This window comes from Parasediminibacterium schistidii (genome assembly GCF_046546515.1).
Taxonomy (GTDB): Bacteria; Bacteroidota; Bacteroidia; order Chitinophagales; family Chitinophagaceae; genus Parasediminibacterium.
The window spans coordinates 1-54,732 of sequence record NZ_JBKHKJ010000032.1; the positions used below are offsets into that span (position 1 = coordinate 1).

The following is a 54,732-nucleotide window of genomic DNA, read 5'->3' on the forward strand; positions in this document are numbered from 1 at the left end:
ACCTCCTACCGCCTCAAAATCTCCCTCAACAACACATTTTCTTTTTGGGTATCGGGAAAGCAAATCAGAGATTTGCAAACGCTCGTCATAGTCAGAGACTATGCCGAGCGTTTTATGCTAAGAACTCTACGACTAGCTGGGACACAACAACGGCGAAGAATAGAGCGAAGACCAACAAGGGCGGAACCCTTAATTATTTAGCCTCGTGAGCTAGCTAGGCACACGAAGTGTACATATTAATTTACGATTAGCTTTTCGGTTTTTACCTCATTGTCATTTCCTACTATTCTTATTATAAATAAGCCTTTATCAAAATGTTGAACATTTATAGGTTGAATTTTCACTGGGTTTCTTATCACTTGTATAGTTTGACCTAAAGAATTAATAATCTTAATTTCTTTGGCATTTTCTGAATAAATATTTGTAACTTCTTTTGCAGGGTTAGGGTATATAACAATTTGTCCAATCCGTGTCTGATTTTTTAGTATTATTTCTTTTATTCCACTATAAGTTTTCGTCCCGTCCTTATCAACAATTTCTAATCTATAAAGTATTGGCTTTTCTCTTTCAATTTTTGTTAATGAATCATTATAAGTATAACTGCTTGGCTTGTTTTTAGCAATGACTTTTCCAATAGTTATAAAATCTTTGCTATTAGCACTTCTTTGAATATTAAAATAGTTAGTATTTAATTCCGTAGAAGTACTCCAACTATTTTCAACAAATGAAGTTCCTTGTTGCAAAAGGTTATATTGAAATATTTGTACAGGTAAAGTAACTTTAGGTGTAATAATTATCATTTGGCATAACCAGTTTGAATTTTTAGCAGTAAAAGATGAATTCCCTGTTGAAGTAGTTTCTGGCCTTATTGCATAAAATAAGTTATGAAGTGAATTTTGTGATAATATCTTCCAAGTTGGGTTAGAATTAGCAATAGTAGGGTTTGACACCCCAAATAATCCATTAGTAGCACTCATTAAGTATAAACTATTTGCAACAACTGGTTTAACTGAATTTTTAAATGAAGGGTTAGAACCAGCAATAGAATCTTGTGCTGAAGCTGCGATTGGATTTATTAAATCATGCCCTGCTATTCTAAGTAAAATTGCTTGTTGTGTTTGTGGCCCAACGGATATAGTAAAAGTAAAATCTGTAGCTGCAACATCGTTTGAGTCAGCAATTTTATAAAGACAACTTAAATGTGTAAAGCCATTCGTATTTGTACAAGGCCAGTTATTCTCAATAATTAAATTCCATCCTGGAGAGCTACAAGTGGAATAACCACATTCATTTGCCCCACATTGTAAAAACAATAAATCTCCTACTATTAAACCTGAAGGTTTAAAGATGGTTATTAAATTGTTGTTACCAGATGAAGTTGCAGTAGTATAAGATCTTATTGCTAATTGGGCTGATGTAATTTTGCTTTCAAGTATAAGAAGCAGTGTAATAATAAATATATATATTTTCATTTTGTTTTTGATTTATATGACTGCTTTTACAGTAATGCCATTAACTCTTAAATATATACAACCTTCTTCTTCCCCTCCAAAAATAAGTGTATTCTCTTTAATTTTCCACCCTCATCGCTTCAAAATCTCCTTCAACAACACATTTTCTTTTTGGGTATCGGGAAAGCAAATCAGAGATTTGCAAACACGACGTCATAGTCAGAGACTATGCCGAGCGTTTTATGCTAAGAACTCTACGACTAGCAGGGCCGAGCTAGGTGTATAAACTTGCGTAAGTGCAGTAATTTACACAATTCCAGCTATTTGTTACATCATTCACAGTTGTTGCAACACTTTCTGGTTATATAGCCTACCTTGTTGAAAATAACATATGGAAAAGCGTGTATTAGGCATTATTTTATCTATTCTGGGCATCATTGGGCTCATTTATGCAGGCATTAGTTTTATGAATGGTGGTGCTGGCGAAAGGAATTTCAAAGCCATTTTATTTTCTGGCATTTTGGGTGGCATTTTCTTTTTTGCTGGCATTGCCTTGGTTAAAAATACAAAGGATAAAGAGACCTGATTCATAAAGGGTTCAATCAAATCCTTAGCTGATTTTACCTTGGTTAAGGGCATTTTCTTTTCGTATGGAAAGAACTATTACCAAGTAATATTCGGAAACCTTCCACGCTATCGCACGCCCTTTAATAATCAACGGTCGCTGCCGCACTCCCGTGGCGTGTGTGCCTTTCGCTTCGTTCTCACCGTCATTTCGAGGCACGAGAAATCTAACCAAATATAAAGTTGCTGCTATTTTGTAAGCAATTACACCTAGCAAAATCAATAATTGTCCCTATCCGTAAGTACCCCATCAACCAATAACCCAAGCAAAAAACATTTCCCCAAAATGCTAACAAATTTAGTTTATCTTTGTACAGCATTTGGCATTAAGGATGGTGCAGAACAGTCCACCCTTTACCAAACACTAAATCACAGTTCTTTTTTTACTAATATTAAAATAGTAGTTTTTGCCAAAAAAAGGGCTCGCATTTATGCTCAAAAAATGTGCAAAAATACGCACAAAACACGCATAAAATATGCACAAAACACGCAAAAAAAAAGCACAAAATAAGCATAAAACACTCAAAAAAAAATAAAAATAGTATTGAAAATCAATGTTTTATGAGAGAATGTGCGATTTTTGAAAAACATTAGCATAAAAAATGACCGCAAATAGGCAAAAACTGAAACTATTTTAATAAAAAAAATAATGAAAAGATATTATAAAAAATGAGCAAAGGTTCTTGTCCCCCCCCCCGCCTTTGTTCCCACTTACGCTCACTTTAGAGAGTCGTGGGTGAGGTCGTATTGGGGTGAGGGTTAAATAAATAAATGAAAAACTTTTATAGCTTCTTTTTTATCATCTTTCATTTACTTACTTTTTTACCATAAATTACTATCATTTTAAAACCAATAAAATGAAAAAATGGCTGTGGCTTGCTTACTTTGTTGTGGCTTTTGGATGTTTTATGGCTGCAATGCTCTTACATTTTTATATTCCAAATATGAAAGGGCTGCATGTGGCAGAAATAACATTGATAGCCTTGGCTATTTTTTTGTTTATAAAAAGCGAGGTTGCAAAAAAGGGCGTGTTTAGCAAAAAACAGTCGTATTTATTTGCTAGTATTTGCTTAATGATTGGAGCAGGGTTTTATTTTTTTAGATATGTACATGCCTATCAATTAAAAAATGATTTTGGCATAGTGATTTATGGATTGGCTTTTTTTGTTCATTTAGCACTTTTACAAAGAAGACCGCAACCTTAGGTAAAAAGGCATTTCCTCATGTTCTATTGTTTTTTCCAATATCATTTCAGCTGCGCGCTTGCCCATTAAGTAAAAATCGGTAGAAATAGTAGTAATACCGTTCAAGATTACTTTTTTCACTGCGGATTCGTTGTACGAAATCACCCCCACATCTTTTCCAACTTGCAAGGGGGTGGTCAATATTTTTTCAATCAGTTCTACCAAGTCGTTTTCCATAAGTGTTATAAACACTTCTCCGGCATTTATCGGTTCGTCGTGCAGGTGGTTTACAACTACATAATTAAAAGCATATTGATGGCAGAAATTGAGGAACCCTACTATTTGCTCCTTCGGGAAATTTGCATATTCTGGCGAAACAATTTTTAGCGTATGGTACCTGCCTAGCTGCTCCAATGCTTGCTCTAGTGCATGGTAAATGTCTTTTTCAAAGTTTTGGTAAATGGCTGCAAAGCGGCCAGTAATGCCTGGCACTAATTTGTCTATAACTACTAATTTGTTTTTCGGCACGGTATTGATTATTTCATGCACGTTCTCCCCAGCTTCCCCAAAATGCGGCATCATCACATAATGCGTGTATTGGTCTATTCTAGATGACAATAATTTTTTAAAGAACGTAAAATCGTTGTTATATACAAAAAAGTCAATAGCTGCCGTTTCGCCAATATTGGCCACGAAAGTGTCGTAGATAATTTTCTTATGTGGGCTTAGCTTGTTGAAAAGCATTAAAATTTTCAATGGGTTATCAATTTCCGCATCTTTTATAAAATAGCCCTTGCCCGGCACAGAGCCAAGTGCCCCTATTTTTTTTAGGTGCCTGTAGCCCTTCTCGGCAGTGTCCCTTGATATTTCAAACTCAAAACTAAGCTCATTGATAGAAGGCATGGTATCGCCTTCATTCAGTTTACCTTCCTTAATGGCCTTTACGATAGCATTTGCTAATTGAAGATATTTGGGCGTGGATGAATAATAATTGATGTCTATATACTTGAAAAAATTTTTAGGTATCATATTCTGCAATCATCATTTGAAGCAATGCAAAGTCGAATATTTTATTTCAAAAACAAAATTTATTCTTAAAGATACGTTATTACTCACCACATAGGCATATAGTACACATAGTTTTAAGCGAGCAAAAAAGAAAACAAAGCCGTTCAATCCATTAAGTACGATGAACCTATATTCCCTCTCTTTTTCTTCCTTAAGCGTACTATTGTGCCTATGCCGTGAACAATCCCTACTGTTTTGAAAAACCATGTTCAGGAATTTCTTTTTCTATCCTTTTATTAATATTAATCCTTGCATTCTTTAAAACATAAATACTCGTGCCATATTCCCTTGAATATGGGTTGGCATTGCTCCAGGCTTTATATACGGTATTAAACAATGGTTTTTCTGTAATCCTCTCTTTGTCCTTGTCATTTTTATATTTAATCAATATCACGTGCCGTATAGGCTTATCAAGCGGTATCCAGTTGATATAATCCGCATCGAAAGATACTGCATGAATTTGTTTAAAACTAGAATAATAATTAATGGCCCCAGCTTGGCCATAATTGTCGCAGAGTACAAGTGTACCTGTTTTGTTGGGTAGTTGGCTATAAGCAGCATCTACTTCGTGGGCTAACTCGCTCCACCCTGTCATGTCAGCAAAATCTTGTGGTATCGGATGGTCTTTGCCATCCTCCCATCGCAATAGGCCTAGGACTTTGTACCGCTGGTTATTTTGTTGTATTTGTGCAGGGCTTTGTATGGGCATTGCTATGGCAAGGAAAGGGATAGATAGCCCTATGACAAATACAAAAGCAACACCTCGCAAGTGCTTTAGCCAGCCTTCTGCTAAAAGTATTTCTATATACACAGCCCCAAAAGCAATGAGCATGGGGTATAGCCCTATGGCATAATAGCTTTTTGCCTTGCAAAAAAGAAATAAGGCGATGGTAAAAAGATAGCCCCAGAAAAAAAACTTGTATTTTTTAAATGGCTGGTAACGGAAAAATGCTAGAAAAGCAGCAATTATGAGGAATATTGAATTGGCAAAATATAAAAACTGGTCTTTCACAAAAACAAACCTATCCACATTTACAAGCTGGGTTGCTGCTAATTCCTGCAACTGGCCCCAGGTGGGGAAATGGTTTTGGTATTGCCATATTATATTGGGCAATACAATTGCCAAAGCAATGCCCATAGCCATGTAAAAATGCTTGTTGATGAATAACGCCTTGTGTTCTGTAAGCAACAATGCTGGCATTAAGCCCAAAACCAAAAAGGCGATGTTGTACTTGCTTAATAAGCCCAAGCCAATGGCAATACCCGAGGCCAGTAACCATTTGGTATTGGCAGTGCTGATATATTTTACAATGGTAAAGTAGGTAAGAGTCCAAAAGAAAATATCAAGCGAATTGGGCTGGTACAATGTGTTTACCCGAAGCAATACGCCAAGCAGGATAGATATGCTACTTAGCATCAAGGCAAAAAGCCCCCCTTTGAGTATATTGATCGTTTGCCATACAAGCCATAGTGTAAGCGAACCGAAAAGCGCAGGGAAAAATTTTACCCAAAATACCCCATTGCCCAATAGTTTTATGATGCAGGAAATCCAGGAAGTCATTGGTGGCACCGAAATATAGCCCCATGCCAGGTGGTTTGCCATGTCTAGGTGCAGGTATTCGTCCCTTTGTAAATCGTAAGCAGGGTTGATAAGTGCATATTGCAATATAAACTTCACTAAAATAATCCCAGCGAGCAACAATGTTTTGTTTTTCATGGGTACTTGTGCAATTTTAAAAAATTAGCCCCGAAGGCACGAATACACAAAGAGGCACAAAGTTTTAACTAAAGAAGAAGGAAAAAAGAAAGGAAGGAATACTTTTTTTCTTTTCTTCTTAGGCCTCTTTGAGTCTTCGTAGCTTTGTGGCAAAATAATACCTTGCTAATAACGTAGAACACTATCCCAATATTTCATTTATCTTACCCAACTCTTCCGTGGAAAAATGAGGATTTTCTAAACAAGCTATTGAATTTAGTACTTGTTCTGGCCTGCTTGCCCCTATCAGCACAGTGGTTATCCTTTTGTCTTTCAATATCCATGAAAGCGCCATTTGGGCTAGGGTTTGTCCACGGGCAACGGCCAAGCTGTTCAACGCTTTTATCTTCCCAATTACGTCGGGGGTAATATCTGTTTCTTTCAAAAACAAGTTTCGTGTAGCCCTTGCCCCTTCGGGTATGCCATTCAGGTACTTGTCGGTCAATAAGCCTTGTGCCAATGGCGAGAAAGGGATACAACCAACACCATTGGATTCCAACACGTCTAGCAAGCCGCCTTCTACCCATCTTTCAAACATAGAATACTTCGGCTGGTGTATTAAACAAGGCGTGCCAAGCTGTTTCAAAATAGCAAATGCCTGTGCAGCCATTTCAGCTGGGTAATTGGATATGCCTGCATAGAGTGCTTTCCCTTGCCTTACAATCAAATCAAGTACCTGCATGGTTTCTTCCAAAGGCGTATCTGGATCGGGGCGGTGGTGGTAAAAAATATCCACATAGCTAAGCTGCATCCGTTTTAGGCTTTGGTCTAGGCTAGATACAAGGTATTTTTTACTGCCCCAGTCGCCATAAGGCCCATCCCACATGGTATAGCCAGCTTTTGATGAAATGATTAATTCATCACGGTAGCCTTCAAAATCTTCTTTCAATATTTTACCAAAATTGGTTTCTGCGCTGCCCGGGGGCGGTCCGTAGTTATTGGCAAGGTCAAAATGGGTAATGCCATTATCGAAGGCAGTCCTTAGTATATTTTTACAATTGGCAACGGCATCTACATCGCCAAAATTTTGCCACAAACCAAGCGAAATGGCGGGCAATAACACGCCGCTGCGCCCACAACGGTTATAAGGCATTTTTTGGTAACGGTCGGGTGCTGGTTGATATGGCATGAAATGAAATTTTGTTTAAGCCGCAAGATAAGAGATTCAACTATTTGAAAGAGATTGCAAATTTTTATTTTTTTCTAAATTGCTGACCAAAATCAAGAAAATATCCATCACGTTTCGCCATCTTTACCAAATTAAAACAGGAGGCATTATTATGCAAGGATGATAATTCAATGTGTAAAAAATACATATTGCATAATTCCCCTTATTTTGCAACTGCATTTCACTAAAAAACAATTTATGAACTTTAGAAATTTTCAGGTTCCTTATGAGGTAAACGAAAAATATGCAAAAAAAGCAGCTTATTTTTCAATGGAGTTTGCCATACACCAGCCTTTAAAAATATACAGTGGCGGCCTTGGCTTTCTTTCAGGCTCGCATTTGCGCAGTGCTTATGAATTAAAGCAAAACATGGTGGGCATTGGTATTTTGTGGAAATATGGTTATTACGACCAAACACGCAACCAAGACCAAACCCTTCAACCGGCTTGGCTTGAAAAAAACAATTCTTTTTTGGAAGATACAGGCATCAAGTTCCAGATACTGATACATGATGCCCCGGTTTGGATAAAAGCTTGGTACTTAGCACCAGAAACATTTGAATCTGCTCCGCTGTTTTTATTAAGCACCGACATACCTGAAAACGACTATGTTTCACAAACCATCTGCCACCGCTTGTACGATGCAAACACTGCTACCAAAATTGCCCAGTTTATTTTACTAGGCGTAGGCGGGGCAAAATTGATGGACGAAATTGGCTTTAACCCAGACGTTTACCATTTAAACGAAGCCCATGGTATTTCCTCTGCATTTTATTTATTGAATAAATTCAGGAGCGTGCATACGCTAAAGGAACACTTGGTATTTACTACCCACACCCCAGAAGAGGCTGGGAACGAAAAGCACGATATTTACCTATGCCATAAAATGGGTTATTTCTGTGGGCTAAGCATAGATGAAGTACGCAGGCTTACAGGCACTAATGACGATTTGCTGAACCATTCGCTGGTTGCATTGCGTTTTGCAAGGAAAGCAAATGGCGTTTCTGAACTGCATGGGCATGTATCGAGGGAAATGTGGGGCAAATACGAAGGCATCTGCGAGATTACGTCCATTACCAATGCGCAAAACTGGAAATACTGGGCAGACAAAAAACTATACAAGGCCAAAGAAGAAAAAGACGACACCGCTTTTGAAGAGAGGAAGCATTACCTAAAAAAACGGGCTTTTGAGATAGTGGCGGATCAAACAGGTAAAATATTTGACCCAAATGTGCTTACCATTGTTTGGGCCAGGCGTTTTGCAGGCTACAAGCGTGCCGACATGCTTACTTACGACATGGAGCGTTTTGAACGTTTGCTAAGCAATACCCAACACCCTGTACAGATTATCTGGGCGGGCAAGCCTTACCCATTCGATTACCCAGCTATTGGCACTTTCAACAACCTAGTTTACCTGAGCAAAAAATACAAGAATGTATCTGTTTTGATTGGTTATGAACTAGCACTAAGCAAGCGCCTTAAAGAATGCGCAGATATATGGCTAAACAACCCCAGAGTACCAAGGGAAGCTAGCGGCACTAGCGGCATGACGGCAGCTATGAACGGGGCAGTAAACTTTAGCACAGACGATGGCTGGATACCAGAGTTTGTAAACCATGGCGTAAATGGCTTTGTAGTGCCAAAAGCAGACTATGTAAACATGACCATACACGATCAGGATGAGTATGACTTGAACAAGCTATACGATATTCTGGAACACGAAATTTTGCCTGCCTACTACGATAAAAATGGCTCATGGAAAAGCATTGTGCAAAATGGCATGGACGATGTGCGCATCAAGTTTGACAGCAACCGCATGGCAGATGAGTACTACGAAATCATGTATAAGTAATTATGAATTATTAGTTATGAATTATTAATCACAGGGATACACAAATAAACAAGTTACTACTCAAGTGTAAGTTTGGTTAATATTTCACAAAGGCACAAAGAGGCACAAAGTTTTAAGGGAAGAAGAAGGTTTATGTTATCAAGATCTTTTAGCTTTCTTTTTCTTTGTGCTTCTTCGTGTTTTATGCATTTGTGGCTAAAAAAAGATATTCCTTTGTTGAGTACCAACAAACCTTTTAAGCATGAAAATAAAATGCTTGGTGATTACATCATCCAATTATTTATCGGTAAAATAAACACTCAAGCAAATATTCTGCCTGTGCAAGGCAGCAATTGGGTTGCTGTAAAAACCACTAATGTTATCGGGCTTCAAATTAACCAGCCCTTTTGAAAATGTTATTTGCGGCTTAATAATTACGCTCTTGGCAGGTATTTCTACACCAATGCCAGCCGTGCCCAAAATATCTACATTGAACAGCCTGAATTTTTCCTTGGTTTCTTCCTTTTGGTTCAATGTATGAAGAAAAGTAGGCCCAGCCACAATATAAGGCTTGATATGCTTATTGCCAATCTTGTACAAAAAAGGCGCATTGAGGCAGAGGCTACTTGCTTCAAAATTTATCTCTTCCGATGTGTTGTCCTTTTTATTGTAACTCAATTTGCCGCAATCTGTTATAGATAAGTAAAATGTAGGCAAAAATTCTATTTTACTGCTAATTTTCACTGAATAATTAAACCCTAGGTTCAACATGAAACTACTTTTAGACGATATGCTGTTCAGGGTATCTTTATAATTAATTGGTTGCTTGTTCCAATTGCTATTTTCCACAGTAAGGCTACTTAGCCCAAAACCAACAGATACACCTGCCTTCCCTGCCTTTTTTTTATACGTTTGGGCAAAACCAGACGAGGCATATAAAATAAAAAAAAGACATGGTAGCACTAGTTTTAAATTTCTCATAAAAGTTAGTTGAACAAAGTTTTAAGGTTGTATTATTGATTCATTAGATAATAATCTATTACAAATATATTTTAAACTACCTTTCTAACCAAGCGTTTTGTTCAAAAAAGGCACTAAGCGTACCAGCTTTACCAACAGGTACGATAGCACCAAAGTGCCTGTTGCCCTTATGGGCACAGTGTACCATGCGCTCTGGTTTGCAAAGTGGCTTTCAAGCAGGGCACCTCCTTCAAATAGTGAATGTAGCACTATCACATGCACCAAATACAGGGCATAGCTTTCCTTGCTGCCTTCGCTTATTATGTTATACAAGATACCCTTTCCTGGCAAAGCCGATACCTTGTTTTTCAACCATACAAAAAGACCTGTGGCCATCATCACTACATCAATGGTTGTATCGCTTTCCATTATTTCTGGCCCGTTGCTGAAATGGGTAACCTTAAAAATACATGGAAATATGATTGCGGACAAAAGGAAACCAACAACCATCAACCCATACAATAAGGCTGTTATTTTTTTGGAAAATGGATAAGTGTTTAAGTAATAGCCTAGTATAAAATACCCTGCATAACCAGTAAAATCTTTTAGCTCTATGCCAATTTTCCAGTCAAATGCAACCTCGGCTACACCAAACAAACAATTTGCTATAAGCCAAACCAGCAGGTAATATTCAACATGCTTTCGCTCGGCACTTTTTACAAACAGGTGAAGGATGGGGTAAATTAAATAAATGCCCACCATCATATACAAAAACCAGAAGTGATAGATAACCGGCCCTTGCAAAAACTGGTTAATGGTTGTACCCAAATGAAACCCGCCCCATTTTGCATCTGTATTGTACACATCTATCACTACATATACCATGCTCCAGAAAAACAGTGGGAGCAGCAGCTTGGGTATGCGCTCAGCAAACAATTGCCGCAGGTTTACTTCCTTCTTAGGGTTTAGCAAAAACATGCCACTTAGCATTACGAACATAGGCACGCAAAACCTGCAAATGCCATAGTATATCACGTTTGCCCACCAATTGCTAGGCAGCATGGCGTTGTACCCAATGTGGTAGTCGGCCGTATTGTGCAGCAATACAACAGCTACAATAGACATGAACCGCAGTGTATCGGCATAAAACAGCCTGTTGGCATTTTTTGTCATCGTTTATTTGCCACAAAGGCTCGAAGGCACGAAGCGGCACAAAGTTTTAAATGTGATAAAAATATATTAGGCAAAAATCCCTTTCTTCATCTTTGTGCTTCTTTCTATCTTTGCGCCTTTGTGGCAAAACAAAACATCAATACACCAAGTCTTCATAAGCTGCTTGCAGCTCGTTGTAGGCATGGTTGTCTTTTGCCAGCTTGGCTGCTGCCATGCCTTTCTCGTACCAAGTTATGGCAAGCGTTGCTTCCTCCAGTTTTTCCAGCAGCTTGGCCAAATGGTAATAGCTGCCCACATAGCCGGGGCTATCGGCAAGTATGGCTTCAAACAAAGCCCTTGCTTTTAGGTCCTCCCCTATTTTAATGTATTCCAATGCCAAGGCATGACGCAGGAAATTGTCATTCGGGGTGGCTTTTAAAAATTCGTTTAATTTTTCTATTTTATCCATCATATTGAAGTGCAATTTAGGGAAAAGGATTTTGATAGCTTGGGATGCAAAAACCTGATGGGTAGGCTGTTCAGAATAGACTTTAAAGACTTCGTAAAGTTTTAAGCGAAGGTTTAACCACAAAGAACACAAAGTTTTTCGCAAAGAAGCACAAAGAAAGCTTCTTTGTAGGTAAAACGTTTCACTTAAAGGACACAAAGATTGGTGCGACTAGACTACTAAACAGTAAATGTACTTTTGCGTAAGTAGCCGAACACTATACGAAGAAGAACCGCTGATTTTGAACAACCTACCTATGAGAATACAAAACGACAACATTTGTGTATTTTTTATAATATCTATTTTAGCTGGGTTTTTATTAAAATAGTTTCAGTTTTCCCTTTTTTCGGGCTTTTTTCCTACTCTGTGTTTTTTGAAAAATCGCTTTCGCTCAGTAAAACCATTGATTATCAACAATATAGGAAAATAATTGTGAGTGTTTAGTGCGTGTTTTGTGCGTACTTTTTGAGTGATTTGTGCGTGATTTATGAGTGATTTGTGAGAAAAAGTGAGTGATTTGTGGGTGATAAACGCAACACCAATTTTGACACTACAACTATTTTAATATTAGTAAAAAAAGAACTACGATGAAACTGCCGATATATTAGCTTGTAAATAATTTTGTATAATGTGCATTTCTGGCACAAAGATAGGTTTTTTAGAAATTGCAAGCATTTGCTTTATTTGCCAAAAGGCATACGGTATAAGCTAGTAATCTGCCATCGGTTCGTTGTTGGTAGGAGACACAACAACGGCGAAGAATGGAGCGAAGACCAACAAGGGCAGGAAATTGCTGCCTAATTGCACCGGTTTCATTCAACTAAGTTTTCATTGCATGTCCTTCGGACGCGACGAAAACTTAGTTATTAGCTGTAGTTTTTTTTCTCGCTTTGGTCTTGCACAATTGATTTTTTGTCCGTAAGTTTGTAACCATTGTATAAGGTTAAATAACTTGGTTATGAGTGAATATTTATCATTGTCGGAAGCGTCTGAACTAATTGGCAAAAGCAAAGAAACGCTAAGGCGTTGGGATAGAGAAGGCAAATTGTCTGCCGTCCGTGAGCCAATGAGTAATTACCGTGTCTATAAAAAAACCGAAGTCCAAACTTTATTTTCCGATTTTCTAAGTCAAGATACAAAAAAAACTGTGTTCAATTTTGCAGAACCTGAAAATGAATATCGGGTTTTGGAATTGTTTGCAGGTGCTGGTGGCTTGGCTGTTGGCATGGAAAAAGCTGGGTTAAAATGTGTTGCCCTAAATGAAATTGATAAATGGGCGTGTCAAACTTTACGCAAAAACCGCCCAAATTGGAAAGTGTTGGAAGGTGATATAAAAGCCTTTGACTTTTCGGAATATCATAATAAAGTTGATGTTGTAACTGGTGGTTTTCCTTGTCAAGCATTTAGTTACGCAGGTAAAAAATTAGGTTTAGCTGATGCAAGAGGAACACTTTTTTATGAGTTTGCAAGGGTTGTAAAGGAAGCAAATCCACCAATTTGCATTGGTGAAAATGTTCGTGGTTTGTTGAGCCACGAAAACGGAAAAACTTTGCAAGGAATGATTTCAATTTTAGATGAAATTGGTTATAACGTAGTTCCAATTCAGGTTTTAAAAGCTATTAATTTTAAAGTTCCGCAAAAAAGGGAACGTTTGATTTTAGTGGGCATTAGAAAAGATATTGATTTGAAATATGAATACCCGAAGCCTTACAAAAAAATATACAACCTAAAAGATGCCTTAAAAAAGGGCGAATTGTTTGAAAGCAATGTGCCAAAATCGGAAGGTGCAAAATATCCTAAAAGCAAAATTGAAGTCTTGGATTTAGTGCCTCAAAAAGGGTATTGGAGAGATTTGCCTTTGGATATTCAAAAACAATTTATGGGTGGAAGTTTTTATCTCGGTGGTGGCAAAACGGGTATTGCCCGCAGGATTGGTTGGGATGAGCCTTGCCTAACTTTAACTTGCAGCCCTGCCCAAAAACAAACGGAACGTTGCCATCCAGAAGAAACCCGCCCTTTTACTGTTCGTGAATATGCCAGGATCCAAACTTTTCCTGACGATTGGAACTTTGAGGGTTCTATAGCGCAGCAATACAAGCAAATTGGCAATGCAGTTCCTGTAAATTTGGGCAGGGAAGTTGGATACTCTATTGTTAATTTTTTAAACAAATACTACCAATCAAAAGAAACCAAATAAAAATGATGCCATGCGAAAAGATATTTTAGGTGTAGTCAAGCTTGGGCAGCTAAAAAGGATTCAATCTGTTGTGCATCGGAATTGGAAATTAGAAAACCAATTTGAGGATAGGGATTGGAAGGAGGAAATTAGTTTTATACTAAGAGGCAGGGGGCAACTTATTCCAGTAAATCTTCTAGTTGATTTTCTAGACAATGATTTGATTGAGCTTTTAAACAGGGAAGCTATAAGGTCTAATATCAAAGAGTGCAGCATTGATGTAAAAAATAAAATTGAGCGTATTTTAAAGTTGCTGGTGTTGCAATTAGGAAATCACATTTTATCAAATCCTAAATAGTAACTGTAATTTTCAAAAGTTATCTGGTCCAAGATAGTGCGGTTAGAAATTTCAGTTTCCAGTTTTATTTCATCAATGGCGGAATTTTCTTTTGCTGCATCTTTGCTTTCAATTGAATTCAGGTAATCTTTTATGGCTATTGGCAATACCTTATACAGTTGTAAAAGTGCATCTTCTTGGCCAGAAAGCAAAGCATAAAATTGGTCGCCTGAAATTTTGAAAACCCTGCTATGGCTGTATTCTTTGCCATTTATTTCACCTTTCCAATGTTCATTAAAACTTCCTTTGGCTAAAATTTGCACCCAATAGCAATTTGCTTTTTTGTAGGTGTCGGCATAAACTTTTAATTTTTGGAACAAGCTTTCTGCCGAGCTGCTGTTCATGGTGTTGTGTTTGTTTTTAATATCAGCAAATAAGGTGTTGTCATTTGCTTTAATGTCGAAACCACTTAAGTTACCAATTTCAAATCCCTCAATTCCGCCTAATATTTGTTCGTGAAAAGTGCCAATTGATTTGTTTATAGACTTGTCTATTTGGCGTAAAATTTCAGATTGAATAAGGCTTTCCTCGTCAATGTCATTAAATTTTGCGTCAAATGTCAATTTGATTGTGTCAACCTTATTTGTATAGAAATTTTTTTTAGTGATATTGTTTTTTGCTTTCAAATATGCCTTGTGAAGATTGCCAATGCAAGTCAACAAATGGTCGTTCGATATAAAGTTTACGTACTTATGCTTCATTAAAATTCTTGACTTAAAATTAGTCAGCTAAAATAACAGTTTTTGTTGAGGTTTCGTCCTTCTGCTCAAATTAGCAGGGTGGTCGCATCGGGAAGAATGACAGCTAAAGAGTCGGTATTTGGGATGTGGCTGAAAATAGCGCTGGGTCAGCCGACAACAAAAGCCTAATACCTGCTCCTAAAGTTCAAATATATAACCTACTGCCCAATATTGTACGGCCAGCCAGAACGAAAGCTAAAAAAAGGACTAAAGGCCGAGTTTGTTCTGTCAAGCCAGCCATATTGCAAATACGGATGTTAGTGGATGGCGGTTGTTGTTAGGATGGTTGTGTTTTATTCGCAATGCTTTATTTGCTTTTTGCATATATAACCTTGAAGTTTACCCTTGTTGTTCTTCCCTCCGTTCTTCGCCGCAGTTGGGTCTCCGACCAACAACGAACCGTTGGCAGATTAGCTAGTTTAGGAGGGTCCATTTCAAAATTTCGTTTTTTGTTGTTTTCTGTTTGGTAGAAATAGGAAATATTTAATTCACTGCCTTGCTGTTTGCTGCTAACCAAGCATCCTATATGGGGGCATTTTTGGATGCTCATGGGGGCATATTTCCCCCATATAGGATTTTTATTTTGGGCTATATACCTATTCATGCCAACTTTACATTAAATAAGGAACTAGGGCATCTTTGCCTTTACCCTCGCAACGGATGGTTGGCTTGGGAAAATGATAATCCACCATCAAAATCTTATCAGTTTATTATCAATAAATTATTAGTTTCCTATCAATAAACTATCATTCCATTATCAATGAACTATCATAAGATTCACTTAAATTATAGTAAAAAATGAGGCCAAAAAAAACATAAATAACTGAATATCAATGAGTTAATGGCAAAAAAGGGAAGTTGCAAAAAAAAATAAACCACCGAAAAACAACAAATAACCTAGTTCAAACCCAGATTTTGCTTGGCTTCGTTATAAAAGGCCTAAATGCAATAAAAACAAGTGTGTTCAAAACCTCAGAGGAAGGGTGTTCACAACAGGCTACCTGGCATGTCTAAATAGTGAAAGTTTTTTTTAATCTGTATGTTGGCAGCCATTTTAGGTTATCGATAATTTCTTACTCATCCTTGGTAGGTATTACAAGAATAGGTATTGGCGAATGCCTTATTACCTTATCTGCTATGCTGCCCATCAACAAGTGGGCAAGCCCCGTTCTGCCATGCGAACCCATCACTATTAAATCTGCTCCCCAATGCTCGGCAACTTTCAAGATAGCTTCGTAAGGCGATCCATCTTCAATAAACAGCTCAACTTCTTTGCCTGGGAACAATTTTTGGGCTATAGTATGCTGCATTTGGCCAAACTCTTTTTTTAGTATGTCTTCCACTTCTGCTTCTACATTGGTGGCAGAATGCATAATCATGCCTATCTCCGTCATGTCGCTTTCAGTCATCATCACCCTTGGCTCCACTATGCTCGCAATTGCTACTTCTGCCTGCAAGGCTTCTACTAGCTGCACGGCAGCCAATGCAACTTTTTCTGCAGAGGGTTCATCGTCCAATGCAATGAGGATTTTTTTAATACTTTTCATATTTGTTTGATTTTTTTAGCATAACCAATTGGCCATTACAGTAGTTTTACATCAATTCCCATACCGCCTTTTGTTGTTTGCAAAAGAACTTGCCGGTATAGGGTGCAATTGTTTTTTTATTGCTCACAATAGGGGCATCTCTTTTTCAGCAAGCCGTTTATCATCTCATTATATTTACTAATTTTACCACTGTCAACACCTCTAAAAAACAAGCATGGGACCTTTGTTGAAAGCAGAAGACTGGATAAATAAATATGGCGACATCTTGTATAACTATACCCTGCAAAGGGTAAGCGACAAGGGCTTGGCAGAAGACATAGTACAGGACACTTTTTTAAGTGCTTGGAAAAGCCGGGAAACCTACAATGCCCAGGCCTCGGAAAAGAACTGGTTGTTTGCCATCTGCAAGAACAAGATTATTGACCACTACCGCAAAAAAAGCACAAGTAAGGTCCAATATGGCGAGGCGGACACCACTAGCCATTTTTTTGACGATGCAGAGCATTGGACAAAGGAAGACCAGCCCAACGAATGGGGCATCAATTACCAGCAGCCTGTGGAAACCAAGGAGTTTTACAATATACTGGAGCTTTGCAAAAAGAAATTGCAGGAAATGCAGAAAAATGTATTTGTGATGAAGTACATGGAAGATTTGGAGTCGGACGAAATTTGTAAGGTTTTGAACATTACCCCGTCAAACTATTGGGTAATTATCCACAGGGCAAAGTTGCAATTGAGGAAATGCATTGAAAAGAATTGGTTAAATAACTAATATTATTTTAAGTTTTATATTTTAAGTTTTGAGTTTTGAGTTTTGAATTAAAAAGGGTCGTTTACATTTATTACCGAAAGAAGAAGCATGAACGTTGTAAATATCAGTTGCAAAAAAGCCACTTTCCTTATTTCTAAAAAAGAAGAAAAAGGAAAAATTACGCTGTGGGAGAGGTTTACCTTGCGGATGCACCTTTCTATCTGCTCGCTTTGCAAACGTTTTGAGCTGCAAACAGGCTTTATAGGGCGGAATGCCAAGCATAACCATGCTGATGAAAAACTGCCGCAGGGTGTGAAAACCCGTATTATTGTAGAAATGGAGAGGTTGTAAGAACTAAGCACCCCTAACCCAAAAATACCTTAAAAAAACTTCTAAATACTTGTAAGGCTTTTGTAATAACCCCGTCTGAACTAGCAAATTATTTAAAATGCTTTTTGGGGTAAAACACATCATTATTGTAACAGCCATTGTTTTAAGCATTGCTTCTTGTACTAAGGAAGCAACTTCTACCGCCACCCTCAACGAACGCATAGACAGCACCACAACAGTTGCAAAGTTGTCGGGCAGCTTTATAAGCGGGCCCTATGGCACCACTTCAGGCAAAGCAACCATCTATAAAACTGGGAGCAGTTATCAATTGGCATTGGAAAACTTTGCCGTAAGCAATGGCCCAGACCTGAAAGTGTATATAAGCAAAGAAATGCAGCCCGTCCATTTTGTAAAACTAGGCTCGCTAAAATCAACCAATGGCAATCAACTGTATGATATACCTGCTTCAATAGACTTAACCGAATACAAATATGCCCTTATCCATTGCGAGCAATACAACCATTTGTTTGGGTACGCAGGGCTGAATTAAGAATTATGAGTTATGAGTTAAACAAAATATCAACTGCCAAATATCAATTATCAACTGTCAATTATCAATTATTATAACCAACCATCAATTATTATGAAACGAGTATTTTTTATGGGCATGTTAGCCATGTTATCCATTGCGTCATTTGCCCAAACCGACAAATCGGGCGAACGGAAAACCCAGTTTAACCTTAGTAAAGACGTAGCCATTAAAGGGTACGACCCAACAAGCTATTTCATTGGCAAGCCAAAAGAAGGCAAACCCTCCTTTACTGCAACGTACATGGGCGTTACCTACTATTTTGCCAGTGCAGAGAACAGGGATTTATTCAAGAAAAACCCAGCACAATACGAACCCCAATATGGCGGGTGGTGTGCCTTTGCCATGGGCAACGATGGCAGCAAAGTAGAAGTAGACCCTGAAACCTACAAGATAGCCAATGGAAAACTATACCTGTTTTACAATAAGTTTTTTACCAACACGCTAAAAAGCTGGAACAAAGACGAGGCACACCTGATGAAAAGCGCAGATGCCAACTGGATGAAAATTTATAAATAACCTTCACACAAAAACAATACACACAAAATGAAAACACAAACAACCCTGCTTTGGATTAGCCGCATAGTTGCTGCTATAATTATGTTGCAAACACTATTTTTCAAGTTTACCGCCGCGCCAGAATCGGTTTATATTTTCACAAAAGTAGGCATAGAACCTTGGGGCCGCATTGGTTCTGGCATTGCAGAGTTACTTGCATCGCTTTTGATTATTTTCCCTAAAACATCCATATACGGTGCTATACTAGCAGTTGGCGTAATGGCAGGGGCAATTGCCTCTCATTTGTTCATACTCGGCATAGAAGTAATGGGCGACCATGGTCAACTGTTTATTTATGCGCTGCTTGTAACCATATCCTCCCTATACATTATATGGGTGAGCAAAAACCAATTGCTTCTATTATTAAACCGCAAATAATTGAAAATAATATGAGAAACGAAATACTGCAACAATTGATTGATTTTTTATACATGGTTGAAGACGGGCATTATACCCAGCAATCTACTATTTTGTCGGGTGCAACTATTGGCCAGCATGTAAGGCACTCCATAGAAATGTACCAATGCGTGCTTGGCGGCTACAAAACTGGGCAGGTTGATTATGCCAAACGCAAAAGGGATATAGTAATAGAAAGCTCTTTAGCTTATGCCATTGAATGCCTAGAAGCAGTTGCAAATAATCTAGCACAAAAAGACAAGGCAATTTTGCTTTTCAATGAAGGGCAACAGTTTGCAACAAGCTTTCAGCGTGAGGTGTTTTATTGCGATGAGCATACAATCCACCACATGGCTTTGATAAGGATAGGCATCAATGAAATTGGTGGCTACGAGCTAAGCAGCTCCTTTGGCGTGGCTCCTTCAACACTTAAATACCGCCAATCATGTGCACAGTAAGTTATATACCAGGGGGCAAGCAAGTAATTATTACCAGCAACAGGGACGAGAAAACAGTAAGGCCACCCGCAATACCCCCACAAAAATTTGAAACTGCATTTGGCAGCATCGTTTACCCCATTGATGCAAAAGCAGGAGGCACATGGTTTGTTGTGAATGAAAAGGGCGACACTGGCGTATTGCTAAACGGTGCTTTTGAAAAGCATATACCCAAGCCAAGCTACCGGGCAAGCCGGGGCAGTATTTTGCCCAAATTATTCAACAGTGGAAACATACTTGAAGCATTGCATGGTTTTGATTTTACGGGGATAGAGAACTGCACTTTGGTACTTTTTATAGAAGGGAAGCTATATGAATGTGTTTGGGATGGAAGGGATGCAAGGATAAATAGGCTAAAAGAAAACCAAGCGTATATATGGTCATCCGTTACCCTATACGATGAAGTAATGATTGCAGCAAGAAAAGCATGGTTTCAAAAGTTCCTGAATGCAAACCCCTACCCTACACAAGCAGCAGTCATAGATTTTCACACGCATACCGGCAAGGGCAACAGCCAATATGGCTTGCAAATGAACCGGGGCAACCAAATGCTTACCGTGAGCATTACTTCCGTGGCTATTTCAGAAAATGAAGCCCAATTGCTATATAACGATTGCATGCAAAAGAAACAGGTGAAGCAAATACTGGCTAGGGAAATACATGAGAATGTCTAGTTTATTAGTTATTTACCATTTACCCTTTTAGCAAACTTACTTTATGAAACAAAAAATACAATCACTTATCCGCCAGCCGTTTTTTATCCGTTTGATGCATTGGGAGTACTGGCCTTTTGGCGTGGTTTATACCCCCATTTATTTGGTGTTTATGTGGCTGGGCATCAAAGCACGTTCTTTTTTCTTTTTTGCTGCATCAAACCCTACTATTAAAAATGGGGGCTTTTTAATGGAGACCAAAATATCTATAGACCCACTTATCCCACCTCCTTATAAGCCTTTAACCTTATATTTTGATATTGGCACTTGCCATACTATTATCTTGCAAAAGCTAAAGGCATACGGGCTAGACTTCCCGTTGATTGTAAAGCCTGACATGGGCGCTAGGGGCAGGGGCGTGAAAAAGGTAAACGATGAAGCCGAGCTTCAAGCAGTATTGCCTTTATATACAGTGCCGTTTATTGTGCAGCCATTTATACCTTTCCCTAAAGAAATTGGGCTGTTTTATGTACGGATGCCGAACGAAGCAAAGGGAAAAATAACTGGCATTGTACGCAAAGAATTTCTTCAAGTAACAGGGGACGGCAGCAGCACTATTTTACAATTGTTGCAACAAAACGAGCGTTACGTACTTCAAATACCCATCTTGAAAAAGATATTGAAAGACCAATTGCCTACCGTTCTGCCTGCTGGGCAAACAGAAATACTGCTGCCTTATGGCAACCATGCAAGGGGCTGCATGTTTATTGACGATAGTCATTTGGTTAATGAACGCTTAGAAGAAGTGATAGATGATGTTTGCAGGCAGATAAATGGGTTTTATTTTGGCCGGTTAGACATCCGCTTTAATACTTGGGAGGAATTGGCAGAAGGCAAAAATTTCAGCATTATAGAACTAAACGGTGCTGGCAGCGAGCCAACGCATATTTACGACCCCAAGCATTCTATTTTCTTTGCTTGGAAAGAGATAGTGCGGCACTTGTATTTGTTGTATAAAGTTTCTATTATCAACCGCGGGAAAGGGCATTCGTACCTAAGCTTGAAGGAAGGGCTGCAAATGTTTAGCGACAATGCGGCTTATGACGTGAAATTGAATGCTTTGGTGGTATAAGACTACAAGTAATTTGCCACGGATACGCAAATAGCCACCAATAAAAAAATTAGTGCATATTCGTGCATTCGTGGCAAAAAAGAAAAGTGTTACGTTGCTTACACTTTTGCTCTCAGTACCTTTCAGTAGGCAACTAAACACTTACCCAAAAATCTCGTTCAGCAAGCCTGCCAAACGCACGCCGCCTTTCAGGAGTTGCGTGTTAACGGTCTGAATATGGTCGAAATTATAGCGGTAGCTCAATTTCATGTCTGGCTTTATCTCGGCATATATTTTTTGGGCTTCGCTGTACGATTGGTATATCCAATACTTTAGCGGCTCGTGCTGCCATTCACTTACTTCCTTTGCCGTTGTGTGGTTAATGGATTTTGCATATTCGGTATAGCTCAATTGCTGGTAATCGATAATCTTTTCGTCCCAAACACCGTGTAAATTAGTAGGCTGGCCAAACCAAGACAATTTTATTTTATTGCCTCCTTGGTCTTCCTCGCGGCTCACATGCATGGGCTGGTGAATATCGCCTACTATATGTATCACCAAACGCAGGTACATCAATTGTTTTTCTTTGGGCAGGCTTTTGTCTTTCAATTGCTTGATTAAGAAATTAAGTTTGGTATAAGCATCCACTGTATTATCTGATTCTAAATATTTTTTAAATTCGGCTTCCGTCAAGCTGTCTTTCACATTCAAATAATGCCAAGGGTTAAGGTATTTGTAACTGGTGTCAGACTTGATAAAATCGGGCCAGTTGCTGGCTATGGCCATCGATTCTGTGCCTAATATTTTCTGCACGGCTAGTTTTGCTTTGGGTGAAAGGTAGCTTTCTGCTATTTCGCCCACAATCCTATGCCCCTCCATTCCCCATGCCATTGCGGCAACTGGCAGATACACTAACAATCCCAACGCCAAAGCCTGTTTTAATTTTTTCAATATCATATTTACATTTTTATTGTCTTGCAATGTAGTAAAACGAGTAAAGCAAAAGAAATAAAAAGGGTAAATGGGATGGATATTGAATATTTTTCGCCACAAAGGCACGAAGGCTCAAAGTGGCACGAAGGAAATAAAGAAGAAGAAAAGAAAAAAGAACATGATTTGTATTATCCAAAACCATTTAACCATCTTTTCTTTGTACTGCTTTGTGTATTTGTGCCTTCGTGGCAAAAAAAAAGACGCTGCGGGTGGAATCGAACCACCGTAAAAGGTTTTGCAGACCTTAACCTAAACCACTCGGCCACGCAGCTATTTTTAGCATCGCAACTACAAGTAATCAGGAAACCAGTTTTTTCCTCCAACGGCTTAAATAGCTATAAGATGTGCTTAACGTGCTTACTGCATCCAACAAACCCGTTAAGATAATGTCTGGGAATTCATTTCCAATAAAGGCATTGAACTGATAGTCTATATGATGGAAAACAATTTCACGATCTGGGGCTATCACATAAACAGCTGGCAATGCTGCATTGGCATCTTCTATACCAGATAGCCAATTGCCCAATGGGTTAGCCTCGTCAAACAAGCCAAATAACTCGGCTACTTCATTGTCTCTGTCTTCATAAACAGTAAGGTTGTTTAGCTGGCTTACTTGCTTGCGGAAGCTACGGGATGTGTTGCTGGTAAGCACTACTAGGTTGCCCCCATTTTCCTGTACCTCAAGTTGCAAGCTGGCCAAGGCATTTAGCGATGCAATATTGCCAGCAGCAGGAAAAAAAAACAATACTAAGGGCTGCTGCAAGTCTAAATAATGCTGCATAGAAATAAATGGTTCCTGGCTAAGGTGCGATACAGGCGCAAAATCGCCTTTAATCAATGGGTAATAGCCATAATTATAAATACGGGTAGAAACAGTTTGTGTGCCAATAAACGCAGGTTTAGTAACCGCCAAAGATGGAGTTTGCATGGTAATAATCATTTAGTAATTTAAAAATAATAGTGGGTCATTGATGGGTTGCAGAAACCCATATTAGTATTTCAACAACAACAATAGCGGTTACAAGTAAAGTGCGACATGATAGTAAGTGTATTCATTTTTTTAATTGACAAAGCAAAAATAGGAAGTTTTAATTAGTCCACAAAGTTAATAGGATTTATTTTTAAAAAAAATTTTTTTCATAAAAAAGTGATGGGCAAAATTTCCTCCCATCACTTTTTTGTTACTACTCAGGTACAAATTTGGTTAATCTGCCACGAAGGCACGAAGACACAAAAAGGCATAAAATTTTAAATAAAGAACGAAAAAAGGTTAAAAGTTATCTTATTTGATAACTTTTAACCTTTTTTCTTTGTGCGTCTTCGTGTTTTTGTGCCTTTGTGGCAAAACATTTACTGCACTATCACTTTTAAGTTCCTTACAAACTCTTGCGAAGCTGCATGTATGATATATACCCCACTAGACAAGTTGGTTAAATAGGTAGAGACCACTTGACTGGCAGGTATCCTTTGCTGGTTCACCAGCATTATTTGCCCAAGGTTATTGTAAACAGCTATGCTAATTGGCGCATTAGCCCTGCCGCCTGTTACATTTACCAAATTGCCTATTTTACTAATTTTTAGATTGGTAATGCTTGCAAAAACAGAAACTACTTTTGAATATTGGTAGCTGCCATCTTTGTCTATCATTTTCAAGCGGTAATAGTTTACACCGTCTTGTGGGGCATTGTCAAACATTTGGTATGCAGATGGTGTGCCTTTTGCAGCAACTGTAGCTACCAAACCCCAGCTTTGCGCATCGCTGCTCTTTTCTACTCCAAAAGAACTTGCATTCAATTCAATAGCCGTTTTCCAGTCCAGCTCTACCCTGCTGCCAACTAATTTGCCAGTAAAATCAGCCAGTTTTACCGGAAGATTACTTCCTGTTATGTAAAATGTATTTTCTATTGGCGTGGCTGTTTGTATCAATTGGCCAGGATATGGCACCGCTTTGCCAGCAGTGTATGGTGCAAGCACACCATCCCTGCCCCACTGCCAAGCCACTACGGTTACTTTCATTGGGAACTTAGTACTTGGTGGTATAGCCGTAAATACTAGGTTGCTGCCTACCAACTGTGCAGGGCCTTCTTTTACAAAGTACTGAACGGGCAATCCTAAATTGGAAGTAGCGCTCAAAGGTATGGAGGTAGTAGTAGAAGGCACATTGGCCAATTGGTCGAACTTTATGGTTTGCACAAGGCCAGTAGTATTCTGCACAGAAATACCTATTTCTGCCTGCAATACAGATGCTTTAAAAGTTGCATCGCCGGGATGCGTCAAGCTAAAGATAGCCGTACCATTGTAGTTGGTTACTAATGGGTTAAGCCCCCTTTCCAATGTCATCCTGAATGTATAAATGCCCGTGGTGGTATCCTTGCGTATCATAGACATGGGGCCTATTTCCCTGATAATCTCACATTTTTTGTTATCGGCAGGGTGTGCAACAGGTGCGCCCACTTTGCCATTTGTCCAATTTCCGGTTACAGTATCGGTGGTAGCCATCCAGCCAGCACACCTGCCACTCATGGCTGGGATAGTATCGGCAAAAGAAGCAGACAATTCAAAATCTAGGCTATCATTTAATGGTATAAAATTCAAATGGCATTGCACGTGGTTATTGTTCTGCGGCACTTGTGGGCCCACTACACCGCCAACGGTGCTTTGGTTGTACATTACCAAAGTGGGTGCCTTGCGGAAATACAGGTTTTCAAAATCTTCTATTTTAGTGGCCATCTCTTCGTCAAGACACCAAAAATTTTCTTCTCCTTTTGTGCCTACCAATGCTTTTTTGCCCGTGTAAGAAGCTACTGGGGCACGGGGATAGCGGGGCCGCATATTCTTGCGCCACCTGTCCACTAGCCATCCTGTAACAGTAGGGTCAATTGGTTTTAAGGTAGCCAATGATGTATCGGTTGCATTTGCCACCAACCTTGCAGCAGCAATTTTTTTGATGTAGTAAGCAATAAAATTGGTTTTGCGCTGCGAAGTAGCAAAATGGAACTCGCCTGAGCAAGGCAAATGTGTGATGGGTGTTAATGGGTGTGCAGACCGCCTATTGAATACGGTGGTAGAAGTGCTGGTCATATCGCCTGCACCTTCATATTCACCGTTGCTTATCAATTGGGGAATATAGTCGCTGGTAGTACCGCATTGGTAGTTGGTGGCAAACAGGTTACTGTAATCGTAAGGGAATATGCCACTCATCGATACGCCACACAAAGTCCTTTCGGGCGTTCCTGCTGTAAAAGCAAAAGGAAAATTGGCACTTGCAGAGTGTCCCATCGGCACACAAGGCACATTTTTCAATTCGCCATAACCAGAAAGGGATGCCAAATCGGCCATCATTTGCAAGAATGTTTCCCTTGCCCCTTCCTGCACATTGTACAAAAATTCAAAAGCAGGCGAAATCCAGATAATTCCAAAATTGATAGAAGCCATCGAATCCCTGAACTGTTGGTTTTCTACCACAGAAAATTCCTCCATGTTGTTTTGTGGCAACACCATGCCTCGGAGCTTGGAGCAATTGGGCGGTATCCACATATAAGCCCTTGGTTGGCCACTGCCCGTGCAGCCTTTTATTTGCAACGAATATTGCCACACTTGCCCTACTGCTGTTACTTGCGCAGATAAACTGCTTGTAGCCAACATACCCAAAACCATTAAGCTACTTATTAAAAAGCATTTTAAAAAAATATACTTTGTCATGATTGTATAAATTAATGAGTTATATAATAGTTAATAGTGGTAAGTCGTAAGTCTTTTGAGCATTCGAGTTTTTATTTATTTATGACTTACTACTTGCTTAATGGCAAATAAAGGGCGCACCTGCATTTTTAAGCGTGAAATAATACGGTGCAACAAAAGCAGAGGTAAAATAGCCTGTTTGTATATAGCTTGTTTGCTGCTGTGGCATTTGCCAAGTAGTGCCAAAACTGCCTGCGGTAGGCGAATTGCCTGTATTGATACCTGATAAACTTGCCCATTTGCCTGACTGTGTCCTAAAAGCAAATAAATCGGTAGTACCAATGGCTATGGTTGGGCCATTGTCTGTTTCATAGCTTGCCGTTACATTTTGCACGGCAGGGAATGTAGGCGAATAAGCCGAGTTGGCATCTTCTGAACCACCAGTAAACCCAAAATAGAGGTAAGTGCCATAAGCATTGCTAGTACGGCTTGGGATTATTTTCCATGTCCTGTTCAAGGCATACTTCGGATCTACATCGGTAAAAGCGGTGGCAGGTGCAGGCGTGTTGCCTGTTGCAACGCCAACGCTATATACATCTGTTTGGCCATTCAAGAACGTATTTATTTGCAGTGGGTTGCCTTTTATAGCCGCATAATTGCCAGAAGCGGGCGGCACTGCGATATTGTACGTTTCTTTGGAACTACCACACAACCTGCTATAGGTTGCATTGATACCGCCCATTACTACCCATGCCAAACCGCCAACCGTGCTTGGGGCAATGCTAATAAATGGCGTGCCAGTATAAGTGCCAGTAGCCCCACTGAAAACAATGCTTGTTACCGTATTGCCAGTTAATACAGCCGTAGCGGTAGCACCTGTGCCGCCAGTAATACCACTAATGGTAACGGTAGGTGCTGTTGTATAATAACCGCCACTGCCAGCAGCGATTGTGATTGTAGCGTTGCTATTAATCTTGTCTATAGAAGTATTAACAACCGCATCACGGCTCAAACCAAAACTATTGGCTTTGGCAAGTGGCGCACCAGATGCATCCAACAAACCACCATCTTCTATATAGGTGTAAACCGATTGGGTAGATTGCACCTTGTTTACATTATAATCGCCAGCAACAATTATTTTGCCAGCAGCACCAATATTCAGTTTTACTTTTTGTGCTGATGAAGCTGCATTGCTGGAAGAACTCAAATAAATATTGCCCCCATTTAGGTGTAATGTGCCTTGAATATCATAAACAATATCACCTTGCTGTGCATTGAAAGAGCCTGTATTGGGTGAGAATAAGGTACTATGCAAACAGGCATTTGAATCAATAAATGAAACCGTTTTCCCTGCATTCACTATCAATGTCCTAGACCCGGTAGCGGTAACATCGCTTGGGTCAATCAATGAAAGCACTGTTTTCTTAGTGCTTGCAGATGATGCACGGAATTGAACGCTTTGGTCTAGTACAGCCACCAAATTATTGCTACCTGCCATAGGGTATAAATTGCCTATACCCGTAGAACCAGTACCTGTTAACGAGAAAGAAGTACAAGCTGGGGCTAACACGATACTGATACCATCGCCACCAGCAGTGGTTGCAGTACCAATAGTAGTACCGAATGTGCCATTGTTATTGAACACTGCATTTGCTTTGCCAACCGTAAATACTATTGGAGCAGCCGTATAGGCATTGGCAGACGACTTTAAGGTTGCGCCCGTTTCAATGGTCAAAGTGCCTATACCTGCTTGGCCACCGATGGTTACGGTATCACCTGCTTTAATAGTAGCGGTATTTGTTTCACTAGGAATAGTTACCGTAGATTCCCAGTTAGATGTTGTGGCGTTCAATACCTGCCAGGTAGCAGCATCGTCCCACAAACCAGATTTTACAGAGCGGTATTCATCGTTTGCTTTCGCAACAGTGCCATTTATATACACTGCCCCTGTACCCGGATTAGCAATAGTGAAATTGGAGAAAGAGGTAATGCCTGTAAACACTGCCGCTTTGGAAACACCCACGCCAGAACCTAGCAATACGTGCTGTGCATATTCCCATGAACCTGCATTGTGCAGTAAAGCCACATCTGACCCGCTATTGTCAAAGCCTGAATTTGCATCTGCTACGCCATCATAACCAAAGGTCATGTCTGTGGCAGAAGGGATACTTGGGGTAATGCTCCATGTCCTGCTTAGGGTTTTGGCAGTATCCAATGTACCGCCGATGGTTGTCAATGTTGGGGTATTGCCCGAAACGATACCTACATATAAATCAGTAGCAGATGTTGGGGTTAATGTTACAGGGTTATAGGTAGCTTTAGTACCGATAGGGAACAATGTTGCTGCCCCAGAAGCTACTGTTCTTTTTACAGTCCCTGCTCCTGTGATAGCTACATAGTTATTGGCCGCACTAGCTTGGGATACAGTAGCACTGGAACCTAATTTCAGGTTTTTATCGCTGATAAACAACTTGCCACTGGTTAAAGTAAGTGCACCATTTACAGTAGGTGAACTGCTTAATGTAACACCTGCTGCATTATTGATGGTTAAATTATTCACCGAACCTAAACCTGCATTGGCAGTTTGGGCTGCACTGCCATTGTATAAAACACTTGTACTGGCATTGATATTGGAATAATTAGACAAATCGCCACTGGTAATGGTAAGCAAACCTGTTACTGCCGGGCTAGCCGTAACACCTGCGGCATTATTAATCGTTAAATTGCCAGCAGCAGTCAGGTTGATGGTTTGTGCAGCAGTGCCGATGCAAATAACAGTGCCATTTGCCCAGTTGATAATGCCTGCGCCTGTTGCATTGCCTAAAAGGGTAAGCGTATTATTTGCGGCAGCAATTAAACTTGAGCCCGCCGACAACCCTACAAGCCCAGTTACTGTCAGGTCATTTGAAATCCTAACGGGAAAAGCAGTGGCCACGTTTAAATTTGCAACACTGGCAGGGTTAAAAAAGGCTGGCGGAACAGTGGTTGCGGCACCTCCTGCAAAAACCACTGATGAAGTAGCATTGCTGGCATCTATGCCATATAACAAGGTTGCAGTTTGTGTAATATTATTGGGCAATGTCAACGTAGCACCTGCACCAATAGCAAGCAAATTGCTAACGCCATTAGTGCCACCACTAAAAGCCCAGGAATTGGCAACTTTTAATGAACTGCCAAGCGTAAAATTGCCACGGTAATATTGCACTGCGTAAAACTGGTTGGCCGCCGTGTCAAAATAAATAGTGCCGCCCCCGTTTGCATTAGTAATGGTAGAGTTGAAATACAACCTGCCAAAACCAGGGTATGCAGTAGCTACTTTATTGGTACTAGCCATGGTGATAGAACCATAACCACCATTAGCGTTATTGCCAATGGCCAGTGAGTTTGGCTGCGAAGCATTGGTTGTGCCATCACTATTAATAATCATTTTACCAGAAGTATTGCCAGCACTAAAACTAAGGTTTCTTCTTACCCATAGTGTACGGCCAATACTTTTTGCAGCCCCTAATATTACGCTATTGCCTGCGGCTGTGTCTGCCAAAACCAAATCGCCATAAATATCCAAGTTATATTGCCCTACGGCTATGTATTTATTGTGCGTGCCTGCAATTGTAAGTGTAACAGTAGCCCCGGCACCACCGGGTATAGCCACTGTAATAGTACCTGCGCCAGCATCATAGCCAGTACCAGGGTCAAGTATAGTTACGTTATTATTGGCATTAATAGCCCCTGATGTAATTCCTAATTGTATAGTGGCGCCAATGCCCCCATTAACGGGTGGAGGCAACGTAAATGCAGCACTCGTAGCAGTTGCATAACCCGAGCCACCACCTGATGTACTACCGCTAATAATGCCAGAAGTTGCAGATCCGCCAATCATTGTCAATTTGCCAAACACATCATTGTAAATATTGCTTTGCCCAGCAAAGTTGCCAGGGTTGCTTGTGCCTACGATACCTGCATATATATTGCCCCCCACATTGGCATTGGCAAAACTAACGGCAAAATTACCTGTGCTGCCGCTCAATCCCCTTAGTATTAAATCGTTGCTGATGGTAACATTAGACAAGGTAGTGCGTTGCAAGCCATCCACATATAAGTTGCCCACGGTAATGCCATCGGATATATTCACCCCTGCAACGTTTACCATCCTCAGCCTCCCCCGCCCCCGATGGGTACCGCTGCCTTTGGCACCTGTAATATTGCCATTCACCATTATTTCATTGCCCCCATCATCCAATATACCGCCAGCAACATTGCTGCCGCTTGCAAGTGCCGTGCCCAACTCAATTGCCTGCACCGTGATGGCACCACCGCTATTGGTAGGCTTTGCAATGGACAAAGTAATGCCCCCTGTTAGTTTTATGCCACCAATACTAATGCTTGTAAAAGTAAAAGGGGCAACTGCCAACCCCGGCTCAAACCCAGAAAAAGTAATGATATTGCTAGAGGTATTTATATTGCCTACAAAAGTACCCGGCAACAATGCACCACCCGATACATATTGCCCCACCGCTATGCCAGCAACACTGGCAAACGAAACAGCCGTCATTGTTTGGGTATTTACAGTACCAACAGTAGTAATGGCCGTGGGGGTTAGTGTAAATGTGTTCAGTGTTGGGGTTACGGTAACATTGCCCTTACTGCCACCGCCAATATTGCCCCCATCGAAAATAAGGGTATCGCTATTGGTGAGCATAAGTGCCGATGTGATGGCCGAACCACCATAAGTAGCCGACCAAGGCGCAGTACCAGCAGTATAAGACTGTGCTAAACTACCCGAACTACCACCCACCCAGTAATAAGTGGACTGAGCAGACAAACTACCCATGATAACCGTGCAAGCAAGCAGGCATCCTAAAGGCAGCAAGGATTTGATACGAAAGGAAAACTTTTTCATTGGAAACAATTAACATTTTAATTAATAATTAAAAACAATGGAAAGGGGCGTTATTTAAAAGAAATAAAGGATTGAAAAAGAGAGTATTGGAACACTTAAGAATCGGGAATGTGTAAATACAAATGCTGGAAATAAAGCCGCCTTTTTGCAGCCTTAATAAATAAGTGTAAAAATGATATTAAAAAAAATTGGGAAAGTAGTAGTGTATTCATAAAACAAGCGGCAAATCGTTAACAATATATTTTTAGGCAAAGAAGTTTAAGCAAGGCTTCGCTTAAACGATTAATCAAAAATAGAAAAAATAAATTTATACTGCCTAAAAAATTTATGTAAGAGGTAAAAAAGTGGATGGATTTAACTATATAACACAAAAAAATGCGGCTAGTTCTTGTTTTGAGGTGTTGGTGAGTATATATCAGTCATTGTAATTCAGGTTTTCCCGCACCATGGGGGCATTTTGGGGCACTCATGGGGGCATATTTCCCCCATATAGGATTGTCTTTTTGCACAGGCCCAAATTAATCCCAACTTTGTAGTATAGGACACCCTTGTTTTTGTTGGTACAATCCTTATTGGTTGCACTAGCCTTGGTTCTCTGCCCTGTGGGCTACTTTTAACTCGGATTTTGCAGTTGCCTTCGTTATGAAAGGCTCAAATGCAATAAAGACAAGTATTTGAGCCGAATTTTTGGTCGAAAACATAGTGTACTATGGCAAGGCCAAAAAATCAAGCAAATGCTTGTGTTTGAAGTAGTTGGGGCTTGCAATAGATTTCAACTGCAAAATCTGGGATTAATACAAAAAAAAACGTCATTATGAACTACATCTGTACTAAAAAAAAACGAAAAAGCACTCACTTTTCACTCACTTTTCACCCACAAATCACTCAAAAAACACTCAAAAATCACTCACTTTTCACTCACAAAACACTCATCTTTAAAAATACAAAAGCACTGTATTTCAATGAGTTATGATGCAAGAATACCTAAAAACTAAATTCAGGGTCTCAAAAGTCAGCCAAACAAAGCAGGCAACTCCCCTGAAAATCGTTCATAAATATTTTCACTATGTATTCAAATAAGGTTACATTATATGCTGGTTTGGCACTCACCAGCACCTCAAAAAAAGAATTAGCCTAACCTTTTGGGAAGTTTGTTTTTCCAAACAAAAAACGACATTGTTACGCCATAGGATGCAATTGGAAAAATGATGACACTCTCTTCACCTGCGGGAATATCATCCACCAAAAAGGATTAGCCACCAGAATTACCCCACTAACCCTTAATTTTGGCGGCTTTTATATCTTTAAATACATCAAGTAAATGGCTATAGTAAAAATTGGCACTGTGCAAATGAGTTGCAACGCCGATAAACCATCCAACATACAGAAATCAATTGCACAAATAAGGGAAGCCGCTGCCAAAGGTGCGCAGATTGTTTGTCTGCAAGAGCTATTTACCTCACTCTATTTCTGCGATGTGGAAGACCATGACAATTTCCTATTGGGCGAAGCTATACCAGGACCTACTACAGATGCGCTAACTACCGTAGCGGCAGAGTGCAATGTGGTCATTATTGCTTCTTTATTTGAAAAAAGGGCGAATGGCCTATACCACAATACCACAGCCGTAATAGATGCAGATGGTAAATACCTAGGCAAATACCGCAAAATGCACATCCCTGACGATCCCGGGTATTACGAGAAATTCTATTTCACACCGGGCGATTTGGGCTATAAAGTATTCAAAACCAAATACGCCACTATCGGTGTATTGATTTGTTGGGACCAATGGTATCCGGAAGCTGCCCGTATCACATCATTGATGGGTGCTGAAATCTTGTTCTACCCTACTGCCATCGGTTGGGCAACCCATCAAGACGAAGCAACCAACGTGGAACAATATAATGCCTGGCAAACCATACAACGCTCACATGCCATTGCCAATGGCGTGCCTGTGGTATCGGTAAACCGTGTTGGCTACGAGGCAGATATGAAATTCTGGGGCGGCTCTTTTATCTCCAACCCATTCGGCACTTTATTATATAAGGCTTCGCATGATGAGGAAGAAACCGTAGTTACGGAAATAGATACAGAGAAAACAGAACGCTACCGCACCCATTGGCCTTTCTTGAGGGATAGAAGGATAGACAGCTATGCCCCTATCACCAAAAGGTATATTGACGAGGATTAATACGCTTTCAAAATCCCCGTCATTTCGACGCAGGAGAAATCTAACCTAATGTAGTAATGACTATTTCCTATTAGTTTTCTCCTTCTTTATATGATGCGCTGATGTTCGATGAGATTTCTCCTGCGTCGAAATGACGGGGATGGGGCGAATTGCTGACTTCAGCAAACTTAGAAGGTTTTAATCTTACGCCTTATCACTTACCACTTATCACTTACGACTTTCCTACTATGAACAATATTATTACCCCAAAAGATTTAGGCTATTATTTCCCTGCTGAATGGCATAAACATACAGCCACATGGCTTAGCTGGCCACATAAAGAAGCAAGCTGGCCGGGCAAGATAGATACCATTTATGCCCCATACTCTCAATTTATAAAAGTGGTTAGCGAGGGCGAGCTGGTCTGCATTAATGTGGAAAATGAAGCCATGAAGGCTTTTTCTGCCCACCATTTAATGAATGCTGGGGTTAATATGGATCATATTAAGTTCTATTTCCACCCTACCAACGATGCTTGGTGCCGTGACCATGGCCCGGCTTTTTTGATTAACCCTAACAGGCCAGAGAAAAAAGCCATTGTAGATTGGGATTATAATGCCTGGGGCGATAAATACCCCCCTTATGAACTGGATGATGTAGTACCTACGTTAATCAGCAGGGCTTATGGTATACCTGTATTCCATCCAGGTATTGTAATGGAAGGCGGTTCTGTTGACTTTAATGGCAAGGGTACTATCCTTACTACAACTGCTTGTTTGCTCAATGAAAACAGGAACCCACATTTAGGTCAAGCAGAAATAGAGAAGTATCTATATGATTATTACGGTGCAGAACAAATACTTTGGCTAGGTGATGGTATTGTAGGAGATGATACCGATGGGCATATAGATGACATTACCCGTTTTGTAAATGAGGATACGGTTGTTACAGTGATAGAAGAAAATAAAGCAGACGACAACTACCATTTGCTACAAGAAAACTTGGAAGCATTGAAAAAGATGCGTCTATTAAATGGCAAGCAATTAAATATTATAGAACTGCCAATGCCCTCCCCAGTAGAATATGAAGACCAGCGCTTACCTGCCTCTTATGCCAATTTTTATATTGCGAATGATGTGGTAGCAGTACCTACCTATAGGGATAAAAACGATGACAAAGCATTATCGATACTTACAGCTTGCTTCCCAGACAGGAAAGTAGTTGGCATAGATAGTACAGATGTTATCTGGGGTTTGGGTAGCTGGCATTGTTTGAGCCAGCAGGAACCGGCAGTGTAGCTTTTTTGCCACAAAGGCTCAAAGACTCGAAGGAGCACAAAGCCTTAAAACTACGGGCAGGGCATCCACTTATTACATGGTCCTGAAAGGACAGAATATAATCCAAAGAAATATGATAGCGCTGGGTATAGGCCATCTTTTTAATAAGCTATGCTTCCTGATGGTTATCGCCCGAAGAAATATTGTTACTAATCTTGAAATGAAAAATAAAAGTAATCAATAAACCTAGCAAGCAACCTGCCAGCACTGCAATAATACGTTCTATGGCTGTGTCCCAAACATGCTTTCCTTCGCCATGAAGCATTATGATAATAGTAGCAGCTAATGCAGAACGGATGCCAGTATCTAATGTAAACAAATAACAGAACGCTACAGTAATCGTCAACGCAATGCTTAAAATCCACATATTGGTGGGCGAAACCAACAAGCAAAGCACCCCAACCCCAGCCCCAACAAGGTTCGCCTTGATGCGGGTAATGGCCAATGGCACAGAATCTTTGCCATCGGCAGACAGTACCAGCATCACAGAAATAAGGCACCAGCCAATATCGGTATAATGGATAAGCGAAGAAATAGTATAAACCGCTAGGCTGCCCGTGGCACATTTAGCAGCATAAATTAAAAGGCTTTTTATTCTTTCGCTCACTACGCAATAGGTTTTGGGGCAAAGATAAAAAATAAAGGGTGTTCAGGGCATTCCCTAACGGTGTATATTGTAGCTTACGAAAATTGTATCCCTTTTGCTTATTTGTTGTGAAAATCCATGATGCAGCTACTGATGTTTTTTTGTAATTTAGGCATATTCCAGCGGCTTCTTTTATTTCGCTTTCAAGTTAAATAAGTTATAAAATAAATAGTTTCATTGTTGCCATGCTGTATATCGGTGTATTTTGCAACCGAATTACATGAATCTTGCGTTAAAAAATATTACCTCGAAGGTTTTAATGATATTGCTTTCGTTCCTTATCATTAATCAAAGCATTGACGAAATAGACTTTCAGCCATTGCTTACTATTGCTAGTATTGGCAACTTCAACGACTTGAACTCTGCTATCGAATATGTTTCTGAAATAATACTTGGGCATAAAGATGTTTTTCCAGAGTTCCAGCAAAATGGCAGGCACAAACAAACAGCAGCGCACAAACATACCAACCCAAAAATAATCCAACCTGTGGCTGTAACCCTGCCCAGCAAGGAATTTGTGGCTAACATTAGTTTTGCATATCCACTAGACGAAAAATACAGTTTCCTTTTTTCTAAAGAAATCACACAACCACCTTCCTTGGCATAACTATGCCCCTCTGCTACTAATATCTATTGATTTTTTCAAGCCTATTAATGGGCTTCACTATTTTTTCAATTAATTCTATCCCATTTTATGTTTTACAAGAATGCACTGCAAAAGCAGGCAAAATGGCTATTGCCATTATTGATGCCTATTGCTTTTTGCCACCCCGTCGCAGCCCAACAAAAGCAGGACACGCTTACGCTAAACCTGCAACAAGCTGAAAAGGTTTTTATTGACAGTAATTTCCTATTGCTGGCACAGCATTACAATGTAGATGCCCAAAAAGCCCTAGTAGAACAAGCAAAAGTGTGGCAAAACCCAACGCTGAACACTGATTTTATGGTGGGGGCAGATGGCAAATATTTCCAGTACCACAAAAACCCGGATGGCAGCTACAATGGGCAGTACTATATTCAAGTACAGCAATTGATTCTAACGGCTAAAAAAAGAGGAAAACTTATTGACCTTGCCAACACCAACGCAAGGCTGAGCGAACTACAATTACAGGATGTATTGCGCAACCTTCGCTACCAACTGCACCAGGATTATTACAATATCCAGCAGCAACTAGCCTTGCTAGGTATTTATAATGGGCAAGCTGTTCAATTATCAAAACTAGTGGCAGGCATGAAAGCACAGCTAGACGCAGGCAATATTGCCCGTAAAGATTACGTGCGAGTGCAGGCTTTGTCTATTGGCTTGCAGCAAGACATGGTGGAACTACAAAAATCTTTGGCAGACAATCAGGCAGACCTAAAAACATTATTACAAATAAAAGATGCTAATCAATTTGTAAAACCTGCTGAAAGCCTAAGTGGAGACGTGGCAATGCCCGACAACCTAGAAAGTCTGATAAACACAGCTTTGCAAACCAATCCATCTTACCTATTGCAGCAATCGCAAACAAAGTACCAGCAGCAAAACCTAGTTTACCAAAAAGCATTGAAAACACCTGATATTACACTAGGGCCAAACTTTGACCGCAATTCTAACTTTGCACCTAACTATGTAGGGCTTGGCGTATCACTGCCATTGCCTGTGTTCAATAAAAACAAAGGAAATATCAAATCTGCCGAGGCCAATATAAAACAACAACAAGCCATCACGCAAAATGCCGAGACAGAGCTTAGGAATAATATAAACAACGCCTACAAAAAGCTTGCATTAAGCATTGAGCTAAACAATAGCACCCAAAAAGATTTTTATAGCAGCTATACGGCTATTTACAATAACATGATAGATAGCTATAAGCAAAGGCAAATAAACCTGTTGGAATTCCTTGATTTTTTTAATGATTATACAGACAGCCAAAAGAAATTATTGGGCCAGCAATTGAACCTGCAATTGGCAAAGGAGGAATTGCAATATCATGTGAACCGTTAAACCCCCATCCCCTAAAGGGGAGCAACGGGAATTATCAATTGTAAATTATCAATTATAGTATTATGAAACAAACAACATTTATAGCATCTGCCCTTTTGTTCATGGCCATAACATCGTGCCACGAAAAGCAACCTGTGAAGGAAGAAGCAAAGAAATTTTCCATTAGCGACAGCATGGCGAAAATGATAGCCATAGACAGTGTGCAAAACTGCTTTATAAGCGATGCCATTACACTTAGTGGGGAGATAAACTTTAATGACAACAGCGTAAACAAAGTTTTCCCTCGTGGTAGCGGGCAAGTGATAGAGAGCAAAGTATCGCTGGGCGACAAAGTAACCGAAGGGCAAGTTTTGGCCGTGATAAAAAGTGCTGACATTGCTGGCAACTATGCCGACTTGTCAAGCGCCAATGCTGACATTGCCATTGCCCAAAGGCAACTGGACAATACGCAAAGCCTTTATAAAAATGGCATAGCCAGCGAAAGGGAATTACTGGAAGCAAAACAAAACTATGAAAAAGCAAAAGCAGCCAAGAACAAAATTGAAAGTGTGCTAAGCATCAATGGCGGTAAAAACACCAATGCAGGCGGCACTTATGTATTAACGGCCCCAACAAGTGGCTATGTTGTAGAGAAAAAAGTAAATGCTGGCAACTATATCCGCCCCGACATGGGCGATTACCTGTTTACCATTTCTGACCTAAAAGATGTGTGGGTAAATGCAAACGTGTTTGAAGCAGACATACCCAAAATAAAGGAAGGCTACGAAGTAGAAGTAACTACCCTTGCCTACCCTGACAAAGTATTTAAAGGCAAAATAGATAAAGTAAGCGAAGTGCTAGACCCTACCAACAAAGCCATGAAAGTAAGGGTAAAGCTAGACAATGCTGCCGGGCTATTGAAACCAGAAATGTTTGCCAAGGTAACCGTATCGAACGAGCAGCAAGTAAAAGCCCTTTGCTTGCCCACCAAGGCATTGATAAACCAAGACGGCAAAAGCTTTGTGGTGATTTACAGGACAAAAGACGACATGAGAATTGCAGAGGTAAATATCTTAAAAACCGTTGGTGATAAAACATACATCAACAGCGGTGCAACAGAAGGCGACAAACTGATTGTTACCAACCAGTTATTGGTGTTCCAACAATTATTAGATACACCGTAAGAGTTATGAATTATGAGTTATGAATTATGAGTTAAGCCTATAATGTTTTAAAGTCTTATAGGTTTATAGTCTAACCCATGTCATGCAAATTATTTTAATTATATAATCATTAGTAATTTACTATGAATAAGTTTATAAAAAGCATTATACACTTTTCGCTTCGGCACCGTGCGTTTGTTTTCTTTTTGACTGCGGTGCTTGGGGTGATTGGTTTTATTAGCTATAAAAATACACCGATAGAAACATTCCCTGACGTAACCAATACACAGGTAATCATCATTACACAATGGCCTGGCCGAAGTGCGGAAGAGGTAGAAAAATTTATTACCATTCCGCTAGAAACAGCCCTTACCTCGGTACAAAAGAAAAGCAACCTGCGTACTACATCTTCCTTTGGGCTAAGCTATGTGCGTATTATTTTTGACGATGACGTGGACGATGCCTTCGCCCGGCAGCAAGTAGGCAGCCGCTTGGGCAATGTAGATTTGCCAGATGGCATCAAGCCCGAAGTAGAGCCTCCTTATGGTCCTACAGGCGAAATATTCCGCTATACGCTAAAAAGCAAAACCAAAAGTGTAAGGGAGCTATCCACCATACAAGACTGGGTGCTAGACAAGGAATTTAAGCGTGTACCTGGTGTAGCCGATGTAAACAGCTTTGGTGGTGAGGAAAAAAGCTTTGAAATAAGCGTGAACCCCAACTACCTTACCAAGTTTGGGCTTACCTCATTGGATGTTTACAATGCCATTTCTAAAAGCAATATCAATGTAGGCGGGGACGTGATAGAACGCAATGGGCAGGCTTATGTGGTGCGTGGCATTGGCTTACTGAACGATATTGGCGAAATCAACAACATCATTGTTACCAAGATAAACGGCGTACCCATCCTTGTAAAGAACTTGGCAGAAGTAATAGAAACAGGCAAGCCACGCCTTGGCCAAGTATCTAAAGACACAACCGAGGATGTACTAGAAGGCATAGTAGTAATGCGGAAAGGCGAAAACCCAAGCGAAGTGCTAGAGCGGATACACGCCAAAGTGAAGGAGATAAACGAAGACATCCTGCCCAAAGATGTAAAGCTGGAAACCTTTTACGACCGTACCACCTTAATGGATTTTGCAACGCATACCGTAATCCATAACCTGATAGAAGGCATTGTATTGGTTACCTGCATCGTATTGCTATTCATGGCCGATTGGCGCACAACGATTACTGTTAGTATTATCATACCATTGGCATTGTTGTTTGCCTTTTTCTGCATGAGGATAAAAGGGATGACTGCAAACTTGCTAAGCATGGGGGCCATTGACTTCGGTATCATTATAGATGGTGCAGTTGTGATGGTGGAAGGGCTTTTTGTGGCCCTAGACCACAAAGCCAAGGAAGTAGGCATGGAAAAGTTTAATAAACTAGCCAAACTCAGCTTATTTAAAAACGTGGGTGCCGAAATGGGCAAAGCCATCTTCTTCTCCAAGGTGATTATCATTACCTGCTTGATACCCATTTTTGCTTTCCAGAAAGTGGAAGGCAAGATGTTCTCGCCCTTGGCTTATACTTTGAGTTTTGCCTTATTAGGTGCGTTATTGTTTACCCTTACGTTTGTACCTGCTTTGTCTAGTATATTGCTACGTAAAAATGTGAGGGAGAAACATAACCCAATTGTTTCATTTTTTGAGAACGGCATCCGCTTTCTATTTGTGAAAGCCAATAGCAGGCCCAGGCTAAGCGTATTGATTGCGGTAGTTGTAATGATTCTTTCTTTCTTTTCAGCTAAGTTTTTGGGAAGCGAATTTTTGCCAGAGCTTGACGAAGGCGCATTATGGGTAAAATCGCAATTGCCCATGAGTGCATCGCTTACACAATCACGCATTGTATCGGATAAAATGACACAGATATTGAGGCAATTCCCAGAGGTAAAACATACGCTGGCGCAAATAGGCCGTACCAACGATGGCACCGACCCCAAAGGTTTTTTCAACGTGGAGATAGCCGTTGATTTGAAAACCAAGGACGAATGGCCCAAAGGCGTTACTACCGATAATTTGGTGGATAGCATGGACAAGCAATTGAGCAAGATACCGGGCTTGCTGCTAAACTATTCGCAACCGATACGGGACAATGTGGAAGAAGCCGTTGCGGGTGTGCCAGCATCGCTGGCAGTAAAGATTTTTGGCAAAGACTTCAACACGCTGGACAGCCTTGCAAACAAAGTGCAAAGTGTATTGGGCAAGATAAATGGAATTGAAGATTTGGGCGTACTTAGGAACCTTGGCCAGCCAGAATTCAGGATAGAACTGAACCAGGAAAAAATGGCACTGTATGGCGTAAGCGTTTCAGATGCACAAGCAGTTATAGAAATGGCCATAGGCGGTAAGGCAGCTTCGCAATTGTATGATGGAGAAAGGAAGTTCGATATAAGGATACGCTACCGTAAAGATTTCAGGGACACAGAGGAAAAGATAGAGCAACTGATGATCCCTACGCAGGACAGCAGCAAGATACCGTTGAAGGAAATTGCTGACATACGCACCCTTACAGGGCCTGCATTTGTATATCGGGATAATAACTACCGCTATATCCCCGTTAAGTTTTCTGTTCGTGGCAGGGACTTGGGCGGGGCTATTGCCGAGGCACAAGCAAAAGTTGATTCCGCAGTGCAACTGCCACACGGCTACAAAATGAGCTGGAACGGCGAATTTGAAAACCAACAACGTGCCATGGGCACATTGGCAAATGTGGTACCCATCTGTTTATTAGCCATTTTCCTTATCCTTTTCATCACTTTTGGCAATGTAAAAGATGCACTGCTTACCATTTTAAACGTGCCATTTGCATTAATTGGTGGCATACTTGCTTTGCATATTACTGGGCTAAATTTCAGCATTAGTGCGGGTATTGGCTTTATTGCACTCTTTGGGGTATGTATCCAGAATGGGGTGATATTAATAAGCGTGTTCCGCAAAAACCTAAGTGGCAAAATGCCCCTTGACGTAGCCATACTAGAAGGTGTAATATCAAGGGTAAGGCCTGTGGTAATGACCGCTTTAATGGCGGCTATCGGTTTGCTGCCAGCAGCTATTTCTACAGGTATTGGCAGTGAAACGCAAAAGCCTTTGGCAATCGTAGTAATTGGAGGCTTGATTACCTCCACCTTCCTTACATTGCTGATACTGCCTATTATTTATACGCTGGTATATAATTTTATGCACAAAAGCGACAATAGGCCACTTTTGAAGAAAACGGGGCTGGTGAGTAGGAAGTAGTTTTAAGTTTTAGGTTATTGTAAAAAGGCTTCAAAAGATTAAAACCTTTTGAAGCCTTTTTTATTAAATCAAAACGTAAAACGTACAACTTAAAACGTGGAACTTATAACGTGCAACCTTATGGTTTTCAAATCTCTCGTGTTGTCCCCTACTTTCAATTCCACTGTGCCTGCTTCTACCACTCTTTTCAGGTCTTGGTTAAAGAAGGAAAGCTTGGTGCTGTCAATAATAAACGCCACCGTTTTTTTTTCCCGGGCTGCATGTAACCCGCTTGAAATCTTTTAACGAAAGTACTGGCCTTACCACACTCGTGAAATCTTGCCTTACATACAACTGCACCACTTCGGTGCCCGCTACCTTGCCCGTGTTTTTTATGGATGCAGTAAGTGTGGTGGCTTCTTTTGCTGTTATGGTTGGTTTGGATAATTGCAGGTTCGAATACTCAAAACTGGTATAACTAAGCCCATCCCACAGTAAAACTCTTGCCATCGCCAAGCTCCATCTCAGCAGAGGGAGTATAGAACTGTGCTATTTTTTCCTCTAGTGTCATTTGCTTCAACAGCAAACGCACCCTTTCGTCCACGGGTAAATTGGGGTTTTTGTAATCATTATCTTTCAATGTAAAAGCCATCACTACAAAAGCGGCAGCAACAATCGTTAATACTTTCTTCATATAATTGCATGTAAGTTTTCAATATGGCAAAGGGATAAAATAGACACTAAGGCTCAGAGTGGCTAAGCTTCCTCTGGTGAAAAAATCAATGGGAAAAATTGCCCTTCCATTTTGTTGCCTGCTTTTATTGTCGGCACACCTTTTAACAAAACCTCATCTGTGTTAGATTCTGTGCCATCACTGAATACATTCAGCACAAAAGCCCTGCGGGAACGTGGTGATTTATTTTCGTAAGACCCATGCACCATCAATGGGTGGTGGAAGGTGGCGTGTCCTTTTTTTAGTTCTATTGGTACTGGCTTAAACTCGGATTTTTGTTCATCGGTCAGGTACTGCATCAGGCCCTCCATGTCCCCAGCCAAATCGGGCTTGTCCAGCAAGCCCCAGTTTTGGCTTCTAGGCACATAGTAAAGGCAACCATTTTCGGTAGTGGCATCATCCAAACCCACCCAACAAGTAAGGTGTTGTATAGGTCCTGTCCTTGTCCAATAACTATAATCTGGGTGCCAAGCCACCACTCCGCCATGTTTTGCAGGCTTGCAAAACAATTGGTCATGCCAAAATCTTACCGCTTTGTTGCCCAATATTTGGCTTGCCGCCATCACAAATGCAGGGTTCCAGATAACATCATGAAAACTATTGGTTAAGCGCCAAGCACCCAAAGCATGGAACAAAACCGAATTGGGGTCTGATGATTCATTGCTATGAAATTCATGGAATAAATGATTAGCCGGATGAGAGGGGTCTACAATTTCTGCCAGTTCATTGTTCAGCTTATCTACCTGCCATTCCTCCAGCAGTTTAATGTTGCTGAGATAGCCGTATTCATTAAAAAATTCCAGTTGCTCGTTGCTTAGTTTGTACTGTTCCCATTCAGATGGCTTGGTAGGCCATTGGAACAAATTGGAAATGAGTTGATGTTGTGTTGACAAGTCCTTCATAATGCGCAATTTTATTTTATATTAGGGTTGCCAACCTTTTGAAGGTTTGCAACACTTAGCCAGATGATGCCTTAGTAGCTAAATCATTTTATTGAGGTACAAATTTCGTAGGCTGCAACCGCCTATTAGGCATTTTGCTTATCTAAAAAAGAAACTATCTTATTGCTTTTTCTTTAAAATATTAACATTGCACTAATAAAAGTACTTTTATAGGGTTACTTACCATAATACATTTGCCATGCCTACCCATCCGATAGTTGAGAAAATGCTACTGAACAACAACAGTTCTTTTGTAGCAAAAACATTCACTACCCCTGAATATGAACTGGGCTGGCACCACCATCCTGAATATGAACTGGTATTGATTACCAATTGCGAAGGCCTGGCTTTTATAGGCAACTATATAGGCGAATATGAAACGGGGGATATTTATTTTATTGGGTCCAACCTGCCGCACACATTCCCTAAAAAACAACCTGGGCAAATTGCAAGTTCCATTGTGGTGCAATTCAAGGAAGATTTTTGGGGCAGTGGTTTTCTGGGATTGCCTGAATGCAAAAAACTAAATGATTTTTTGAAGAAGTCCAGTTTTGGCATGAAAATTTTGGGAGAGGGCAAAGAAAAGCTAGCGCAACTTATAAAGGCATTGGAAAATGCAGAAGGACTGCAAAGGATTATTTTGAATTTGGGTTGGTGAGGGGATTAGGAAATATCCATTAGCTATTTAGGCAGGATGAAATGGGTTAAGATCCTCTAAATTTTTTGATGTACGCATTGTATTGCTCGCGGTCGTCGAGCCAGTAGGCAAAATAAGCGTAATCGTCCTACGTGTCGGTTTGTTGCATGTGTTTTTATTGAACTATTATATGGTTTGGTTGCATTTAGTTTGATTTTTTGGCATTTTGAGCAATAAGTTTTATTTAAATACTTGATTTACAACACTATTGACTTTTTTTAACCCTAGTTTTATGCTAGCTGAATGCTAGCTAATTGAGGGTGCAACGCTAGTTTATTGAGTGTTTATTGATGGTATTTTTGGTAGTAAAAGGGATAAAAAAATATTTTTGCCATCTTGGGTTTAAATAGTTGTTGATAATCAATGTTTTATATAAAAATGGAAGCCATTTAATGGTGATTGAATAGTGATTGATTGGTGACCAATGGTGATTGAATGTGTATCAATGGTGAGTGACTGGTGATTGATAGTGATTTGCTATGTATTAATGTTTGGTGCATGTGTTATTTATGTTTTTTTATTATGTTATATTTTGAGTTGAATTACAATACAAAATTACGGATTTGTTTTTTGTTGGCAAAATGGAAATTTTGGTATATAAAATTGGCAGATTTTTTACGGATGCAATGTTTGGGGCAAGAAAGATGGATACGAGGGAGGGTTTGATATATACAACAATACACTTATTAAAGATTGTGTTTGTATTTCAACAATAAGTAACAGCACAGGCTAGAGGCCTGCGCTAGTGGGTAAAATCGGTCGAGGAAGTACTTCAAGGGTTTAGCTACAAGTAAAATAATACAAATGCCCCATCTTAAATCTAGATGGGGCATTCTTGCTCAATTGTTATTAAATGGGTACTTTCTTGGCAATATTTTAAAGGTCGGACATTATTCAATGGTACTCAAAAGCACCTAAATCTGTTTTGCCATCACTTTTATACCAGTTAGTATAATCAAAATAAGTATAGTAAGGCGTGGCACTATAACCTGTATCCCTTGCAGGGCTGGTACTTTGTAACGTAAGGTTGGTAAGTGGCACGGGTGGCGTACCACTAGCAGGCTTTGCAGGCAAAGTGGTTGGTGGTGGAGCCCCACTAAAAATTGGATTGGCCACAATATTATGAGTAGCAGAGGGAGTTGAAGAACCGAAAATATTATAGCTATTAGGTACATATGCCGCTATTGCTGTAGTTCCACCATAATATGTGGTGCTAAAAGGGTAGAAAAGGTTAAAATCAAATTTTATAATTTCACTGCTATTATGTTGTTGAACGTTTGTTCGGTAAGGTCTTCCATCATTTCTTGCATAAAAAATATTGTTGGTTATAAAGATATTTTTACAATAATTGGTCATGCTCAATTCTGGATAATTTACCTGTGGCACCAAACCATTGTTGCAGGTGGTGTTGTTTACAACATAAACGTTTTGCCCCCCGGTAATATTAATACCTGCACCGCCATTGTTAAAGCTAATATTGTTTTCAATTCTAATGTTTCCCAAATAATCGCCATTTGCATTTCCAGATGCTTGTAACGATACGTCCGAAATAATCCCATTGCCATCGGTTAATGCACCCGAAGTATAACAATTTGTTAGCACCCTATTGCCATAGCATACATTGTTGCTAATTAATACAGGTTTGGTATTAGATGCATGGTTATCAAAATTGTAAGCATATATAGTGCTAATGCCACTGGTACCATAAATGCTATATTCTGCACAGTTTACTACGGTATTATTTGCAATCGTAATGTAATCAAAATTTTTAGCACCAATACCAACGCCCGGCATATCGTGTACATAACAGTTTTTGACATTGATATGATGACAGTAATTTTCAGCAGCAAAGCCATTGGTTTGGTAAGCAACATCGCTTGCCGAAAATACAAAACCAGATAAACTGTTGCCGTGGGCAGTATAATAATTTCGTGCTCTTAGGGCAACATCATCTGCACCTGCTTGTGTAAGTGTCGGCGAACCATACAAACCAGTTTTTACATCAGTAATTTCTAGCCCGTCAATATCAATATAGCTTGCACCACTTAAACCAACTACGTTCCAATTATTGGTAGATCCCACCAATATTGGTTTTGTACCAGCAGGGTAGCCCTTAAATGTTATTGGGCTACCAGACGTACCAGAATTGTTGATGGTGTTACCTCCCGCATCAACATAACTGGTAGTTAATATTACACCCCCAGTGCCTTTATAAACACCATGGGTTGACATGACATTTATTATATCACCTGGTCTTGCCAATTGGGCACCTACTTCTCTAAGGGGTTTTGGGCTGGTTTCCGATAACCCTGTATTGCCTGTAACCCCATCAGGTGCTACAAACCATGTGGTAGGGGTACTTAAAGTTACATTCATCCGGCCGCGAGCTGTTGTGGCAGGAGCATTTGTATCTATTTTATTACAATTGGCCAATGCAATGCAAAAAGCCAAGCCAAGAAATGTTTTTGAAATAATTTTTATCATAAATTTTTATTTAATAATGAATGTAGAACAAAGCGTTTCTTATGGGTTTGTGTGTAACAAATAAATGCGCATACGGCGGGGCGGCAAGGCCCCATAAATGGCGAGTGTGGATAAATGGCATGCGTCAATGTTTTAACTAGAAGTTATATAGGACTGATGTCAATATAGACGAAGAAATATTTTTTTCAAGTTATCTACAGGTGTCTTAAACACATAAAGGAGGGGAGCAAAAAATACCCCTTACACTTGCACTGTTTATCCCATTCTGTAATAGAACACACCTTGCAAATTCACCTTTTAAAACCTTTTTAATTATAACCTAGAACTTTGCTCATTAACATTCTTGTTTCAAACAAAAAATGCTGCAGATTGCAGATATTGGACTAACGCAAGACAACCAACTAATAGACGATAATTTTATTCCTCAGTACCATCAGTTTCTTTAAAATACGTAAAATATTACGCAAAATCAAAACTTATATTAATAAAAAAAGGTTCAAACCCCTCTTTGGATGGCTAGCGAAGGTCTGGTGGCCCAACAAATGCATGGCCTCTGACCTGTGCTTAATTGCTACTTAACTAGTTGGGGAATAGTGACGGATGAATAGAAGCAAGTAACAGGTATTTAAAAAATGCGGCAATACACTTATTTTTGGATGTGTGGGCGTAATGGGGTTGAGTATATTTATGATTTGTATGCAAACACACTATGACACAACCTAAAAATCGTAGAAGAAAATGAGAAATATTTCGACAGAATCTGCAGACGGTAAAATTTTTAAATCCTCCTTTAGTAAGGGCGTAGAGTTGCACAGTTGGAGTATTAGAAATCCAAAAGGATATAAAAAATTAAAAATTAAAGCACCACATTTTCACAACGAATTCCAGATTGGTTATTTGAAAAAAGGATTGATTGAAAATAACTACAGAAATAGAAACATCATCCTTCCGCCAAACGAACTCTATATAATAGAACCGCAAGAAATACATTCAGAGTACCTTGTACACGAAAAAGAAGTTTGCTTTGATTTCATTTTTATACCCATCTACTTAATTGAGGAAGGAAACATAGAGTTATTAGATAAATCTAAACAAAGCTTTGAAGATTTGGTTCTTGACAACAAAGCTTTAAATTTTCAGCTTATTAATAAATTACAAGCAATTTTCAATTCCTACAAAGGTTTATCTACACAGTTAGAGAGAGAACTAAGTTTAATTGACTTTGTAACAGTGCTTATAGACATCAAAGCAAATCAGAAGGAGAAAGATTTAAAAAATAACAGCAAAAAAATTATTGATAATCTTAAAGAGTATATGAATGAAAATATTTTTACAGCCATCTCACTGGACCAACTATCCAAAGAAATGGCTGTAAGTAAATTTCATCTTGGCAGGCTATTCTTATCAGAAACCAATATGACTATACATAAATATTTAATGAACCTAAAAATCTGCAAAGCAAAAGAGCTATTGAATAAAAATCATAGTATTGGCGATGTTGCATCAAAACTTCTCTTCACAGATAAATCACATTTCATTAAATGCTTCAAAAGACTAACATCGCAAAGACCTGGTGATTTTTGCAATTATTAATTTCCTAAAAACGCATCAACACCTGCTTGATTAGCTTGAAAGTGTTCAATATTGATTTTTTTTCCATTTTTAAATTCAAACAAAATAGTTTCTTCCCATTCGTAAGAACGTCCACGCAAATCTGCAAAGTTTTTAATAAAAAGCACAACCTGGTCTTTGTCGTTAACTAACCAGTGCATTTCGCTAATTCCGTAGCTTCCTTGTGTCAGCTCCATTAACTTGCCTAAGTAACCCATTACTTGTTCAGGTCCTTTGTAGAGCCCAGATAAAATATTATTACCGGGTACCGTATATGTTACTTCGGGGTCAAAAACAGTAATGCCATTTGCAAAATCACCTTTTGCCATTGCGGCTTGGTAGTTTCTAATAGCTTTTACGTTTGGATGCTCTAACGCACCAGTTTCAATTGTAGGTTTTTGATTTGCCATTTTAATTTATTTTATTAATTATTAAGTGATGAAAATTTATCTATTCGTTTAGTTTCTAAAAAATAACCAAGAGTAATAAGTGGAAGAATAAAGAAAATACACATTATCAGTTGATTGGTTTGAACCCCAAAAACTACAGGCATTTCCAGGCCACCTTTATCGTTGAAAGCTGTACCCGGAAAAAGTATGGCAGGCATTTGAGCAAGCCAGTACAAAGAAGCAAATAAAGTACCTTGATTTACTTGTTCTTTTTCATTTATAGTTTTTCTTAGCCATAAAGACCACAAAGAAAGTACTCCAAGTAAAGCACCAAATACAATAGTCTGTGCATTATGAAATTTAGTATGTGGTAACCAATTTGGATTATAAATATGAGTTTCATTCCAATCGGCTAAATATGGGGACACTGCTGTAAAAACAGCAATAAAAGAAATTAAAAATTTTCCTGTCTTCATATGAAATTATATTTTGACAAAAATATAGAACAACAATACTAGGTTTCCGTTCGTGGTAAAAAAATGCTATTAACCGCTTTGCGCGGTTACAAGCGTCGTAAAGCTTAGACTACCCTTTTACCCCACTACTTATCGCCAAGTTAATGTAACCATCGACTCAGCGGGTACTTTATACGCAAGCGTTTTATGGCCCCAGTTAATTTTTGTTTCAGTTGCAGTTGCTTTTCTATTGGATAGCACAAGCACTATAGAGCCATCGGGGTTTTTAAATGCCACGGTTTCCATGTCGCCATCGTATTGGTTTGTTCCTATACGATAAGCTCCGGGGCTTACAAATTTGCTTACATGCCCCAACGTGTAATATTCGGCCCTATAAGCAATACTACCATCCGTTGGGTCAATTGTAACCATGCCATAGTTAGTAGGCGGGCCAAATACGGCAGGTCCGTGATTGGGATCCATCGCTATTTGGTACATGGTCATTGTTTGGCACCAGTTGCGTGGCACAGCAATCATGTTGTAGGAGAAATTGAGGAAAGAATTTCTATAGGTATTGTAGTCAAAATAAATAGGGTTGTGCCAGTTTGTAGTGGCACAGCCTTCTGTAAACCAAATTTCTTTATCAGGGTATGCGTTGTGTACTTTGGTCATCATGTCTGGCGAGCCAACATAGTGGTGCCACATAGAACCTGCCACGGCTTTGTACACACTTGTATCCTTGTAAACCGTATTCACATAATCCCAGCCATCGTTATCCCAATTATGATCAAAAACAAACAATTTCGATTTAATGTGGTGCTTGGCAAAAGCCGGTACAAAATAATCTTTTATCAACTGCGCTTCCACCTTAGCAGGTATGCCACAAGCCTGCCATTGCTGTTTAGATGCCAGCGGCTCGTTCTGTAAGGATATGCCATAAATGGGGATATTTTCTTTTGCATAAGCTTGAATAAACTTTACAAAATAGTTGGTAAACTGGTGATAGTATTTAGGTTGGATATCGCCATGGTTTAAAGGGTTTGAATCATTGGCAGAGGTTTTCATCCAGCCGGGTGGCGTCCAAGGGCAGCCAATAATTTTTAAGCTCGGGTTAATTTGTAATGCTTGTTTCAATACAGGCAAGATGTACTCCTTTTCCATGGCAATAGAAAAATGTTGAAGCAAGGTATCTGTTTCCCCTTTGGGCATGTCGTCATAAGTCCACCAGCCATTGTTAATCACTGCTGCATCGCCCGAACCCATTTGTTGCCTTACCCAATCCATGCCAATGCCCGCTTTTTTGCTAAACAATTGGTTCATCAATGTATCTTTTGAAGCCTTACTCAATTTCTTGCACATCAACCAAGACGACCCATCATTAGTGCAGGCGCCGCACCCAATCCATTTTTGAAATTGAATGTTGCTATTGACGGTGATGGTATAGCTGGTATCCTTGCTTTTAGGGGCATTGAAATATACATCCGCCTCTTTGGATAATTTCTTTTTTTCATCCGCCGTTGATACCCAAACATGAATGGGCGTGGATTTTTGTGCAACCAGTTGATGGCAGCAAGCAATCAACATAACAATTGCCATTATTTGCCTTAAATGAAGTTGTAGAGGGTGCATATTATTTGACGATTTTATTGCTGAACAAAGCTATTTGCCTTTTTCGATGGAGAATAACCACTCAAATAGCTTAGGGTCGGCCAAGGCTTTGTCCCAACTGTTGTGACCTGTGTTTGGGTACAATGTAAACTGTACGGGAATGTTCAATCGCTGCATGGTAGCCACTATATTTTTGTCAAATTCGGGGGTTACTGCATGGTCATTTGCCCCATGGAAAACCCACCATTTCACATGCTTGAATTTGGGTGCAAAGCTAGTATCAGCAGCGCCACAAATAGGGAAGGCAGCAGCAAACAACTTGGGTTTCCTGTGTACAATATCATAAGTGCCCATACCACCCAAGGATAGACCACCCACATACAACTGCTTTTTGTTTACTGGGTAGTCGTGCAGTATTCTTTTTACCAGTTTTTGCAACAGCAGCATGGCTTTAGTAGGTTTTTCATTGGGTGGCATTACCAGCACATATTTGCCCGCAGAATCTTTTATACGCCTGTCTTCCACCCAATTACTTTTTAGGGCACATTGTGGTATTAATACAAAAGCTGGGTAATTTTTACGGACACTGTCCTTTAAAAATGCCCTGCCGCAATTGGCCAATTGGGTACTGTTGTTGTTGCCCTTCTCACCACTGCCATGCATAAAAAGTATCAATGGGTATTTCTTTGCTGGGTCATAATTATAGGGTAATAACAAGCGGTAGGGCATGGTATCGCCTTTGCTGATGAACCACTTTTTTTCGTATAGATTCAAATCTTGTGCAGATAAAGTTTGGGCTAAAGCAAGCACCAGCAAAGCCAAAATTGTTTTCTTAAACATAGTTATTGAATTAATTTTTTAGTGAAACTGTTGGCTTTTAGCAAAAGGGATTGGAAATCCTACCTATCTATTTAGGCGGGATGAGCAATGCTAACATCCCGCCCATTCTACTTAAAAACCCTTGAACAATTATTTATTCCCAACTATATGCAATAACTGACTTATTCAAATTCGGCACTAGCAACAGTTTTTTACTTTTTTCATAAAATATGTCAGCAGCCATTATCTTATCTTTACCAAGGTTTAATACAAGTTCTTTGTTCCCGTCTTTTGACACATGAAAAATTTGCCCCTGCCATGCACCCGACACAAAATACCCATCCTCATTGTCGTTTGTAATGCCATCGCCATTATTGATGCCTGTACAGATTAAACTATATGCCTTTGTATCGTTCGCTACTTTGTAAACAGTACCATTGCCAAAATTTAACACCATTAAATTGTTTTTGATGCAGAGCAGCCCATTCGGCTTGTTTAGCAACGGATCACTAGACCAAACTTCCACCTTCTTTTTCGCTAGCTTATATACTTTGTTACCGAAAATATCCGATACAAACACTTCCTCAATTTCATTTATACATATATCATTCAAATACTTGGATGAATCAATTGTGTAAGCAGTATCAATCAATTGTTTGGCTATATCTATCACCACAATACGATGCAAATCGGCCACATACAATTTGCCCGAATACAGACCCAGCCCTGGGGGATTATCTAACCCTTCCATCCATTTCACTTGTATTATTTTGCCATCTAGCGATACTTCTGAGATAAAACCATTGCCGTCTTTTGCACCATAATTGCCATTGATGCTGCTTACAAATAAAACATTGCGGCTTGCATCATAAACAACGCTTTCGGGCTTTTTAAAAACACTATCCGTTTCCCATACTTTATGCAGTTGCTGGGCATTTGATGCAACAGCTATGAAAGAAAAAACGAGCCCTACGATTAATTTAATTCGTTTCATTTTTTCAAATTGTTGAATTGAGGTGATAATCCATGTTTTTAGTGAATGGGATTAAAAATCCCTTCTATCTGTTTAGGCGGGATGCGCTACCCTAATATCCTGCACAGCCTTCTTATAACTTACAACTTTCGACTTACCACTTACCACTTATCAAGCTCAACCGCTTTTTTAAGTTTAATATCATCAGATGCACCGCCTACCAATATTTCATAGGTTCCTGGCTCAATGTCCCAAGCATTTTTGGTTTCATTGAAATATTGGAAAGCTTCTTTGCCTAAAGTGATGGACACTTTTTTGGTTTCACCGGGCAATAAGGCAATTTTCTCAAAGCCCCTTAATTCTTTTTCAGCCCTTTTAATGTCTGTTTTTTGTGCATGGATATACAATTGTGCTACTTCCGAACCGGCTACCTTGCCTGTATTGCTAATGGCAAAACTGGCTATATACTTGCCACCTTCTTTGGTTACAGCAAGGTTGCTATACAGGAAATTGGTATAAGACAACCCGTGGCCAAATGCAAATTGCGGCTTTACATTATAGGTATCGAAATAGCGGTAGCCTACAAAAATATCATCCTTGTATACCACGTTTTTGCCATCGCCGGGGAACTCACCTAGTTTGTGTGCAGGGGCATCTGCCAAGGTTTTAGGAAAGGTAATAGGCAGTTTTCCAGAAGTGTTTACCTTTCCAAAAACAATATTGGCCAGTGCATTGCCCCCTTCCATGCCGGGATACCATGATTGGAGGATGGCTGGCACTTTGTCCACCCATTTAGTTATGTCTATTGTGCCGCCACCCATTAATACCACAATTGTTTTGGGGTTTGCTTTTAATACTGCTTGTATCAATTCATTTTGCCCATACAGCATGTCAATATCCAACTTGTCTTTTTCTTCAGAGTCGAAAGAAGGCACATGCCTAAAATTGGGGTAATCTACATTGTGTATCCAACCGCCTATAATAATGGCCACATCGCTCTTGGCTGCCAAAGCCGCTGCTTCGGCTATCAGTTCGGGATGAGGCACTGGCTTTTCCTCTACCCTGAAACCTTCGGCAAATTTGATGTTGGCTTTATTACCAGCAATGTTTTTAAGCCCTTGCAACGGTGTAACCTCATAAAAGGCTTTTACTTGCGAGCTGCCGCCACCCATTGCCTGCAGGCGTGTGGCATTAGTACCAATAACGGCAATGGTTTTTGTGGTAGAAGCATTTATTGGGAGCAATTTGTTTTCATTTTTCAAGAGAACAATACCCTCTTCTGCCACTTTCAAAGCGGTTTGTTGGTGGGCTTTTGTGTTGTATTCCCCTTTCTTACGTTTCCCGTCCAAAACATTTGTACGGTACATGATGCGCAAAATCCTTCTCACTTTATCGTCTATCACGCTTTCTTTTACTACCCCATTCCTAACGGCTGCAACTGCCGAATCGGCCATGTAGAAATTGTTGTAGGTTTTTCGTTTAGAAAACTCTGTGCCCATTTCAATATCGGTTCCGTTCTGGAGTGCTTCTTTAGTGTCGTGCACGCCGTTCCAATCGCTTACAAGCACCCCGTCAAAGCCCCACTCACCTTTTAAAATCTTGTTGATTGTATAGTCATTGTGTGCCGCATGTTGCCCCCTGAAAAGATTGTAGGCCCCCATCACTGCATTTACATGGCCTTCTTGCACGGCTGCCTTAAAGCCAGGCAAATAAATTTCCCGCAAAGCACGCTCGCTCATTTCCACGTTAATATATTCCCGCAATGTTTCCTGGTTGTTTGCCAAATAATGCTTTACGCAAGCCGAAATGCCTTGGCTCTGCACCCCTTTTATATAGCCCACTGCCATTTTGGAAACTAGGAATGGGTCTTCGGAGGCATATTCAAAGTTCCTACCGTTTAGTGGCGATCGAATTATATTAATACCTGGACCTAAAATCATATCCTTGCCCCTATAAGCGGCTTCACTGCCTAGTACTTTACCAAATTCAATACCCAACCTAGGGTTCCAAGTAGCAGCAAGGCAAATGCCAGTGGGCAAATAAGTGCCAGAATCGGCTATTTCTTTTTCTTTTACCCAATACCTGCCTAGCTCTGGCCTCACGCCATGTGGACCATCGGACATTACCAATTCGGGGATGCCCAACCGAGGCACCGCCCCTGTTGTGAAACCAGAAGCCGCATGTATCATGGTTACCTTTTCTTCAAGGGTCATTAAATGCAGCAACGAATCTATTTTGTGTTCAATGGCTGTATTTTTTTGACAAAAGCCTGTGCTATTGGCCAATAAAAAAAAAGAAAAGGCAAGTAGGTTCACCTTTTTAATTTGGGTGCTTTTTTGTAAAAAAGTAATCAAGATATAATTCATGCGAAAGTTTTTTTATATGATTGAATGTTTAACTTCCCGAAAGTTTTCAACCATACGTGTTCGAAACGTTAATAAGTTAAATAATAATTTG

45 protein-coding genes, 1 tRNA gene and 1 pseudogene are annotated in these 54,732 nt (G+C 39.8%); 21 read left to right on the plus strand and 26 right to left on the minus strand.

Annotated features, from left to right (window positions below):
• Positions 1 to 236: 236 nt before the first annotated feature.
• Positions 237 to 1,472, minus strand: a complete 1,236-nt coding sequence (locus ACHFIY_RS16065; protein WP_410847135.1) for a T9SS type A sorting domain-containing protein — start codon at positions 1,470 to 1,472, stop codon at positions 237 to 239.
• 370 nt (positions 1,473 to 1,842) lie between these two features.
• Between ACHFIY_RS16065 and ACHFIY_RS16070 the strand changes: the two genes are divergently transcribed.
• Together ACHFIY_RS16070 and ACHFIY_RS16075 are read left to right on the plus strand one after the other, a co-directional pair.
• Positions 1,843 to 2,037, plus strand: a complete 195-nt coding sequence (locus ACHFIY_RS16070) for a hypothetical protein (protein ID WP_410847136.1) — start codon at positions 1,843 to 1,845, stop codon at positions 2,035 to 2,037.
• Positions 2,038 to 2,932: 895 nt separating this feature from the next.
• Complete coding sequence (locus ACHFIY_RS16075; protein ID WP_410847137.1) at positions 2,933 to 3,280, plus strand: hypothetical protein; 348 nt, start codon at positions 2,933 to 2,935, stop codon at positions 3,278 to 3,280.
• Here ACHFIY_RS16075 and ACHFIY_RS16080 read toward each other — a convergent pair.
• The 3 genes from ACHFIY_RS16080 to ACHFIY_RS16090 all read right to left on the minus strand — a co-directional run bounded on the left by ACHFIY_RS16080 (position 3,257) and on the right by ACHFIY_RS16090 (position 7,212).
• On the minus strand, positions 3,257 to 4,288 hold the full coding sequence (locus tag ACHFIY_RS16080; protein ID WP_410847138.1) for a GntR family transcriptional regulator: 1,032 nt from the start codon (positions 4,286 to 4,288) through the stop codon (positions 3,257 to 3,259). The genes ACHFIY_RS16075 and ACHFIY_RS16080 overlap by 24 nt on opposite strands.
• A 226-nt stretch (positions 4,289 to 4,514) precedes the next feature.
• A complete protein-coding gene (locus ACHFIY_RS16085; RefSeq protein ID WP_410847139.1) occupies positions 4,515 to 6,044 on the minus strand; it encodes a glycosyltransferase family 39 protein in 1,530 nt (509 codons plus the stop codon).
• A 181-nt stretch (positions 6,045 to 6,225) separates the two neighbouring features.
• Entirely contained in the window at positions 6,226 to 7,212 is a 987-nt protein-coding gene (locus tag ACHFIY_RS16090; protein ID WP_410847140.1) for an aldo/keto reductase, read from the minus strand.
• A 237-nt stretch (positions 7,213 to 7,449) separates the two neighbouring features.
• Here ACHFIY_RS16090 and glgP point away from each other — a divergent pair, with 237 nt between their 5' ends.
• Positions 7,450 to 9,102, plus strand: a complete 1,653-nt coding sequence (gene glgP / locus ACHFIY_RS16095) for an alpha-glucan family phosphorylase (RefSeq protein WP_410847141.1) — start codon at positions 7,450 to 7,452, stop codon at positions 9,100 to 9,102.
• Positions 9,103 to 9,378: 276 nt separating this feature from the next.
• On the opposite strand, the gene ACHFIY_RS16100 is transcribed toward glgP, so the two are convergent.
• From ACHFIY_RS16100 to ACHFIY_RS16110, 3 genes are all read right to left on the minus strand, one after another.
• Positions 9,379 to 10,062: a hypothetical protein gene (locus tag ACHFIY_RS16100; RefSeq protein WP_410847142.1), complete on the minus strand. Its 684-nt coding sequence runs from the start codon at positions 10,060 to 10,062 to the stop codon at positions 9,379 to 9,381.
• A gap of 84 nt (positions 10,063 to 10,146) precedes the next feature.
• The gene (locus ACHFIY_RS16105; RefSeq protein WP_410847143.1) at positions 10,147 to 11,214 is read right to left on the minus strand and encodes an acyltransferase; all 1,068 of its coding nucleotides are present in this window, start codon (positions 11,212 to 11,214) and stop codon (positions 10,147 to 10,149) included.
• 136 nt (positions 11,215 to 11,350) lie between these two features.
• The gene (locus ACHFIY_RS16110; protein ID WP_410847144.1) at positions 11,351 to 11,665 is read right to left on the minus strand and encodes a hypothetical protein; all 315 of its coding nucleotides are present in this window, start codon (positions 11,663 to 11,665) and stop codon (positions 11,351 to 11,353) included.
• Positions 11,666 to 12,659: 994 nt separating this feature from the next.
• On the opposite strand from ACHFIY_RS16110, the gene dcm reads away from it, so the two are divergent.
• Positions 12,660 to 13,898 carry a DNA (cytosine-5-)-methyltransferase gene (gene dcm / locus ACHFIY_RS16115; RefSeq protein ID WP_410847145.1) on the plus strand — a complete coding sequence of 413 codons (1,239 nt, stop codon included), beginning with the start codon at positions 12,660 to 12,662 and terminating at the stop codon, positions 13,896 to 13,898.
• 10 nt (positions 13,899 to 13,908) lie between these two features.
• The gene (locus tag ACHFIY_RS16120; protein WP_410847146.1) at positions 13,909 to 14,235 is read left to right on the plus strand and encodes a hypothetical protein; all 327 of its coding nucleotides are present in this window, start codon (positions 13,909 to 13,911) and stop codon (positions 14,233 to 14,235) included.
• Here the strand turns inward: ACHFIY_RS16120 and ACHFIY_RS16125 are convergent.
• The 3 genes from ACHFIY_RS16125 to ACHFIY_RS16135 form a co-directional block, all read right to left on the minus strand.
• Positions 14,211 to 14,975 carry an Eco47II family restriction endonuclease gene (locus ACHFIY_RS16125; RefSeq protein WP_410847147.1) on the minus strand — a complete coding sequence of 255 codons (765 nt, stop codon included), beginning with the start codon at positions 14,973 to 14,975 and terminating at the stop codon, positions 14,211 to 14,213. The two genes, ACHFIY_RS16120 and ACHFIY_RS16125, sit on opposite strands and share 25 nt — an antisense overlap.
• A gap of 103 nt (positions 14,976 to 15,078) precedes the next feature.
• Entirely contained in the window at positions 15,079 to 15,144 is a 66-nt protein-coding gene (locus ACHFIY_RS16130; RefSeq protein ID WP_410847179.1) for an LEPR-XLL domain-containing protein, read from the minus strand.
• 943 nt (positions 15,145 to 16,087) lie between these two features.
• A complete protein-coding gene (locus ACHFIY_RS16135; protein WP_410847148.1) occupies positions 16,088 to 16,561 on the minus strand; it encodes a universal stress protein in 474 nt (157 codons plus the stop codon).
• 214 nt (positions 16,562 to 16,775) lie between these two features.
• Between ACHFIY_RS16135 and ACHFIY_RS16140 the strand changes: the two genes are divergently transcribed.
• The 8 genes from ACHFIY_RS16140 to ACHFIY_RS16175 all read left to right on the plus strand — a co-directional run bounded on the left by ACHFIY_RS16140 (position 16,776) and on the right by ACHFIY_RS16175 (position 21,467).
• A complete protein-coding gene (locus tag ACHFIY_RS16140) occupies positions 16,776 to 17,333 on the plus strand; it encodes a sigma-70 family RNA polymerase sigma factor (protein WP_410847149.1) in 558 nt (185 codons plus the stop codon).
• Between the two features lie 87 nt (positions 17,334 to 17,420).
• A complete protein-coding gene (locus ACHFIY_RS16145) occupies positions 17,421 to 17,663 on the plus strand; it encodes an anti-sigma factor family protein (RefSeq protein WP_410847150.1) in 243 nt (80 codons plus the stop codon).
• A 97-nt stretch (positions 17,664 to 17,760) separates the two neighbouring features.
• The gene (locus tag ACHFIY_RS16150; protein WP_410847151.1) at positions 17,761 to 18,192 is read left to right on the plus strand and encodes a DM13 domain-containing protein; all 432 of its coding nucleotides are present in this window, start codon (positions 17,761 to 17,763) and stop codon (positions 18,190 to 18,192) included.
• A gap of 93 nt (positions 18,193 to 18,285) precedes the next feature.
• On the plus strand, positions 18,286 to 18,750 hold the full coding sequence (locus ACHFIY_RS16155; RefSeq protein WP_410847152.1) for a YHS domain-containing (seleno)protein: 465 nt from the start codon (positions 18,286 to 18,288) through the stop codon (positions 18,748 to 18,750).
• A 27-nt stretch (positions 18,751 to 18,777) separates the two neighbouring features.
• Positions 18,778 to 19,167: a DoxX family protein gene (locus tag ACHFIY_RS16160; RefSeq protein ID WP_410847153.1), complete on the plus strand. Its 390-nt coding sequence runs from the start codon at positions 18,778 to 18,780 to the stop codon at positions 19,165 to 19,167.
• 11 nt (positions 19,168 to 19,178) lie between these two features.
• Complete coding sequence (locus tag ACHFIY_RS16165; protein WP_410847154.1) at positions 19,179 to 19,643, plus strand: hypothetical protein; 465 nt, start codon at positions 19,179 to 19,181, stop codon at positions 19,641 to 19,643.
• Positions 19,631 to 20,356: an NRDE family protein gene (locus ACHFIY_RS16170; protein ID WP_410847155.1), complete on the plus strand. Its 726-nt coding sequence runs from the start codon at positions 19,631 to 19,633 to the stop codon at positions 20,354 to 20,356. Before ACHFIY_RS16165 ends, ACHFIY_RS16170 begins: the two co-directional genes overlap by 13 nt.
• A gap of 43 nt (positions 20,357 to 20,399) precedes the next feature.
• The gene (locus ACHFIY_RS16175) at positions 20,400 to 21,467 is read left to right on the plus strand and encodes an ATP-grasp domain-containing protein (RefSeq protein WP_410847156.1); all 1,068 of its coding nucleotides are present in this window, start codon (positions 20,400 to 20,402) and stop codon (positions 21,465 to 21,467) included.
• Positions 21,468 to 21,608: 141 nt separating this feature from the next.
• Here ACHFIY_RS16175 and ACHFIY_RS16180 read toward each other — a convergent pair whose 3' ends face one another.
• The 5 genes from ACHFIY_RS16180 to ACHFIY_RS16200 all read right to left on the minus strand — a co-directional run bounded on the left by ACHFIY_RS16180 (position 21,609) and on the right by ACHFIY_RS16200 (position 31,020).
• Positions 21,609 to 22,403: a S1/P1 nuclease gene (locus ACHFIY_RS16180; RefSeq protein WP_410847157.1), complete on the minus strand. Its 795-nt coding sequence runs from the start codon at positions 22,401 to 22,403 to the stop codon at positions 21,609 to 21,611.
• Between the two features lie 236 nt (positions 22,404 to 22,639).
• Positions 22,640 to 22,711 (minus strand) — tRNA-Cys (locus ACHFIY_RS16185).
• A 26-nt stretch (positions 22,712 to 22,737) separates the two neighbouring features.
• Positions 22,738 to 23,367, minus strand: coding sequence for a redoxin domain-containing protein (locus ACHFIY_RS16190; RefSeq protein WP_410847158.1), 630 nt, complete (start codon positions 23,365 to 23,367; stop codon positions 22,738 to 22,740).
• Between the two features lie 422 nt (positions 23,368 to 23,789).
• Complete coding sequence (locus tag ACHFIY_RS16195; RefSeq protein WP_410847159.1) at positions 23,790 to 26,141, minus strand: T9SS type A sorting domain-containing protein; 2,352 nt, start codon at positions 26,139 to 26,141, stop codon at positions 23,790 to 23,792.
• Between the two features lie 97 nt (positions 26,142 to 26,238).
• Positions 26,239 to 31,020 (minus strand): beta strand repeat-containing protein, encoded by a 4,782-nt coding sequence (locus ACHFIY_RS16200; protein ID WP_410847160.1) that lies wholly within the window; start codon positions 31,018 to 31,020, stop codon positions 26,239 to 26,241.
• Between the two features lie 1,321 nt (positions 31,021 to 32,341).
• Between ACHFIY_RS16200 and ACHFIY_RS16205 the strand changes: the two genes are divergently transcribed.
• Together ACHFIY_RS16205 and ACHFIY_RS16210 are read left to right on the plus strand one after the other, a co-directional pair.
• Complete coding sequence (locus ACHFIY_RS16205) at positions 32,342 to 33,211, plus strand: carbon-nitrogen hydrolase (protein WP_410847161.1); 870 nt, start codon at positions 32,342 to 32,344, stop codon at positions 33,209 to 33,211.
• Positions 33,212 to 33,438: 227 nt separating this feature from the next.
• On the plus strand, positions 33,439 to 34,488 hold the full coding sequence (locus ACHFIY_RS16210) for an agmatine deiminase family protein (protein WP_410847162.1): 1,050 nt from the start codon (positions 33,439 to 33,441) through the stop codon (positions 34,486 to 34,488).
• A 148-nt stretch (positions 34,489 to 34,636) separates the two neighbouring features.
• On the opposite strand, the gene ACHFIY_RS16215 is transcribed toward ACHFIY_RS16210, so the two are convergent.
• Positions 34,637 to 35,134 (minus strand): FUSC family protein, encoded by a 498-nt coding sequence (locus ACHFIY_RS16215; RefSeq protein ID WP_410847163.1) that lies wholly within the window; start codon positions 35,132 to 35,134, stop codon positions 34,637 to 34,639.
• Positions 35,135 to 35,393: 259 nt separating this feature from the next.
• Here ACHFIY_RS16215 and ACHFIY_RS16220 point away from each other — a divergent pair, with 259 nt between their 5' ends.
• The 4 genes from ACHFIY_RS16220 (at position 35,394) to ACHFIY_RS16235 (ending at position 41,586) form a co-directional block, all read left to right on the plus strand.
• Positions 35,394 to 35,780, plus strand: a complete 387-nt coding sequence (locus ACHFIY_RS16220) for a hypothetical protein (RefSeq protein ID WP_410847164.1) — start codon at positions 35,394 to 35,396, stop codon at positions 35,778 to 35,780.
• 87 nt (positions 35,781 to 35,867) lie between these two features.
• Positions 35,868 to 37,160: a TolC family protein gene (locus tag ACHFIY_RS16225; protein WP_410847165.1), complete on the plus strand. Its 1,293-nt coding sequence runs from the start codon at positions 35,868 to 35,870 to the stop codon at positions 37,158 to 37,160.
• A 62-nt stretch (positions 37,161 to 37,222) separates the two neighbouring features.
• Positions 37,223 to 38,323, plus strand: a complete 1,101-nt coding sequence (locus tag ACHFIY_RS16230) for an efflux RND transporter periplasmic adaptor subunit (RefSeq protein WP_410847166.1) — start codon at positions 37,223 to 37,225, stop codon at positions 38,321 to 38,323.
• 122 nt (positions 38,324 to 38,445) lie between these two features.
• Positions 38,446 to 41,586 (plus strand): efflux RND transporter permease subunit, encoded by a 3,141-nt coding sequence (locus ACHFIY_RS16235; RefSeq protein ID WP_410847167.1) that lies wholly within the window; start codon positions 38,446 to 38,448, stop codon positions 41,584 to 41,586.
• 89 nt (positions 41,587 to 41,675) lie between these two features.
• Here ACHFIY_RS16235 and ACHFIY_RS16240 read toward each other — a convergent pair.
• The 3 genes and pseudogenes from ACHFIY_RS16240 to ACHFIY_RS16250 all read right to left on the minus strand — a co-directional run bounded on the left by ACHFIY_RS16240 (position 41,676) and on the right by ACHFIY_RS16250 (position 43,200).
• Positions 41,676 to 42,075: pseudogene (locus ACHFIY_RS16240) on the minus strand (fibronectin type III-like domain-contianing protein).
• Positions 42,044 to 42,259: a hypothetical protein gene (locus tag ACHFIY_RS16245; RefSeq protein WP_410847168.1), complete on the minus strand. Its 216-nt coding sequence runs from the start codon at positions 42,257 to 42,259 to the stop codon at positions 42,044 to 42,046. The pseudogene ACHFIY_RS16240 and the gene ACHFIY_RS16245 overlap by 32 nt, the downstream one beginning before the upstream one ends.
• A gap of 62 nt (positions 42,260 to 42,321) precedes the next feature.
• On the minus strand, positions 42,322 to 43,200 hold the full coding sequence (locus ACHFIY_RS16250) for a phytanoyl-CoA dioxygenase family protein (protein WP_410847169.1): 879 nt from the start codon (positions 43,198 to 43,200) through the stop codon (positions 42,322 to 42,324).
• Between the two features lie 238 nt (positions 43,201 to 43,438).
• Here ACHFIY_RS16250 and ACHFIY_RS16255 point away from each other — a divergent pair, with 238 nt between their 5' ends.
• Positions 43,439 to 43,897 (plus strand): cupin domain-containing protein, encoded by a 459-nt coding sequence (locus tag ACHFIY_RS16255; RefSeq protein WP_410847170.1) that lies wholly within the window; start codon positions 43,439 to 43,441, stop codon positions 43,895 to 43,897.
• Between the two features lie 933 nt (positions 43,898 to 44,830).
• Here ACHFIY_RS16255 and ACHFIY_RS16260 read toward each other — a convergent pair.
• Positions 44,831 to 46,420, minus strand: coding sequence for a right-handed parallel beta-helix repeat-containing protein (locus ACHFIY_RS16260; RefSeq protein ID WP_410847171.1), 1,590 nt, complete (start codon positions 46,418 to 46,420; stop codon positions 44,831 to 44,833).
• Between the two features lie 738 nt (positions 46,421 to 47,158).
• Here ACHFIY_RS16260 and ACHFIY_RS16265 point away from each other — a divergent pair.
• Positions 47,159 to 48,013 carry an AraC family transcriptional regulator gene (locus ACHFIY_RS16265; protein ID WP_410847172.1) on the plus strand — a complete coding sequence of 285 codons (855 nt, stop codon included), beginning with the start codon at positions 47,159 to 47,161 and terminating at the stop codon, positions 48,011 to 48,013.
• Here ACHFIY_RS16265 and ACHFIY_RS16270 read toward each other — a convergent pair.
• The 6 genes from ACHFIY_RS16270 to ACHFIY_RS16295 all read right to left on the minus strand — a co-directional run bounded on the left by ACHFIY_RS16270 (position 48,010) and on the right by ACHFIY_RS16295 (position 54,641).
• Positions 48,010 to 48,441, minus strand: a complete 432-nt coding sequence (locus ACHFIY_RS16270) for a nuclear transport factor 2 family protein (protein ID WP_410847173.1) — start codon at positions 48,439 to 48,441, stop codon at positions 48,010 to 48,012. The genes ACHFIY_RS16265 and ACHFIY_RS16270 overlap by 4 nt on opposite strands.
• A 14-nt stretch (positions 48,442 to 48,455) precedes the next feature.
• A complete protein-coding gene (locus tag ACHFIY_RS16275; protein WP_410847174.1) occupies positions 48,456 to 48,896 on the minus strand; it encodes a DUF6640 family protein in 441 nt (146 codons plus the stop codon).
• A 129-nt stretch (positions 48,897 to 49,025) separates the two neighbouring features.
• Positions 49,026 to 50,471, minus strand: a complete 1,446-nt coding sequence (locus ACHFIY_RS16280) for a glycoside hydrolase family 30 protein (protein WP_410847175.1) — start codon at positions 50,469 to 50,471, stop codon at positions 49,026 to 49,028.
• A 63-nt stretch (positions 50,472 to 50,534) separates the two neighbouring features.
• Positions 50,535 to 51,323: a carboxylesterase family protein gene (locus ACHFIY_RS16285; RefSeq protein ID WP_410847176.1), complete on the minus strand. Its 789-nt coding sequence runs from the start codon at positions 51,321 to 51,323 to the stop codon at positions 50,535 to 50,537.
• A gap of 133 nt (positions 51,324 to 51,456) precedes the next feature.
• On the minus strand, positions 51,457 to 52,296 hold the full coding sequence (locus ACHFIY_RS16290; RefSeq protein WP_410847177.1) for an SMP-30/gluconolactonase/LRE family protein: 840 nt from the start codon (positions 52,294 to 52,296) through the stop codon (positions 51,457 to 51,459).
• A 140-nt stretch (positions 52,297 to 52,436) separates the two neighbouring features.
• Positions 52,437 to 54,641 carry a beta-glucosidase gene (locus ACHFIY_RS16295; protein WP_410847178.1) on the minus strand — a complete coding sequence of 735 codons (2,205 nt, stop codon included), beginning with the start codon at positions 54,639 to 54,641 and terminating at the stop codon, positions 52,437 to 52,439.
• Positions 54,642 to 54,732 lie beyond the last annotated feature (91 nt).

Excerpts from the sequence above, each read along its gene's own strand:
- ACHFIY_RS16065 (WP_410847135.1), bottom strand. The coding sequence starts at position 1,472 with ATGAAAATATATATATTTATTATTACACTGCTTCTTATACTTGAAAGC.
- ACHFIY_RS16070 (WP_410847136.1), top strand. The coding sequence starts at position 1,843 with ATGGAAAAGCGTGTATTAGGCATTATTTTATCTATTCTGGGCATCATT.
- ACHFIY_RS16075 (WP_410847137.1), top strand. The coding sequence starts at position 2,933 with ATGAAAAAATGGCTGTGGCTTGCTTACTTTGTTGTGGCTTTTGGATGT.
- ACHFIY_RS16080 (WP_410847138.1), bottom strand. The coding sequence starts at position 4,288 with ATGATACCTAAAAATTTTTTCAAGTATATAGACATCAATTATTATTCA.
- ACHFIY_RS16085 (WP_410847139.1), bottom strand. The coding sequence starts at position 6,044 with ATGAAAAACAAAACATTGTTGCTCGCTGGGATTATTTTAGTGAAGTTT.
- ACHFIY_RS16090 (WP_410847140.1), bottom strand. The coding sequence starts at position 7,212 with ATGCCATATCAACCAGCACCCGACCGTTACCAAAAAATGCCTTATAAC.
- glgP (WP_410847141.1), top strand. The coding sequence starts at position 7,450 with ATGAACTTTAGAAATTTTCAGGTTCCTTATGAGGTAAACGAAAAATAT.
- ACHFIY_RS16100 (WP_410847142.1), bottom strand. The coding sequence starts at position 10,062 with ATGAGAAATTTAAAACTAGTGCTACCATGTCTTTTTTTTATTTTATAT.
- ACHFIY_RS16105 (WP_410847143.1), bottom strand. The coding sequence starts at position 11,214 with ATGACAAAAAATGCCAACAGGCTGTTTTATGCCGATACACTGCGGTTC.
- ACHFIY_RS16110 (WP_410847144.1), bottom strand. The coding sequence starts at position 11,665 with ATGATGGATAAAATAGAAAAATTAAACGAATTTTTAAAAGCCACCCCG.
- dcm (WP_410847145.1), top strand. The coding sequence starts at position 12,660 with ATGAGTGAATATTTATCATTGTCGGAAGCGTCTGAACTAATTGGCAAA.
- ACHFIY_RS16120 (WP_410847146.1), top strand. The coding sequence starts at position 13,909 with ATGCGAAAAGATATTTTAGGTGTAGTCAAGCTTGGGCAGCTAAAAAGG.
- ACHFIY_RS16125 (WP_410847147.1), bottom strand. The coding sequence starts at position 14,975 with ATGAAGCATAAGTACGTAAACTTTATATCGAACGACCATTTGTTGACT.
- ACHFIY_RS16135 (WP_410847148.1), bottom strand. The coding sequence starts at position 16,561 with ATGAAAAGTATTAAAAAAATCCTCATTGCATTGGACGATGAACCCTCT.
- ACHFIY_RS16140 (WP_410847149.1), top strand. The coding sequence starts at position 16,776 with ATGGGACCTTTGTTGAAAGCAGAAGACTGGATAAATAAATATGGCGAC.
- ACHFIY_RS16145 (WP_410847150.1), top strand. The coding sequence starts at position 17,421 with ATGAACGTTGTAAATATCAGTTGCAAAAAAGCCACTTTCCTTATTTCT.
- ACHFIY_RS16150 (WP_410847151.1), top strand. The coding sequence starts at position 17,761 with ATGCTTTTTGGGGTAAAACACATCATTATTGTAACAGCCATTGTTTTA.
- ACHFIY_RS16155 (WP_410847152.1), top strand. The coding sequence starts at position 18,286 with ATGAAACGAGTATTTTTTATGGGCATGTTAGCCATGTTATCCATTGCG.
- ACHFIY_RS16160 (WP_410847153.1), top strand. The coding sequence starts at position 18,778 with ATGAAAACACAAACAACCCTGCTTTGGATTAGCCGCATAGTTGCTGCT.
- ACHFIY_RS16165 (WP_410847154.1), top strand. The coding sequence starts at position 19,179 with ATGAGAAACGAAATACTGCAACAATTGATTGATTTTTTATACATGGTT.
- ACHFIY_RS16170 (WP_410847155.1), top strand. The coding sequence starts at position 19,631 with ATGTGCACAGTAAGTTATATACCAGGGGGCAAGCAAGTAATTATTACC.
- ACHFIY_RS16175 (WP_410847156.1), top strand. The coding sequence starts at position 20,400 with ATGAAACAAAAAATACAATCACTTATCCGCCAGCCGTTTTTTATCCGT.
- ACHFIY_RS16180 (WP_410847157.1), bottom strand. The coding sequence starts at position 22,403 with ATGATATTGAAAAAATTAAAACAGGCTTTGGCGTTGGGATTGTTAGTG.
- ACHFIY_RS16190 (WP_410847158.1), bottom strand. The coding sequence starts at position 23,367 with ATGCAAACTCCATCTTTGGCGGTTACTAAACCTGCGTTTATTGGCACA.
- ACHFIY_RS16195 (WP_410847159.1), bottom strand. The coding sequence starts at position 26,141 with ATGACAAAGTATATTTTTTTAAAATGCTTTTTAATAAGTAGCTTAATG.
- ACHFIY_RS16200 (WP_410847160.1), bottom strand. The coding sequence starts at position 31,020 with ATGAAAAAGTTTTCCTTTCGTATCAAATCCTTGCTGCCTTTAGGATGC.
- ACHFIY_RS16205 (WP_410847161.1), top strand. The coding sequence starts at position 32,342 with ATGGCTATAGTAAAAATTGGCACTGTGCAAATGAGTTGCAACGCCGAT.
- ACHFIY_RS16210 (WP_410847162.1), top strand. The coding sequence starts at position 33,439 with ATGAACAATATTATTACCCCAAAAGATTTAGGCTATTATTTCCCTGCT.
- ACHFIY_RS16220 (WP_410847164.1), top strand. The coding sequence starts at position 35,394 with ATGAATCTTGCGTTAAAAAATATTACCTCGAAGGTTTTAATGATATTG.
- ACHFIY_RS16225 (WP_410847165.1), top strand. The coding sequence starts at position 35,868 with ATGTTTTACAAGAATGCACTGCAAAAGCAGGCAAAATGGCTATTGCCA.
- ACHFIY_RS16230 (WP_410847166.1), top strand. The coding sequence starts at position 37,223 with ATGAAACAAACAACATTTATAGCATCTGCCCTTTTGTTCATGGCCATA.
- ACHFIY_RS16235 (WP_410847167.1), top strand. The coding sequence starts at position 38,446 with ATGAATAAGTTTATAAAAAGCATTATACACTTTTCGCTTCGGCACCGT.
- ACHFIY_RS16245 (WP_410847168.1), bottom strand. The coding sequence starts at position 42,259 with ATGAAGAAAGTATTAACGATTGTTGCTGCCGCTTTTGTAGTGATGGCT.
- ACHFIY_RS16250 (WP_410847169.1), bottom strand. The coding sequence starts at position 43,200 with ATGAAGGACTTGTCAACACAACATCAACTCATTTCCAATTTGTTCCAA.
- ACHFIY_RS16255 (WP_410847170.1), top strand. The coding sequence starts at position 43,439 with ATGCCTACCCATCCGATAGTTGAGAAAATGCTACTGAACAACAACAGT.
- ACHFIY_RS16260 (WP_410847171.1), bottom strand. The coding sequence starts at position 46,420 with ATGATAAAAATTATTTCAAAAACATTTCTTGGCTTGGCTTTTTGCATT.
- ACHFIY_RS16265 (WP_410847172.1), top strand. The coding sequence starts at position 47,159 with ATGAGAAATATTTCGACAGAATCTGCAGACGGTAAAATTTTTAAATCC.
- ACHFIY_RS16270 (WP_410847173.1), bottom strand. The coding sequence starts at position 48,441 with ATGGCAAATCAAAAACCTACAATTGAAACTGGTGCGTTAGAGCATCCA.
- ACHFIY_RS16275 (WP_410847174.1), bottom strand. The coding sequence starts at position 48,896 with ATGAAGACAGGAAAATTTTTAATTTCTTTTATTGCTGTTTTTACAGCA.
- ACHFIY_RS16280 (WP_410847175.1), bottom strand. The coding sequence starts at position 50,471 with ATGGCAATTGTTATGTTGATTGCTTGCTGCCATCAACTGGTTGCACAA.
- ACHFIY_RS16285 (WP_410847176.1), bottom strand. The coding sequence starts at position 51,323 with ATGTTTAAGAAAACAATTTTGGCTTTGCTGGTGCTTGCTTTAGCCCAA.
- ACHFIY_RS16290 (WP_410847177.1), bottom strand. The coding sequence starts at position 52,296 with ATGAAACGAATTAAATTAATCGTAGGGCTCGTTTTTTCTTTCATAGCT.
- ACHFIY_RS16295 (WP_410847178.1), bottom strand. The coding sequence starts at position 54,641 with ATGAATTATATCTTGATTACTTTTTTACAAAAAAGCACCCAAATTAAA.